Genomic DNA, 57,671 nt, shown 5'->3' on the forward strand with positions numbered 1-57,671 from the left:
CGACTAGCAAACTTCACGATTCTTCCTACGATAAGTCAACATCGGTTCGCCTTGCAGGCTTACCGTGTTTCCTTTATCTCGTCAGAAAACAACAAGGATCCTCGACTAAAACCGCCACGTCCTGTGGCAACGTCGACGCACCCACATCCTGTGGGCGCAGGTTGTACGTCGCTTAACAGGCGCTTTCGCTTTTCTTTTTATAATATTCATATCATAACATGGTTTCCAAAATAGCGAATAAAAAAATCCCCTAGGATTAGGTTACTCCAGAGGATTTTTAATAGCCTTTATTGTTGTTGCTCTTCTTTATTATAATAATCTACACTGTACATTGCACCTTCACTTACCATCCTAGAATCACCTAAATCATAAGGGTCTGGATTTCCTGCTTTTTCTACAAGATCTTCACAAGCGCTTGGATTTTGTTCGCACCATAATGATACAACTTTATCTTTAACCGATTGATAAACATCCATGGCCTTTGCTCTATTTTCTTGCTTCGAAAAATATTTAGCACCTACTCCAGCAACGCCTAATCCCAAAACAAGCATTGAGTTTAATCGTTTAGCCATTGAAATCGGCCTCCTTTTTCACCTTTGCCTTATATATACCCATCTTTTCAGTACATTAAGCTGAATAATATGACAATAATATTAAAATGAAAAGACAAAAAATGAGGATGTGTAGGGTTTACGAAATATAATCGACTGTTGCCTTGTTCAACTTAGATGCAGCAATCAGTTCCTTGATTTGCTCCCGCTTTCCAGCAGCTAATAATTCCACAATTTTACTACCAACGATAACTCCATCACATGATGCTCCTAATTCTTTCACCTGTTCTGGTGAAGAAACTCCAAAACCTGCGAGTACGGGAGCAGCAGAAAAAGCTTGAAGTTCCTGTAAATATGCTGATAGGCCTTCCTCATATTGGGTTCTTGCTCCTGTTGTCCCTTTTACTGTCACAGCGTATAAAAATCCTTCTGTCTTTTTAGCAATTCGTTCTATTCTGCTCTTTGGACTTGTTGGAGAAACAAGTCTAATCAGCGCAATTTTTTGATCTGTAAACACAGGTGTAACAAGCTCTTCTTCTTCCAAAGGTAAATCCGGGATAATTAATCCGTCCACACCTACCTCCTCACAACGCTTAGCAAACTTTTCAATTCCATAGGCAAAGATCAAGTTAAAATAGGTCATGAGAACGATCGGAATCGTTCTTGATTCTTTCCATTCATCTAAACTTTGCAATATGCCCGATAATGTTGTTCCATTTGCTAGTGCCCTTAGTCCGGCTTCTTGAATTACAGGCCCATCCGCAACTGGATCTGAAAATGGAATACCAAGTTCTACGGCTGTTGCTCCACTTTCTTGAAGAAATAAAATTTGTTCTTTCAGGGCGTCTACCCCGCCGTCACCTGCCATAATATATGGAACAAAAGCCTTATCTCCATTATTCTTCACAGCTGAAAAAGCTGCATCAAGTTTCTGTTTACCCATGATTCATACCTCCAATTGCTTCTCTCACTGCATCTACATCCTTATCTCCCCTACCAGATAAACAGATAACTAATGTTTCTTCTTTATTCATTTCTTTAGCAAGTTTCATTGCATACGCAACAGCATGGGAGCTTTCCAATGCAGGAATAATTCCTTCTAATTTTGTAAGTGACTGAAAAGCATCTAATGCTTCCTTATCTGTAGCTGATGTATAAGTAACACGACCTGAATCTTTCAAATGGGCATGCTCTGGTCCTACTCCGGGATAATCAAGCCCAGCTGATATGGAATGTGCCCCGACAATTTGCCCATGATCATCTTGAAGCAAATATGAAAGTGTACCATGTAAAACTCCAGCTTTACCATCCGTCAAAACCGCTGAATGTTTACCAGTTTCAATTCCTAAACCAGCTGCTTCTACACCATATATTTTCACTTCATGATCTTCTACGAATGGATAAAACATTCCCATCGCATTACTGCCGCCGCCAATGCACGCAACAACCGCATCGGGTAATGTCCCTTCCTGTTCAAGCATTTGCTGCTTCGTTTCTTTGCCTATCACGCTCTGGAAATCCCGAACGATTCTCGGAAATGGATGTGGTCCCACGACCGAACCTAATATATAATGCGTATCCTCTACATGAGCGACCCAATAACGCAATGCCTCATTTACCGCATCCTTCAATGTACCGCTTCCCTGGGATACACTTCTAACCTCCGCACCCAATAGTTCCATCCGAAATACGTTTAATTGCTGACGACGAATATCCTCTTCTCCCATAAATACAATACATTCCAATCCCAATAAGGCACAAACGGTTGCTGTTGCCACTCCATGTTGCCCCGCACCAGTTTCAGCTACTACTTTCTTTTTTCCCATCCGCAACGTTAAGAGCGCCTGGCCAATCGTATTATTAATTTTATGGGCTCCTGTATGATTCAAGTCTTCACGTTTTAAATAAATTTTTGGACCACCTGCAAATTCCGTTAAATTTTCCGCAAAATATAGAGGAGTCTCTCTTCCAATATATTGCTTCAAGTAATAGTCCATTTGTTGTGTAAATTCTGGATCGACGATTGCCTTTTCATACTCTTCTTCTAGCTCCAATACGGCTGTCATTAATGTTTCTGGAACAAATCTACCACCAAAGTCACCGTAACGGCCTTTTTCATCAGGTGCTGTATAAACTGCCAACTTTTCCACTCTCCTCATTTTTTGCTTTCATTATGAATGCTGTTATTTTCTCTATATCTTTCTTTCCTTCTGTTTCCACACCACTTGAAACATCTACACATGCAGGCTGAACTTTTGCGATTGCTTCGGCCACATTTCCTTCATTCAATCCACCTGCCAAAATTACTTTTCCCCTAGGTATGGTCTGGTCGGTCAACAAACTCCAATCAAATGGTATTCCGCTACCACCTCGAAATTTCAAGCCTGGGCTGTCAAGTAAGTAATATGCACATTCATAGTTTCTAAGTGTATTCAGATCATCCTTATCATTTATAGAAAATGCTTTAATCACTGGCAATGATATTTTTCGGCAAAATTCTGGTGATTCATCTCCGTGTAATTGGATATAATCGAGATCTGCTATTCTAGCAATTCGCATAATATTTTCATATGTTTCATTGACGAAAACACCGGTGGTTTTTACATGCTTAGGAAGCTTTTTAATAATTTCACCCGCACGCTCAGGAGTAATTTCTCTCGTACTGTTCGCAAACACAAACCCGAGAAGATCGGCTCCATTTTCACTGGCAGCAAATGCCGCTTCTTCGCTAGTAATGCCGCAAATCTTCACTTTCACTCATTTCACCGCCTTAAGCAGTGGCACGCGAATATCAGACATTGTCTCTGCAATATTGTCGGAACGCATCAATGTTTCTCCTACAAGGATCGCTTTTGCTCCTGCTGCCTCTACTTGTTCCACATCAGCTCGAGTCCGAATACCACTTTCACTCACAAGCAAAATATTTTCACCTTTTAACATAGACGCTACTCGCTCTGTTACACCTAAATCAACGTCAAATGTTTTCAAATTCCGATTATTAATGCCAACAATGCGAGCACCGATTTTCAATGCCGTTTCTGCTTCTTGTTCATTGTGAACTTCAAATAAAACATCCAAATTTAATGCCCTTGCATAGTCGTATAAATCCTTAAGGCGATCTTCTGACATCGCTGCAGCAATTAACAATATCACACTCGCTCCATGATCTTTTGCTACATCAATTTGAATCCGATCTATCATAAAGTCTTTGCATAGCAATGGTACTTTAACCGTTTTTGCTACAGCTGATAAATCTGCCATCGACCCTTTAAAGAAGGTTACATCCGTTAAAACCGATATAGCACCTGCTCCAGCTTGCTCATATTGTTTCGCTTGGCTTATTGGGTCCACGTTCTCATTAATAGCACCTTTTGATGGCGACGCACGTTTCACTTCAGCAATCACGTTTATTTTCTCTGTCTGTTGAAAGTTATCATATAATGAAGGTCTTTCTTGGACTGTCTCTACTTTATGTGCGTTGTATATTGCTTTTAATTCCCTTACCTCAATTTCCTTTTGTGCAAGTATTCTGTCTAGTATTGTCATATTAAACCACTCCCATCTTTGCTGATTGTTTACTTTTTTCAATTAAATATTCTAATTTTGATAAAGCAGCTCCAGAGTCAAGACTCTCCCTAGCTAGTTGAATACCTGCTTGAATGGTATCCACTTTTCCATGTGCGAATATTCCGATACCGGCATTTAAAATGACTGTATCTCTAAACGGTCCTTCGTCACCTTTCAACACGCTCATCATGATACGTGCATTCCGATCCGCATCCCCACCGGCAATTTCATCGATAGAATATGTTGGAAGCCCTACTTCTTCCGGTCGTAAAATCATTTTCTTTAATTCACCATTTTCCAAAATAACGAGATGATTTTCCCCAGCTAGTGATGCTTCATCCATATGGTTAGCTCCATTAATAATAACAGCCCTTTTTCGGCCGAGTTTCTTTAGAACTTCCCCCATTAGCATTAGTTTATCGCGACGATAAATGCCGAGCAGCTGCGTATCAAGCTGAACTGGATTGGTCAGTGGTCCAATTAAATTAAATATTGTAGGTACCCTTAAATCCTGTCTGACTTTCATAACTGCTTTCATTCCTGGATGAACATTAGGGGCAAACAAGAAGGTAATACCATTTTCTTTAAGTAACTCTGCCGTCTCTTCTGGACTGCTATTTAACGATACACCTAGCTGCTCAAGTACATCAGCACTTCCCGTTTGACTCGAGACACTTCTATTGCCGTGTTTCGCAATTGTAATTCCTGCACCTGCAATAACAAAGGCAGAAGTTGTGCTGATATTAAAACTTTTCGACCCATCTCCACCTGTTCCACAATTATCTGTAACACTTCCTTGAATTCCACTAATTGCTGTTGAGCGTTCACGAATGGCCTTAACAAGCCCGGCAATTTCTTCGGCAGTTTCTCCTTTAAGCGCAAGCAAGCCAAGCAATGCTCCTGATTCACTTTCAGAAGCTTCACCTGCAAACAATTTTCGAGCCGCTTCGGTCATTTCTTCCAATGTTAAACTTTCTCCAGCCATTAGCTTTTGCAAATACAGTTTCATTATAATCCTCTCCTTTTTTATAATATAAAAAGCCCTCCGTAACCACAGTTAATATGTGTTTACAGAGGGCGTTCAGTTCGCGGTGCCACCTCTATTGAAGAATTACTTCTTCGTCTCATTGGGTACCGAATAAGATGATCGATCCCCTATCCTTTTAACGGTGGAAGCCGGATACCCCTACTCAACTTTCAAGGCATCTCTCATAAGTCCATTCCACTATGTTGTTCGCACCGGATTCTCACCAACACCGGTTCTCTTTGGGCAACAAACAAAGTGTACTCTTCTTAATCATCGATTTAAATATTCATCTAATATACGATATTATAGTAAGAAATAACATTACGTAACCTAAAAAACACAAAAAGGGCCCTCATCCAAAGGACGAGGAACCCGTGGTACCACCTTCATTAGCTGAAAAATACAGCTCACTTTGCCGGCAACAAATAAGAATTACTTATTGCCCGTCTTTAGTAACGCCAAGACATATGCGCCAAATCCTAATACTTGTTTTTACAAGGTTCAGTTTGGAGGCTCAGAAGTCCATTCACCATTTCTGCACACTGGTTCCCACCGACCACCAGCTCTCTATAGTACGACAAAATAGTTACTTCTCTTCATCACTGCCTGAAATATTTTTTAAAGTTTGAATTATTTATCATCTTAACTTTTTAAAATCAATATGTCAAGATGTAATATCATTTTTTTCTTCCTTATATTTCATTCTTACTTCCATAGCCATGAATTTTTTCCTGAGAAAATCCTCTACCTAATATCTCTGATGCATTGAGAAAAATAACGAATGATGTTGGTTCTTGTTCTTGGAGGACCTTTTTTAAGTAAACTGCTTCAGATTGTTCGACTACACAAAGAATAATCGATCTTTCTTTATTCGAATAACCACCAAGTGATTTTACCTTTGTCAATCCTCTGTCAATCTCATCGCGGATAATCCGTTGAATTTCCTCTTCTTTTTCAGTTATAATCATTACCAGTTTTGTCGGTGATGTATTGAGTTGAACGAAGTCAATAACTTTGCTCGTCACATAGATGGAAATTAACGCAAATAAAGCAAGCTCTAAGTTAAATACGATAGCTGATGTTGCAACAACCAAGCCATCTACAAGCAACTGTGCAAATCCACTTGAAAAGCCGGTGTATTTTTTTAAGAGTTGAGCAATCATTGCTGTTCCTCCTGTTGACCCACCACCTCTATATACGATACCAAGCCCAATACCAAGTACAATTCCACCATAAATTGCACCTAGCATCGGTTCAGTGAGATGTAAATCAACTCCTTGTGTCAGCCAAATAATAAAAGGCACAGACAAGGTACCGAGCAATGTCTTTGCACTGAATTCCTTACCAAGGATAACTAAGCCTATGAGAAATAAGGGCAAATTAAGAGCGAATTGAACGATCGCAGGGTTCCATTGATATAATTCATATAAAATTGTACTAATGCCAGAAACTCCTCCAGCCGCAAGACGTGCTGGTAGTAAAAATACATTATATGCGAAGCCTACGAGTCCTGCGCCAAATAACACTTGTAAATATTCATAAACAATCATCTTTTTTGAAACATTTCTTACCATCGATAACATCTTTCCTTTCTGCCTTTCATTGCCTATAAAATATGAGTATATAAATAATATTCAAGGATGTCCGGGTATTCATATGACGATCAGTTTCTATGAAGCCTATTTAAATGGAAACTCATGCCCTTCCTTATGTCTATACTCTTCAATTGTTTCAATAAATTTCTCTAGTGAAGCCGTGAGAAATGCTTCTTTATTACGAATAAAGACTGTTTTAATTTTGCTATATTCTTTAGAAATACTATGGCACTGAATGAATCCTCGCTCTTCATGATACTTTACAGAGGAGCGCGGTACAAAAGAAACACCTAAACCTGAATACACACTCCCTAATATTGTCTCCAGTGTTCCTAATTCCATGAATTTCGAAGTAGTTACTTGTTCGTCCCTTAACCATTCTTCCAATTTCGCCCTATATCCACAACCTGAATGAAAGACTAGAAAAGGTTTTCTCTTTAACTCCTCGACTGTTACAGGATTCGTATCAGAAATAAGTACAAGCTCCTCTTCAAATACATCATATTGCACTAAATCAGGGTGAACTCTATTTCCTCGCCCTGTTATAAACGCACCATCTAATCGATAATTAAGCACCTCATCAATTAACTGCTCTGACACTCCTGTTGTCAATGATAAATCGATATGTTGATACTTTTTATTGTAATTCGACAAAATAAACGGTAATTGAATCACGGTTTCTACAGAACCGATATTCAGTTTACCCGTGGGCGTATCCGCATCAAGAAAAGCTTTCTCCATATCTGAGACCAATGATAATATTTTTTCTGCATAGGTAATCAATTGTTTCCCTTCAGGTGTTAAGGTAATCCCTCGATTATGACGATGAAAAACCGGCGTGTTAAGCTTTTCTTCTAGCCTTTGTATTCTTGCTGATACATTGGATTGAACATAATTTAATTCTTTTGCAGCTTTACTAATATTTCCACTTTCAGCAACCTTCATAAAAATATATAAATCTTTCAACTCCATATAAAAAATCACCCCTTACTATTAGGCAGGAAAATGCCTTTTCGAACGTTCTGCCATCATAAATAATGATACCTTATATCACTATTAATCATTTTACATGATGGATACACTAATGTTAAATAGTATGTAGAAGAATATTGAATCGTGTGCGGAGGGAACAACGTGAAGAAGAGTTTTTTGTATGGTGCCTTTTTATGTCTAATAGCAAGTATATCTTGGGGAGCGATGTTTCCAGTCGCTAATCATTCATTTCAATATATTGAACCTTTTTATTTTACTATTTTTAGGTATATCCCAGTCGTCATTATTTTAGCTATCATGTTATGGTTTAAAGAAGGTAAACAAGCATTCAAATCTGAAGGGAAAGGGTTCCCTCTTTGGTTTTTCGGAACAATGGCTTTCACTGTATATAATTTGTTTATCTTTTGGGGCCAAGATGCAATGGGAAACTCTGGAGTCTTATTAGCCTCCATAATGGAAGCACTGATGCCAATGATTTCTGTATTAATTTTATGGCTATTACATGGGCAACGTCCTAAAATATACACGATTAGCTGTATCATGATCGCTTTTATAGGTGTTTTATTGGTTATCACTAAAGGGGATCTGAATAGCTTCTCATCTATGGGCAATCAATTAATTCCTATCTTCGCCATTTTCGCTTCAGTAATTGGGTGGGTTATTTATACGATGGGAGGCGGCAAGTTTTCGGGCTGGTCTGCGCTTCGTTATTCCACACTTACTTGTTTATACGGAACAGTCACAGCTACAATCCTAGTCCTTTTTGCAACAACCTTGGGCTGGGTGGAGGTACCAAAAATATCAGCGATTTATTCTGTGAAATGGGATCTGGTATTTATGATTATTTTCCCAGGAGTGATTGCACTACTTGGTTGGAATGTTGGAGTTAGTATTATTAAACCTGTGAATGGGCTACTCTTTATTAACTTTGTTCCCATTACTACAGTGATCGTTACCTTCCTTCAAGGTCACCGACTAACGGTTTATGACCTGATTGGAATTACCCTTGTTATCATAGCTCTGATACTCAACAACATCTTCCAACGCAGAAGATCGGAAAACGGAAAAAGCAAGGCAGTTCAGAAAAAGTTACAGTCTGCTTCCTAACTGAAAAAACCGATAATCCTAGTGAAAAGGATTATCGGTTCTTCTTATGAGATCTTTGTCGAAAATTGCCACTTAGCCTGTAAGGGAGGATCACAGACAGTAAGTGCTGTGTGACCGCCACTAAAAGTACTGTAACGGCTAGTATATCTTTTGCCACGGCCAGTATTTTCACGTTAACGGCTAGTAAGCAACTTTTTCATATTTGCACTAGGACGCTTCCTCTTAAAAAGGCGCTAGATTGTATTAAATATCCTTCCTACCTGCTGATCCTCTTTTATCTCTCTCGTTTTCCTCGCGTTCTTCAATGAGTTGATCTGAGATATCATCCACAGGCATGAGCAATTGATCCCGCTGTGCCTGTTTCACTTCATCTTTCTTAAAAGCTTTGTCTTTTTCATTTCGTTCTGCCAATGTTTTCTCTCGATTAATCTTATTTTGTGTTGGTTCGTGACTCATGAAATGACCTCCAGTCTTTCTTATTCCTTTTCCTTTTATCATCTAATCAAAACATTTCTTGTCTGGCAATATTACCGCCAAAACGAGTTTTTTCTATATTAATAGATACCTTTTATTCACACAAAAAGATCAACCCAATAATGAGTTGATCAAAAAATTTAAGCATATGTTTTCTTTTCAAAGTTCGCATTCATTTCTCCACTTTGAATTTCTTCTATGAAGTGGCATGCAGCTTGATGGCCTTCCTTCATATTTGCATGGGTCTTCAATTCTGGCACTTCTTTCATGCAGCGTTCTTGTGCAAATGGACAACGTGTATGGAAACGACATCCAGTTGGCGGATTGATCGGAGATGGGACGTCACCTTTTAGTACGATATGTGACTTTACATGTTCCGGATCTGGAACTGGAATTGCCGAAAGCAAAGCTTTTGTATATGGATGCTGTGGACTTTCGAATAAAGAGTTCCTATCAGCAATTTCAACTATTTTCCCCAAATACATAACGATGACGCGGTCTGAAATATGACGAACAACACCAAGGTCATGCGAGATGAATAAGTAAGTTAAATTATACTTTTCCTGCAATTCTTCAAGTAAGTTCAACACCTGTGCTTGAATAGAAACATCAAGTGCAGAAACTGCTTCATCACAAATAATCAACTTTGGATCTACAGATAATGCTCTTGCAATTCCAATTCTTTGACGCTGACCGCCTGAAAATTCATGCGGATAACGATCTGCCTGATATTCATTCAAACCAACAGTCTGCAATAATTCAAGCACACGCTCCCGGCGTTTTTCCTTTGGTACAGAATTCTGAATTTCCATTGCTTCCGTTAATATTTCCGCCACTGTTTGGCGTGGATTAATAGAAGCATATGGATCTTGAAATATAATTTGTAAGTCTTTACGATATTTCCGCATTTCTCTTTTGGAAAGGGAAGCTAAATCTACTTCTTGGAAAGCAACTTTTCCTTCTGTCGGCTCTTCCAAACGCAAAATTGCTCGTCCAGTTGTCGATTTTCCACAGCCGGATTCACCTACGATACTAACCGTTTCACCTTCATATATAGTGAAGCTAATATCATCAACTGCTTTTACATGATTAACTGTCCGCCCAAGGAAACCACCTTTAATAGGAAAGTATTGTTTAAGACCTTCAACCTTGAGCAGTTCTTTTTTCGCCATAAATACTCACCTCCGGATCGCCATCCCATTGATCTGAATAGATCCAACAACGGATTTGGTTGCCTTCCTCATCAGTAATCAATTCTGGCATCTTCGTTCTGCAAAGGTCCGTAGCAAACGGACAACGCGGTGCAAACCTGCATCCTACAGGCATCTCATGTGCATTAGGCACATTACCTTTTATAGGAATCAACTTCTCTTGCTCGATGTCATGACGCGGCAAAGAATTCAATAATCCAACTGTATATGGGTGTTTTGGTTTTTTAAACAAAGATATCACATCTGAGTACTCTACCACTTGCCCAGCATACATGACTGATACAAAATCACACGTCTCAGCGACTACACCAAGATCATGCGTAATGAATATGACCGACATATCCAAACGCTGTTGTAAATCTTTGATCAAACCTAAAATTTGTGCCTGAATAGTAACATCTAATGCTGTCGTTGGCTCATCTGCAATGAGGATCTCCGGATTACATGCAAGGGCCATTGCTATCATAACCCGTTGACGCATCCCTCCTGACAACTCGAATGGATACTGTTTCACTCGTTGTTGAGGAGATGGTATACCAACTAATGTAAGTAATTCTACTGATTTTTTCATTGCCTCTTTTTTATTCAGCTTTTCATGAATCATCAACGTTTCACTGATTTGTTCACCAACAGTGAAAGCAGGGTTTAATGATGTCATCGGTTCTTGGAAAATCATTGAAATAACATTACCTCGAACCGCACGCATTTTTTTCTCAGATAAATCGAGAAGATTCTGTCCCTTAAACAATACTTCCCCCTCTTTGACTTTTCCACTAGCTGGAAGCAAGCGCATAAGAGATAGAGATGTAATACTTTTACCCGAACCGGATTCACCTACTATCCCAAGGGTCTTACCTTTTGGGACGGAAAAACTCACCCCATCTACTGCCCGCACCTCACCATCGTCTGTATAAAATGAAGTCCTTAGATTACGAACATCCAATACTGCCTGTTCAGTCTGTTTCATGAAATATTCACCTCCGTCCAGTCTATTCTATTAATTTAAGTCAATTCGTTTATTAAGTAATCGATAGGAAATATCAACAATTAAGTTTACAAACACAAATATAACGGAGATTACTAGTACTGTTCCTTGAACAATTGGAAAATCACGCTGACGGATTGCATCAATAGTCAAGCGGCCCATTCCATTAATGGCAAAAATCGTTTCTGTCAATACCGCCCCTCCGAGGAACGCCCCGAATTCAAGGCCGACAACTGTAATTACTGGAATCATCGCATTTTTCAGAGCATGCTTATATATCACGGAGCGTTCTGAGACACCCTTTGCTCGCGCTGTTCGTATGTAATCTTGGCCAATTACTTCTAACATCGAGGAGCGAGTCATTCGTGCAATAATTGCAGCCCCACCAGTACCAAGAGTAATAACTGGTAAAATTACCTGACGCCAATCATCACCCCAACCGGAAGGTCTCATTCGTAAAAACTCCGGCAACGGGAGCCAATCTACTCCAACTGCAAACCATTGAATAAGGACAAGTCCCATCCAGAAACTCGGCATCGATAACCCAAACAAAGCAACGATCATGATTGAAATATCTGACAATGTATAATGACGAACAGCTGAAATAATCCCAGCAATCAATCCGATAAAAACAGCAAGTAGAGTTGAATAAAATGCTAGTTCCACTGTTACCCAAATCCTACTCTGAATTTCATCCATTACAGCTCGTCCGCTTCTAATAGAGCTCCCTAAATCCCCTTGTAAAGCATTCGAAATATAAGAAAAATATTGCACATGAACGGGCTCATTTAATCCAAGTCGCTCACGGATTTGTTCAACTGTTTTGTCTGATGCTCCTTCTCCTGCGATAATTTGTGCAGGATCGCCGGGAATAAGATGCATCAATGAAAATACTAAAATAGAAACACCGATTAACACCGGAATTGTTTGTAATACACGTCTAATAATAAATTTAGTCAAGTTTCTGCACCCTCCCTACTTCTTCATTTTTGGATCGAGTGCATCTCTCAACCCATCACCGAAAATATTAAAAGCTAGCACAACTAGAACAATCATAATTCCAGGCACTAATACCATATGTGGCGCTTCAGCCATATACGAACGTCCATCACTTAGCATCGCTCCCCACTCAGGAGTCGGCGGCTTCGCTCCCAACCCAAGAAATGACAAACCACTCGCAGTTAAAACCGCTGTGGCAATTCGAAGCGTAGCTTGTACAATAATTGGGGACATTACATTTGGCAAAATATGCTTAAATATAATACGTGCATCTGATGCACCAAGCGCTCTCACAGCATCAATATATTCTAATTTTCGGACAGTTAAGGTTGATCCCCGCACAATCCTTGCAAATGCTGGAATAGAAAATATCCCCACTGCAATGATTACGTTCGTCAAACTACCACCAAGGACACTCACAATAGCAAGCGCTAATATAATTCCAGGGAAAGCAAGCAAAATATCCATAACTCGCATAATGATCGTGTCTAGTACGCCTCCATAATACCCTGAGATTACACCAAAGAAGACTCCAATCACTCCACCAATAACTACGGAGAAAAAGCCAACAAACAATGTTAGACTCATACCGTGAATAATTCGAGTGAAAATATCCCTCCCGAAATTATCGGTGCCAAACCAATGTTCCGCTGAAGGTCCTTGAACCTTATTCAATATATCTACTTCATTCGGATCATAAGATGTAAATAACGGTCCAATAATTGATGTAACAATAAAAAACAGAATTAATATGCCTCCAACTACAGCCGCTTTGTTCTTCCTCAGCCTTTTCCAAATGGTTTTATAATACTCGACTTTTGGATTTGACTGTTTTCGAACAGTAGGCTGCACCGTCTGTTGAGCCATAGACAAACACCCCTTCCAGCCAAAAAATTTTCATCTTAACTATATTAACCTACTTACTCTTTAAAAGTAAACATTGAAAATACTAAAAATACTATTTTTGAATAATTAAATAATGGAAATTCACCAATCTTTCACTTACTCAACTCACAGTTAGACCCTTTTACTGCAACGCTTACTATTTAATAGTTAATTTTACTACTATACTGAATATTATTAATCTATAATATATTTAATATTTGTTGTTACTGAATATAAAGTGTGTTATATTTTTTCTGACAACTCGTCTAATCATTATTATAGGGGGAAATATACCATGAGGAACAATAGCAAGGTTTGGCTTTTAGCCTTAACGCTTGTCCTTTCCATATTCTTAGCAGCATGTGCAGGTGGAAGCGACAAAGATGCAGATAATGCAGATGATCAAAATAAAGAAAGTGGGTCAGAAGAAGCTAAAGCTGGCGGCGATCTTATACTAGATGTATTGTCAGATGCTTCATCATTGGATACCCATGGCTCAAACGATGTCGTTTCTTCCAATATTCATGCGAATATTTATGAGTCATTAGTAAAACGTAATGACAAAAATGAAATCGAAGCTAGTCTTGCTGAAAAGTGGGAACAGAGTGATGATGTCACTTGGGAATTTACACTTCGCGATAACGTGACATTCCACGATGGCGAAAAGTTTAATGCAGAAGCAGTAAAAGCGAATTTAGATCGTATCCGTGACCCTAAGGTCGCTTCACCAAGATTCTTCTTGTTTGAAATGGTGAAAAGTGTAGACGTTGTAGATGATCAAACCGTTCGCATCACAACTGAATATCCTTTCGCTCCATTATTAGCACATTTATCTCATAATGGGGGCGGCATGATGAGTCCGAAAACAATTGCGGCTGATTATGAAGGAATGAAAAATGGTAAAGAGCCTGGAGCAGTTATTTCAGAGCAACCTGCAGGGACTGGCTATTTCAAGTTTGAAAGCTGGGAAACAGGATCTCAACTCAAGCTTGTAAAAAATGAAGAGTATTGGGATACACCGGCGCTCGTTGATTCAGTTACTTTCAAAGTAGTTCCTGAAAGTGCAACAAGAATCGCAGATTTAGAAACTGGCTACGCACATATTGCCGACCCAGTAGAGCCGAATGAAGTAAAGCAAGTAAATGATTCAGACAATGCAACTGTTAACCAAAAAGCATCTTCAAGTGTATCTTATATTGGTTTTAATACTGAAAAAGCTCCTTTTGATGACGTGAAGGTTCGTCAAGCGATAGCAATGTTGATAGACAAAGAAGAGATCATCGAAGGTGTATATGAAGGAATTGGAATTCAAGCAAATGGTCCACTTGCACCTGGCATCTTTGGATATAATGAAGATGTTCCTGTTGTTGAACATAACGTTGAAAAAGCGAAAGAACTACTTAAAGAAGCTGGTTATGAAGACGGATTTAAAACATCGATCTGGACAAATGACAACCAACAACGTATGGATACAGCTATTTTAGTTCAACAAAAATTAAAAGCAGCTAATATCGATGTAAACGTAGAGGTAATGGAATTTGGTGCTTACCTAGAAAAATCAGCTGCTGGCGAACATGATATGTTTATCCTTGGCTGGTCTAATCCAACAGGCGATGCTGACTATGGTATGTACGCATTATTCCACTCATCACAAAAAGGTAATCCTGGTAACCGTGCTTTCTATGAAAATCCTGAAGTGGACAAACTACTTGATGAAGGACGACGTGAAGCAGATCCTGAAAAGCGTGTGGAACTTTACAATCAAGTTCAAGAACACTTAGTCGAAGACGCACCAATGGTATTCATTCATCACCAAGAATACCTAACAGGTATCAGCAATAAAATTGACGGATTCGAAATCGATACATCTGGTATTTACCAATTGAAAAACGTACATTTTGTAGAATAATTAAGGGAAAACGGCTTAATGGATTCGTCCATTAAGCCGTTTTTATATACGATAAAAGTTTTTCGTATTACCATATATCGTCTTGTATATCTTTGTGATTTCTTCCTTTTTTAACTCTGCAATGACAGATATTGATTCATGAATCATCTTTGGTTCGGTCATCTTCCCAGTAAAAATCCCCTCGAATGGCCAAGGCCCATCAGTTTCCACCATTAATTGCTCGAGTGGGTACTTCTTTACAAGTTCTTGGATTTCTTGCTCATATAATACATCAGGAGTGATCGAGATATAGTATCCATTCCTTATCATTCGTTCAATTGTAACATTATCCCCTTTAAACCAATGAAAATGCGCATTTTGAATATAATGCTTTTCCAGTAAATCGCAAACGATTGGCGCATCATCGTAAACAGCATGAAGAATCACCGGCTTATCCCATTGGCTTGCGAGTTTCAAAAAAGCATCTAGAAGTTCTATGTAAGCTTCGTGTTTTATAGTAGATTTGTTTTCTGTACGAAAATAATAAGGCAAGCCTACTTCCCCTATCGCTACCATCCTATCTTTATTCTTTTCCATCCAAGAAAATAGCTCTTTTATTGTATGTTCCGAAGGCAGTTCCTGTTCTGGATGAAACCCAAATGCGGACATTACTTCCACATGTTTATTAGCAAGCTTTAGATTCCTTTTGCATGATTTCAGATCATAAGAAACAGAGATTAATTTCTCACAATAGCCTTCGTCTAAGGATGTCAAAATTAACTCTATTTCCTCATCACTATAATGGTCTAGATGGATATGAGAATCAATCATTTTATTCATGTGCAGTACCTCTTTGTAAAATACTTTGGCTAAGCTTACGTTTCCATTCAAGAAATTCCTCAGATAATAATAATGATTCACTCCGTGGTCTTTCAAATGGAATCTCAAACTCACTAATTATTGTAGCTGGATTTGATGAAAGTACGATAATCCGATCAGATAGAAAAAGAGCTTCATCAATATTATGCGTTACGAACAATATCGTTTTTTTGTATTCAGCCCAAATCGACAATAGCCATTGATGCATTTCCAACCGAGTAAAATCATCCAGTGCAGAAAAAGGTTCATCTAAACAAATGAGTGATTGCGGACTTAATAATGCGCGAATAAAAGCGACTCTTTGTTTCATACCGCCAGATAATGCATCCGGAAGGGACTGTTCATATCCTTCCAGTCCTGCTCGTTTTATCATGTTTAGTGCTTTTTCTCTTTCTACTTTCCCTTGCAATTCTTGTCCTAATAATACATTTTGCAAAACTGTCCTCCACGGAAAAAGGGCAGGTTGCTGAGGCATATAACTAATGAGCCCTCGTTTTCCGGTAATATTTTCTCCATCTAACATAATTGTTCCTTGATCAGGATGAAGCAAACCGCCAATCAAATGAAATAATGTACTCTTCCCGCTTCCGGATGGACCTAATATCGTTAGAAATTCCCCTTCTTTCATTTCAAGGTCGATTTCTTTTAAAACTTCCCTGCCTTCAAAGCTTTTCGTCAATCCGTTGATCTCTAATGTCCCTATCATTACCGCTCCTCCTTTCTTCCCCATTTCACAAATTGTCGTTCACCTGCAGTAATGAGGCAAAAAAAGAGCAGGCTTAAGATCATCACCGCAATAATCGCCACAAAAACGCGCTCTGTCCGAAACGAAGAGGAGGCTAACGTCATATAAACACCTATTCCATTTTTCGCACCAAGCCATTCTGAAATAACAGCCCCCATCACACTATAGGTTGCGGAAATTTTCAAGCCAGAAAATAAAGCAGGTAGCGCATTGGGCCACTCTAACTTGGAAAAAAGCTGTATTTTCGATGCTCCTGCCATCAACATATAATGCTTCATCTCAGAAGGTGTATTGCGAAAACCGCCAAGAGCAGCAATTGTCACTGGAAAAAAACAAACCAAGGTAATCACGATCATTTTTGGTAATAGCCCGAAGCCAAACCAAATAACGAGTAGTGGTGCTAGTACGATAATTGGTACATTTTGCGATAAAATAAGCAGGGGATAAATAGCCTCTCGCACACCAGGAAGCAAGTGTAACGCTATCGCAACAACAAGTCCTACAGAACATCCAATCACAAACCCGACTGTTGCAAGTACGATTGTTGACTGCATATGTGGTAGAAATTGTTCAAATCCTTTCACTGCTTCTTCCCATATAGAACTCGGCGCCGGTAACAACCATTTTGGCAAATCCGCTAATTTTACTGCTAATTCCCAAATAAATAGTAAAAGGATGAGAACCGCTATCGGTTTCCATCCTTTTTTGAACATAGACGTCATCAGCGATATTTCTCCGTTAACTGGGTCATTTCTATCCCATTCGGCTGATATAAAATTTTCACTTGAGAGATAACATTTCTGCTACCTATTTCTATCATCCTCTCATTCATTTTTCCGATCACGTTCATTAGCTCGTACATTTCACCTTCCATCGTTGTTTCCAATGGGCTGACTTGATATTTCACACCTGAATCCTCGATGACTTTAATCGCTTCATCAACATAAGGGATAACATCCTCGCCGTTCTTTGTTTTCGGTATTATTTGTATGCTAATTAATGCATTTGCCATTTTTAAAACCTCCTATTTAGGTAAAAATTCATTCGTAAATGCTTTTTCCACATCTATTTCTTTATCAAGTAAATCATTTTCGAACATCCACTCTGTATAGTTTTTCCATACTTCTAGTTTTTGCTCTCCCCATCTTGGAGCGTCATCTTGATATTTTGGTGCAAGCCACTCTTGGCTTTTTTTCACAAGCTCCGGATCTAAATCTGGCACAGCTTTTATTAAAATATTTGCAGCATCTTCGTGATTTTCGATAGCATATTCATAGCCTTTGGAAACTGCCGCCATAAATGCTTTGACTGTATCAGGATCATCTTTGATCATTTTTTCATTCGTTGTGATGACAGGTGTATAATAATCCAGTTTGTCCGTATAATCCGTTAAATATATCATGTTAATCTTCTCTCCACGAAGTTCTGCTTCCACACCAGTCCAGGCATAGTATATCCAAGCGAAATCAATATCCCTTTTTACAGCTGTGAAAAAGTCTGTATCCCCCATATTTACCGTCTCAAGCTGATCAATATCCGCATTTTCGATAGACATGAGCGAAGATAATACTGCTTGCTCAACTGGCGCACCCCAGCCACCATACGTTTTCCCCTCAAAGTCTTTCGGTGATTGTATACTTTTATTAGCAGGTGAAGCAAAGCCAGATGTATTATGCTGGATGACTGCCCCGATTGAAACGATTGGTACATCCTGCACCCTTGCTTCTGTAATGCTTTCTTGGTAACCAACGCCAAACTCGGACTTACCTGAAGCGACCAGTTGATCAGCACCAGCTTCTCCTGGCATAATAATCTCCACATCTAAGCCTTCATCTTTAAAAAAGCCCTTTTCTTTTGCCACATATAATCCGGTATGATTCGTATTAGGAGTCCAGTCTAATACAACGGATATTTCTTTCAGCTCATCATTCTTCTTACCTTTTTGATCATCTGCATCTGAGCTACAACCTACTAATAACATTAAAACAACCATACTAATTAACCACTTCTTCATTCCTTGAACCTCCTAAAGTAGTAATAGGGAAAAGGAACCGCTAATACGAAAAAAACGCCCAAGGACAAGAACCCGGGCGTCTGTAAGAACACTCATTAATAAATGAATTGACGTTCCCTTCGCTGGTCTTAACCAGAGCAGGTTCAAAGGGTCAGCATCTTTAGGACACTATCTCAACCAGCCATACTGGTTCCCCCACATTCCACATATGTATTTCATAGTAATTATAGCAGATTCATAGATTTAAACCAATTTTAGTTTTTTCATAGCGAAATCTCACTTATTTCAAAAACTATCATTCAATGCTTGATTTAGATTCGGATATTTAAATACATACCCATGGGTATGTGCCTTTTTTGGTAGGACCTGCTGTCCGTTAATGAGCATTTCACTCATTTCTCCTAATAAACCTTTGAGTAACCAACTTGGAACAGGTAACCAGTGCGGACGATGAAGAACTATCCCAATCGTTTTTCCAAATTCCTTCATTTTCAATGGCTTAGGAGCAGTGACGTTCAATGGTCCGGATATTTCTTGATGCTCGATAGCAAATTGAATCATACCTGCGACATCTGCCACATGTACCCATGATACCCATTGCTCCCCAGACCCAATAGTACCACCTACACCAATTTTGTAGGGAAATGCCATAAGTGGAAGAGCACCGTCTTGGCCAAGAACAATTCCAAATCGTGCTACCACTGTGCGAACCCCGTACTGTTCGGCTTTCCGCGCTTCCTTTTCCCATTTATTCACAACTGCAGCTAAAAAATCCGTTCCCGGAGACCCATCTGCCTCTGTAAATGTTTTTTCTTCAGACATGCCATAATATCCGACAGCAGACGCATTCACTAATACTTTTGGTTTCTTCTCCAGTCGACTAATGATGCGATTGATTTCCTTCGTTACAATTATTCTGCTTTTTAATATTCGTTCCTTCTTTGACTTCGTCCATCTAAGGCCATTAATCGACTCACCCGCTAAATTGACGATGGCATCTACTTTACCGAGCTGTTTCTCAGGTTCACTCTGATCAACAAGCCATTGAACAGCACGAAGGCGGTCTGTTTGCTTAATCTTATTAGGACTTCTCGTTAAAATTGTCACCTCGTAATCTGTATTCAATAACAGTTCTTGCAAAGCTTTACCTACAAAGCCACTTCCCCCTGCAATAACAATATGCATTGTGATCACCTCGTTACCTTTATCATAAACGAAGAAGAGCCCTAATACCATTGATGAATAGAGTCTTACTTAGATGGAACCATTCACAATTGCTAACCTAAGGAAAAATATAAACAATCAGGGAAGGAGTCGTGTTTATAATATTAAAAAACCGATCAACACCTATTAGTTTGATCGGTTCATCATTCAAATCAATTCAATTGTTTTTAGCTCCGCTTCCGTTTTTTCTTTTAATGTAAAACCTAATCCTTCTAGTTTATCGACAAGGTCTCCACACACTTCGCCCTCGGCGATAAGAAAGGTTCGATCACGCTCTACTGTTTCTTTTAACGAGGAAAGCATATTGAAAAGCGAAGCTGTCTTTTCATATGCTTCATCTTTAGGTATATCTTGTAAAAGTGCCGTCGTTTCCTCTTTAACTGGTAAGATCACTAACTCGCAGTCTTGTTCCAATTGTAATAGTTCATTAAAAATGTCCATCTTTTCAAGTGGTGTTCGCAACGTATAATCAGTTAGTTCGTACACTTTTGTCGTTTCATAATCTATGTTTAAAAATGGTGATGGGTCGCCTTTGATGAAAGCCTTAACTTGAAGATTCGATCCTTCTTTTGTTTCTTGATCTTGATTTGATTTCGAAAAAATAGTATTCATATGTATCTCCCCTAAATTTTCTTTTACTTATCCATTTCCCCTTTATGATAGATGTTTAAACATACATTTTAATATTTAATTAAAACGACCAATCTAGGTGCATCATCCTTATTCACTGAAATCTAAAAATCGCCACTATCTATGAAAGTGGCGATTTTTAGATTCTATAGGAAAAACTTTAGTTACTTCCAGCCCGAAGAGCTGTTTGGTATACTTCTTGAAAAGTTGTATCAAATAACTGTGCCGCTTTTTTCACGTCTTCATATTCCGGCACTTGTCTTAGCAATTTACCTTTTTTCAGTGCTTGTTTCATCTTAATTGGACCATAAGGTGTATCTACTGTCACAATTTCTCGATCTAAAATGCTCCGTGACCAAGTATTTTTCCTCACCCCAAGTGTCGTTGTTTCCTGAAACAGCACATCGCTTAACCGAGCCTCCCGATCATTTGGAGCAAGGACGGTGACGAGTGTACCTGGGCGATTTTTCTTCATATAAACCGGAGTGTAATATACATCAAGCGCACCTTCATCCAACAGCTTGTCCATCACATATCCAAATGCTTCACCTGTCATATCATCAAGTTGGCACTCGAGCACTGTAACTGTTTCCGCATGGCCAGTACTATATTCATTTCCTTGTAATAGTTCTCCCACCATCACTCGTAAAACATTGGGTCTACCAGGAATATTTTTTGTTCCTGCTCCATAACCAATTGATGTAACTTTCATCGCAGGCATCGTACCGAAAGAATCTGTCTGGCTGACGACAATTCCGGCCCCAGTTGGTGTAGTCAGTTCAAACGGCAAATTACTTGGAGCAATCGGCACATTTTTCAGCATATCAAGCGTCGCAGGAGCCGGAACAGGATATACGCCATGATCAATGTGAATATGGCCAGAGCCAAGCGGAACATGTGAAGTGACGACCTTTTCAATTTCCAATTCTTCAAGGCCAATCGCAGTAGCCACGATATCAACGATCGAATCAACAGCCCCCACTTCATGAAAATGTACGTCTTCAATCGCCATATCGTGAATTTTTGCTTCCGATTTTGCAATCGGCGCAAAAATCTGTTTGCTCCGCTCTTTCACACCGTGATCTAGCTCTGAATCATCAATCAGTTTGATAATGTCAGCATAGTGACTATGAGGGTGATGAGTATGACCTTTATGAGCATGATGATGGTGGTCATGATCGTGAGCATGTATATGGTTATGTTCGTGGGAATCATGTTCATGACTGTGTCCATCAGCATGGCTATGGCTATGTTCATGTGTAGCGCTATGAGAAGTGTTCTTATGGGAGTGCTCATTAGTGAGAATGACGTCAAACTTCATCGCACTAATTCCTTCTTTCATTGCTTTTTTCCAGTCAAGATGATATCCAGACACATTCAGTTTCTTTAATTCGCGTTCGATTCTTTCTGGAGAAGCACCGGCATGGATTAAAGCACCAACCATCATATCTCCGCTAATTCCCGAAAAACAGTCAATGTACAGAACCTTCACTCTTTACATCCCTTTCTTGTCAACGCTGTATCAACAGCTGATTCAATCGTATTTGTCATCGTTGCTGCAAAGTATCCTGCCCCAAAGCCATTATCTATATTTACAACAGAAACGCCGCTTGCACAGCTTGAAAGCATGGCAAGTAATGCTGCAATTCCATTCATACTCGCCCCATAACCTATACTTGTCGGAACAGCAACAACAGGCTTCGAAACAAGTCCACCAACAACACTAGCAAGAGCTCCTTCCATCCCAGCAACGACGATCACTACGTTGGCACCTTCAATCAATTGCACTTTATTTAAAAGTCGATGCAAACCAGCAACACCGATATCGTAGATTCTTTCTATTTTATTTCCCATTAATTCTGCAGTAATTGCTGCTTCCTCTGCGACAGGAAGGTCGGATGTACCAGCGCAAACAACCGCGATATAACCTTCCTTCCAGCGTTCTTGATAGCCGGAAGCAATCCAGTGTAATGTTCGGGCAGCTTCATGATAATGAAAAGTATCGTCTGGGTGCAGTCTACGTAATTCGGCGATAATATAAACTGCTTTCTCATTAGAAACTCTTGTTGCCAAGACTTTCTGATGATGCTCCATTAGCTTGGTGAAAATCCCCAATATTTGTTCTCGTGTTTTACCTTCTCCGTAAATTACTTCTGGAAATCCAGTACGTTCCTCACGTTGCAAATCAAGCGTCGCATACCCTAGCGCTTCCTCTGGTTCCAACTTCTGCATTGCATCTTCTACGGAAATCAAACCTTGTTCGACTTGTTTTAATACATCTTTCAATCCATTGCTCATACTATCGTTTCCTCTTTCAACACTTCATTCATACTCCCTGAACGATATCCTTGCAAATCAAGAGCCACATAAGAAAACCCGAATGATTTTAAAGCACGAGATATCGCTTCATGTTGTTCCACAACTCTTAACATATCTTGCTTATCTACTTCAATACGCGCCACTTGATCATGGTGGCGAACTCGAACTTGATATAATCCAATTCCTAACAAGAAATCTTCAGCTAAATCAAGCTGATTCAGTTTTTCTCTTGTAATTACTGTGCCATATGGAATTCTCGATGATAAACATGCGAATGATGGTTTATCCCATGTTCTTAATCCCATCTCTTTAGAAAGTTCTCTAATTTCTTCCTTGTAAAAGTCCGCTTCTTGAAGTGGACTCCGTACACCAAGGGCTCGTGCAGCATCCATTCCAGGACGGTGTTCACCTAAATCATCCATAATAGAACCGTCTACAATCGTATAACGATCCCCATATGTTGTTATTAGCTCTAATAAATGATTATATAATCCATTTTTACAATGGAAGCATCGATTGGAATCATTTTTAACAAACTCCGCATTAGCAAGCTCACTTACCCTTGTTTCTATATGCTCCACCTTTAATTCTGCCGCCAGACTCTTAGCAAGTTGGAACTCCCGATCAGGAAATGTATCAGAAGCTGCAGTGACAGAAATCAAATTATCACCAAGTGCTTCTTTTGCAACGGCTAGAAGAAAAGTACTATCAACTCCTCCTGAAAAAGCCACTAATACATTATCCATTTCTTTCAATATATTTATTAATTTTTCCTTTTTTTGCTGTAATATCAGTTTCATCTTTCATCCTCCTCTCGCCCTTAGCTGCTTCAGTCCCTAGACAGAAGTCCAAGTACTTTTGCGTCTCATAGGGGCTGGACCAAAACCTATGGTATTAAAATGTTGGTCCAATTCTCCAGATGCCGAAGTCATGCTGCTTTAAGATTTCTGATTTAGTTAATTTCCCTGATGATACTGATTTTATTTCGTCAAATATAAATTGACCAACTGTTTGAACCGTTTCTTTGCCGTCAATAATTGTTCCAGCATTTACATCCATATTATCATTCATACTCTCGAACATTGGCGTGTTAGTTGATATTTTTATCACTGGTGCGATTGGTGATCCGGTTGGAGTCCCGCGTCCCGTTGTAAATAATACGACTTGTGCTCCTCCAGCAACCATACCTGTAAGTTGTTCAATATCCTGTCCAGGAGTATCCATCCATACAAGACCCTTTTTAGTTGGAATCTCCGCATAGTCTACTAACTCTTGGAGCGGACTCGTACCTGATTTCGTTGATGCTCCAAGGGACTTCTCCTCAAGTGAACTTAAACCGCCTTCAATATTTCCAGGTGTTGGATTACCAGTACGAATATCGACACCCATCATAAGCGCCCTACCTTCAGCTTGCTTAATGACCTCATATACTCGTTCAACCGTTTTATCATCTGCTGCTCGATTTGCAAGCAAATGCTCTGCACCAATTAATTCAGTCGTTTCCGCTAATATAGCAGTACCTCCAGCTTCCACAATTAAATCACTTACATGTCCCACGGCAGGATTTGCAGATAATCCAGAACATGCATCTGACCCACCGCATTCTGTACCAATAATCAATTCACTGACTGGGAATTGCTCTCTCATCACAGCAGAAGCATCCTGGACCATTTTTGCTGCAATTTTTGCTCCATTAGCAATCGTTTGCAATGTTCCTCCATTCTCTTGAATAGAGACAACTTCTACAGGCTTTCCACTTTTGGCAATTTCCTCCGCAACACTTTTGGCTTGATGGGTCTCACATCCAAGTCCAAGAACAACCACACCATATACATTCGGATTAAGACCAATTCCTAAATATGTCCGGAATGTTTGCTCGTAATCGTCCCCCACTTGTGTACAACCATGCTGATGAATGAAACTGACTGTCCCATGAACAAGTTGCGTGATCTGATGCGCTGCCTGAGTGGCACAAGTAATAGTAGGTAAAATTAAAACATGATTACGTACACCTACTTTTCCGTCCGGCCTTCTATATCCCCAAAACATCTGTTGTTCATTCTGCACTTATATCCCCCCTGCCGCGCGTCCCTTCAAGATTATGGACATGGACGTGCTCTCCTTTTGCAATTTCACAAGATGCAATACCAATGACTTCCCCATATTTGAAAATTTTTTCCCCTTTAGTAATTAAATTTAACGCAAATTTATGTCCAAATGGAATCGGTTGTAAAAGTTCAATCTCATATTCTTTATTTCCAAAAACGGCTGAAACAAGAGAATGCCTGTCCACATTTGCTAAAACCGTCGCTACATTATCCTTCTCATTCATTAAGACAGCCGAAAATTTTTGCGACATCTTCGGTACTCCTCCCACATTGATCTTCTCTATCTATATCCTAAAGATACCATAAACCGCCAAAAGTTTAAATAAGTTGGGGAGTCAAATTAAAGAATAGTAATATAAATTTTATTCTTCTGAATCCACATAAGGTATTGTAAGTGGACCTAATGGAAGCACTGCAATCGTCATATTCTCTCCATACTTCTCTTTTAGTTCCTCTAATGTTTGTTCCATATTATGTGTAGGTTTTAACATCGCTTGTGTTACTTGTTCATCTGTCAACATAGAATAAACATACACATCCGCCCATACTTGGACCACAGCTTGTTTCTGAACTTGCCACTGATCAAACTTTTTAAATTCCGGATCATTAATTAAGTCCAATATTTCTTGAGGAGAACTTGCGAGTTGCAATATATCCCCGTAATTACCATGGTCTGGGATACCATCCGAGCATTCAGAAGCTACAATAATAGTGCCACCTTTCTTAACGACCTTGTGGGCAGCACTCATACCTTTAACCGCTTGATATAAGTTTTGATCTAATGGATAACCAGAATTGGATGTGATGACTACATCAAACCGTTCCTCACATTTAGTCATGGCATGTTCTTTTGCATATGCACAGCCCTTATCATGAGCTTCAATCAATTCTCCAGCGAATACATTTGTTATTTGCTTGTCCCGATTCAATGTTACATTCAACATAAAATGAGGCTTACACATCATATTGATTTCACGGGTCATATCTTGCAATGGATTATTCACCATATTTCCCCAAGTCGATAATGGATCACCAATCATACGCGCATTGTGGAAGGTCATGATTGTTTCGATACCTGCAATCCCAGGCATAATCCCTTTTGGACCGCCAGAAAAGCCCGCAAAAAAATGGGGCTCAATAAACCCAGTAACAATCCTGAAATCTGCTTCTACGTACTCTTTATTCAAATAGACGTCACAACCAAATTTACTATGTCCTACATTGATCAGCGTCTCTTTATCATGACAATGATTATTAATGATTCTAATGTTATCTACAATCCATTCCCCAAGCATTCCAACAAACTCTTCTCTCGTTTGATCTCGATGTGTCCCTGTTCCATTAATAATAACGAAGTTCTCCAATGGAACATGATCTAATTCTTTTATTAAAGCTGGGACAAGTTTTTCATTTGGTGTTGGGCGAGTAATATCACTTATAACGATTGCCACTTTATCTGTCGCTTTTACCATTCTCGTTAAAGGTTGCGAGCCAATTGGATTTGACAAGGCATTTTTAAGCGCCTCCATTTCATCCGAAACTCCTGGCAAATTCTTTGGTTCAAGGATCAACGCATCCTCTGGTAGATTAATAGTTAAATTTTCTTTTCCATATAATAATGTTGTTTTCATTTGTTTCTCCCTTCAAAACTATTCTCGTTAAACAGAATCCCCCTGACAATTATGTCTAGGGGGATTTTCATAAGCCCAAAGCGCAAGCACTTTGATCATCGGGGTACAAACTCCGTCTCTGGGACGTAGATATATCCATGTCGCCAACAGCCGGGCGTTTTTAATTGATGCTCATCCCTCATGATAGAAAGGAGTCTCGAAGTCTGCTAGCCAATAGGCACTAACTACACGATAAATCCCCTTCAACACTACGTCTTAAAAATCCTCACGTCTTTACCTTTAAAAGAAAGGCATTATAATAGAATACTTTTGATTTCGTTTCAAGCGGAAATCAACATCAATCTATTATAGGATCTAAAGAAAGATTCTCTATGCTACCCGCCCAGGCCTTTCCTGTTTGCCATCGATTCCTCTTTTTCTTTGATATTTATCTATCATTATAACAGCAATTGGACAAAGGATTGCTGTCGTCAGAACCGCAATGGAAATTTGCATCGTTGCTAAATTAGCAATATCTGCATATGATTGCGCCTCTTTAGCGCTCATCATTCCTGAACTTGCCGCTACACTAGCCGCTGCCGCAATTGCTGCTGGCGTACCTACAGCATTACCTGCAGTAGATGCTTCTGCCACTGGCGCAATTTGACTTTTTTCCTTAAACAATTTAAACACCAATATACCGGTCAGTCCCGTGAAAGCAGTTGTCATGAATCCAAGTAACAATCCCGCCCCTACAACACTCGGATTAAAGAAAGTAGCAAAATTCATACTTGCGCCAAGCGCAAATGCAAAGAATGGCACAGGTAAAATTTCTCCAGCTTTTAAAAACTCGCGAATTTCCGGATCTAAATTCCCTAGGATCATTCCAATCGCAATAGGTAAAAGCACTGCTATAAATGCGATTACAGGAAATTTCGAACCAAGAAGTCCTAGCGACATTAAAGTGAAAAACGGGCCATCATTCAATGAGAGTACTGATACCGCACCAACATCTGAACGATTTCCGTACTGACTAGTTAACGCGGCGTACATTCCACCATTCCCATTCGTCATTGCAGCAATAATTGCTACTGTAGACAAACCGAGAAATCCATCCATTGGATCGAATAAGAACCCAAAAATAAGACCGATAACTAATCCTGTTAAATATTTTGAAGTTGTCAATAAAGCCCCTTTTTTCAAGGCAATCCCGCCAACACGGAAATTCATCTGGCTTCCTGCACAAAAAAGGAATAATGCAATAAGTGTTAGCGCACCATTTTTAAATAGTTCCTCAGAAAATCCACCAATTCTTAAAAATTCGTAATAACCATCCGCTGTTTGTGCGACCCCAAGTGATTGAAGGAATTTCATCACTACAGGAATATGCAATTGATCGATAGTGTTCATTAATGCACCGAGCATCAATGGAACAACCATTAAACCTCCTGGGACTTTTTCAATTGTTTGTTTGATTCTCATGGCTTATCCCTACTCTCTATAGAAAATATGTGCGACATACTTGTTCAGCTGCGTGCTCTAATAAATGATCAGCTTCTTCCATTGCTTGTTCGAGCGACATCGGCCGGTTAATTATGCTGTGTACCCCGATGACACCGTATTTATAAAGTGTTTGGATATTTTCCCCTATTGACCCGGCTAAAATAATTGTAGGTATATTCTGCTCTTTAGCCATTTGAGCGACCCCCATTGGCGTCTTTCCAAAAGCAGTTTGAAAATCAACCTGACCTTCCCCCGTAACGACGAGATTAGCACCTTGCAGCTTCTCCTCTAATTTAGTGTAATTAATAACGACATCTATTCCCCGTTCCATTTTTGATGGAAAAAAAGCTTGAAAAGCACCGCCAATCCCACCTGCTGCACCTGCACCTGGTAATTCATGGAGCCTTATATTCTTTTCTGTTTCCACAAGATTCGCCCAGTGGATGAGATTTTTATCTAGCTCAAGCACCATCTCTTCTGTCGCTCCCTTTTGCGGTCCAAATACATGGGAAGCTCCGTTAGTACCAACAAGTGGGTTTTCAACGTCAGATGCAATTAAAAATTGACTTTCCTGGATTCTCTGATCAAAATGCTCCGTAGAAATTTTGTCGATGTGCTTTAATTCTCCCCCGCCGAAACCAATTTCTTTTCCTGTTTCGTCTATCACTTCTAATCCAAGTGCTTGAAGCATTCCTACTCCGCCATCATTTGTAGCCGATCCACCAATAGCTAATACAAAATTTCTATATCCATCATCAAGCGCATGCTTTATTAATTCTCCAGTTCCATAAGTCGTTGCTCTTAATGGATCCCTTTCTTCCGGAACAATTAAATCTAGACCGGAAGCACTTGCCATCTCAATAATACATGTCGCATTATCCCCTAGTACGCCAAAATGTGCTTCAACTGATTTTCCAAGTGGCCCTGTAACAACTCTAGCGATTTTATGTCCATTGGTTGCAGACACAAGGTTCTCCATCGTCCCTTCTCCACCATCTGCAAGGGGTATCAACACCGTTTCTGCTTCACTAAAAGTATTTTTTATCCCTTTTTCAATTGATAATGCTGCTTCCTTAGCCGTTACACTGCCTTTAAACGAATCTGGTGCAATGACAATTTTAATTTTAATCATCTCTCCTCTCTAGGAAAACGTTTACAAGTATCTGTTTCATATATTATAAATCTATTGTTTTATAATATCTTTATGTTTAGAATACAAATTAACAATCAATTTAGAACATTTTTTTAGTTAATTCGACTAAAAAAACATAATAATATGAACTATCATCCTTTTTATTACCATATTTATAACAAAGTACTCATTACCTTACTTTATAATTCGTCATGATTTCTAGTTACTAGCTGTCAATAACCGTTTACTGGCTGTCGTGGATAATTTACTGGCTATTGGAATCTTTTTACTAGCCGTCGCGGATAATTTACTGGCCGTTTGCATCTATTTTCTGTCCGTCATGTAACTTCCATCTTTTTTTGTAGAAAGGAGTATTTCAATGATTACTTATGAAATAGCAGAAATGCTTGTGAAAGAAACTTCTAAAGTTTTGCAGCTTAATATTAATATTATGAATGAAAAAGGAATCATTATTGCCACGCGGGATCCTGCGCGCCTTCATTTTATTCATGAAGGTGCTTTGGAAGTCATTCGAAGTAATACATCCGTCGAAATCACAGTTCACAATAAGGATTTACTTCGCGGCACCCAACCTGGCATTAATTTGCCAATACATTTTCAAGATAAAATTGTTGGAGTGATCGGAATTACCGGCGATCCAAAAGACATAGGTGACCGAGGCGGCCTTGTAAAAATGATGGCTGAACTACTACTCAAGCAGGCTTATATGGCAACTCAATTTGAGTGGAGACAAAGAACAAAAGATATGATTGTGGAGGAGTTATTAAGGGACTCTCCGTCAGAAGATCGTATCAATCGCTTGCTCAGTTTACTTCCTCTTACACTGAAGCCACCTTTTGTTACTGCACTTATAGAGATAGTAGATCCGGATTTTTCTAATCAGCTCCTTTTAAATAGCATAGAGGAAAAGATGGATAATGTAGATGTACTTACTGGAATAGTCCATGCAAATAAGATATTGATTATTATCCCAAACGTAAATAGTTCTGAAACAGAAAGGAAATTATCTGCACTTTATCAAGAACTCGAAAGGAAAAATTTCCTCATTCGATTAGCCTACAGTTCCCAAGTAGCTCATATGTATCACATTGCTCAAGGTTATCGCGAATGTGAGGTGGCTTTAGCAATTACTGATTCTACATATAAAGTCATTGCTTATACAGACGTAGAGCCAAAAGCACTTGTACATCAAATTGATGCAAAGCTCGCAGAACAATTTTCCGAAAGAATTCTTCAGGGATCTTTAAAAAATTACATCGATACTTTACAAGCCTTTTTCGACTGTAATCTTCATATTAAAAACACAGCGGAAAAACTTTTTATTCATCGTAACACCCTTATCTACCGTTTAAATAAAATTAAAATGGAAAGTGGATATGACCCGCAAAATTTCAATGATGCTTTTGCATTACAAATGGGAATATGGCTAACAAAGAACAAAAGCACAAACGTCCGTTAAACGACATATAAACTGGTCTTACATCATGCGTGTCCCTCGACTTATGATTTTCTTTAACAAAGAAATGATTAAATCAACAAGATGACTCTTATTGAAAAATCACTATTTTTCCAGTATAATGGATATATAGTAATAAACTCTCAATTAATTATTTCCGCTCTTAAAATACATGAGAGGTGAAGTTAATTTGTTCTCTGACGATCGCTTTCGTGATTATCAACCCGCAAACCTGCGTAAAGACTTCATTTCTGGGATTACTGTCGGTATTGTAGCCATTCCTCTTGGGATGGCTTTTGCCATAGCTTCAGGCGTAAATCCTGAATATGGGATTTATACGACAATTATCGCAGGATTAATAGTTGCTTTACTTGGAGGCTCTCGTTTCCAAATTGCAGGTCCAACCGGGGCATTCATCCCTATTTTGCTAGCTGTAGTGCTGCAATACGGTTATGAGAATTTACTAATTGCAGGTCTCATGGCTGGTGTCCTATTAGTAATTATGGGGATCTTTCGACTTGGTAATTTGATTCACTACATTCCGAGATCCGTGACCATTGGATTCACCACCGGGATTGCTGTGATCATTTTTACAGGCCAACTTGGAAATTTTCTTGGTCTTTCCGAGCTTGATAAAAAAGAATATTTTCACCAAAACATGTTGGAGTTATTTCAACATATAGCTAATGTGAATGGCTACAGTATTCTAACGGCATTGACAGGAATATCCGCTATTATTTTAGTGACACGGTTTGCTCCACGAGCTCCCATTCTTCTTGTCGCACTCATTATTCCTACCACAATTGCTGTCTTATTTTATCCAAATCAACTAGATACGATTGGCACTGTATTCGGAGAAATCCCACAAACTTTACCCCATTTTCACTTACCTGAAATCACACTGGCAAAAATCCAGGAACTCTGGCAACCAGCACTCGTTATTGCTGCCTTGGGGGCCATCGAATCTCTCTTGTCCGCTGTTGTCGCCGATGGCATGACTGGCAAAAGACATCGTTCTAATAAGGAATTATTCGGGCAAGGAATAGCTAATATTATCACACCGCTCTTTGGCGGGATTCCAGCTACTGGAGCAATTGCCAGAACAGCCACTAATATAAGATCTGGCGCAGTAAGTCCTTTCTCTGGGGTAATTCACAGTGTATTTGTTTTAGCTACATTGCTTCTATTAGCACCTTATGCTTCTCACATCCCTCTAGCAGCTATGGCTCCACTGCTTATGTTTGTAGCTTGGAATATGAGTGAATACAAAGCATTTTCACAAATTATAAAATTAAAAACGGGAGACTCCCTCGTACTGCTTGCCACCTTTTTGCTCACTGTGTTCGTTAATTTAACAGTTGCTGTGCAAGTAGGGTTACTTTTAGCGATTCTTTCTTTTATTAAAAAGAAAAGCGAATCACTCCAAGTGGAAAATAGAAAACAAAACTCTTTGGACCTAACCGCTCATTTTAGGCATATGACATTTGCAATAAAGGGTCCTTTATTCTTTGGAACAGCGCAAGCATTCGAACAATCTTTCCACTCTACTGTTCAAAGTGCTCCTCATGTCATTATTTTGAACATGAGTGAAGTAACTTTAATCGATGCTACCGGTGAAGAAAAACTTGCTTCATTTATTGCAGGGATAAAGAAAATGAACCGGATCGTGTTTATTGCAGGGTTGCCAGACTGGGGAGTAGAGCTATTTAAAAGAAGTGGTCTCTATGACGTAATTGGTTCCACATCATTTTTTCTTAATGAAGAAGATGCCATTCAAGCAGCCACCCAATTGGAGTACACACCAGGAGATTAATCCCCTGTTGTGTGCATTATCCACATATAATACTTCCTGCTTCACCAATTAAAACACTTTTCTATTGGGCATTCCTGGTAAGAAATACATTTTTCCATTATGATAAAAAAAGAATAGTCATACGGAATGGGGAATTTCATGAAAAACCTTGCTTTATTTACATATAAATATCGCAAACTTGTTTTAATTTTTTGGGTTGCTCTCGTTTTATTTTTTGGATTTTTCGCTCTAAAACTTCCATCTATACTTAGTGGCAGTGGATTTGAATATGATGGTACTTATCAAGAGGTAGAAGACGTGTTAGGGTCTGAATTCGACATACCTGCGTCCTCGATGATTCTTTTTTTCGAAAAGGACGAAGTAGCAGCACAAGATAAATTCTTCGATTATATCGAGGAAACACTTGGAAATGTGGAATCAGTAAAACATACCGAAGTGTTTACTTCTCCACTAGCATCTCCAGAATTGATGAAAGACAATAGGGCATACGCAATTCTATCATTTAATGGATCTGATGATGGAATAACAGACAATATAGAGAATATCCGAGCGCAGCTTACAAACAATGATTTATTTTCTGCCGGACTTACTGGTGGACCGATTATTGAGGAAGATATGAGTAAAGCTGCACAAGATGATTTGGTTCGGGCTGAATTAATCGGCATTCCGATCGCTATCCTCGTTCTTCTGTTTGCTTTTAGGGGAGTTATTGCAGCCCTTATTCCTCTAATCACCGGATTTGTCAGTGTAGTCGTTGCAATGGGTATACTTTATTTCACTGGAGAAAAGGTCGATCTATCTATTTTCGTCTTGAATACCTCACCAATGATCGGACTCGCACTTGGGATTGATTTCGCTTTACTTTTCGTCAACAGGTTTAGGGAAGAGTTGGTGGGAAAAACAACGGCAGAAGCAAATAAAAAAACGGTTCTCACTTCGGGCAGAGCCATTATTTTCTCAGGTTTCTGTGTGTTACTCGGCCTAGTTGCTATGTTATTTATCCAAGTTGGCGTTTTCCAGTCGGTAGCAATCGGTGGTGTAGCAGTTGTGTTTACATCTGTTTTAGCCGCAATTACATTTTTACCAGCGTTGCTATCCATATTAGGACCTAATATTAATAAATTAACTCTTTTTAAGACAAAAGAAAAAGGCACGAGTAGTTGGCACAGATTTGCAGCATTTGTAATGAAAAGACCAATTATTATGGCAGTACTTACAACAGCTTTACTTATTATTGGCGCATTACCCGTGAGCAATATGAATCTCGTGATTCCAGAAGCTGATGCACTTCCAACATCATATGAATCACGGACAAACTTTGAAAAATTTGAGAAAACATTTCAAGATAGCGGTACAACAACTGTACCAATTATCGCTAGGACGAATAAAGTAGCAGCGGAATCAGATTCCCTCAATAAACTGGAAGGTCTTATAAAAGAATTAGAAACTGACCCACTTGTCTCAAGTGTCGATTCTATTTTTTCAGCAACTAACATGAGCGCTGAAGAATTAAATACTTCACTCAAAGTGCCTGAAATAAAATCACAGCTTGAACCAGCATTTAAGCAGTTAACAAGCGATAATTTAGCCCTTTTACAAGTGCAATTACATGCAGATGGTTCTTCTACTGATGCAAAGGATTGGGTTAGAGATTGGGAAAACAAAAACACCAATCTTGATCTAAAGATTGGAGGAATACCAAAATTCCAACAAGAGATTTTTGATGAAATTTATAATAAAATTTGGTATAGCTTAGCGTTTATTTTAATATCCACATACATTGTGCTATTTATCGCTTTTAGATCTGTACTCATTCCACTAAAAGCAATATTGATGAACATCATTAGCTTAAGTTGTACATTCGGAATTGTTGTTTGGCTATTCCAAGGTGGCCATCTCGGAAGTAGCCCTGCCGATATCGCATTAATGATTCCAATATTCGCTTTTAGTATTGTCTTTGGACTTAGCATGGACTACGAAGTGTTTTTGATTTCTCGGATATACGAGATTTATCAGGAAACCGGTGATAATGATAAAGCTACACTCGAAGGCCTAATATCGACGAGTAAAATCATTACATCCGCCGCAGCTATCATGATCGTCATTACAGGAGCCTTTGCGTTTACTGGCATTGTACCTGTTCAACAAATGGGAGTCACCGTTGCTTTGGCAATTCTTATCGATGCAACCCTCGTTCGAATGGTGCTTGTGCCATCACTAATGAAATTACTTGGAGATATGAATTGGTGGTCACCATTACCTAAACGAAAAAGAAAAGTAATGCATTAAATTATGTATAGATATAAGTACTTAACATATTAAAAACATTCAGGAAGAAGCTAAGTCTTACAAGCTCCTCTCTGAATGTTTTTCTATTATAACTATTTCTGTCCATTGTATTCCATGCTTTTTCTCAGCTTATCTAATGAAAAGTTTATAACTTACTCTTCATCAAGCTATCCCTTCACAACCCGACAGTTCACCCTTTCATTTTTGCAATAGATTTAGCAATTAATAATGTGAGTCGATCAATCCTTCTTGGGCATAAACGGCCACCAATTTCCTTTTCCAAGCAAGTTTATCAACACTGGCACAAATAATGGCAGGATTATTAACGCATAAAATAATAAACCAGATAAGACCAATGTAGCGATCTGCAACATAGATAAGACTCCTGACGGCAACATTGCCGCAAATGTACCAGCTAAAATAACGGCTGCACTCATGATGACTGTCCCCATATTTTTCATTGCAAGCATAATACCAGTTTTCACATCTAGCTCTTTATATTCGGAAAAGCGATCCATTAGGAAAATGGAATAGTCGACCCCTAGCGCGATCAAGATAACAAATCCAAAGAAAGGCGTCGCCCAGTTAATACCTGAATAACCAAGAATATTCACAAAGATTATTTCCGTCATTGCTATAGAAGAATAATAGGTTAATAGTAATGATCCAACTATATAGATGGGCATAACTAACGAACGAAGCAAAATAATTAAAATCAACACAATCCCGATCATCATGAATGTGACTGTTTTCGTATAATCAGAATCTGACATAGATTCAAGGTCACGGTTCATACTTGTTACACCGCCGACCCCAACATTTGCCTGTTCTAGCTTTGTATTTTTCGTTGTATTTTCAATTGTTTGTTCCAGTTTAGAGATCATATCCATCGATTCTTTCGAGTATGGATTTGAATCAAGTATGACTTCCATTGTCGTCATTTTTCCATCAGCTGACATGTAAATATCGAACACTTGTTGGAAGTCTTTATCGGTTAACAATTGGTCGGGAATATAAATACCAGATTGTTGCAGTTCCGTTCCATTTGCAAGATCTGTAAGATAATTTTCTGCCTCACCAAAACCATCTTCTATTTGACCAAGACCTTCACTACTTTGAGTTAATCCGTCACTTAATTCCTCAAGTTGACTGCCCATATTACCGAAACCGGATTGCAATTGTTCCTGTCCAGTTGCAATTTCACCAATACCGGATGAGATTGTTGGAATTTGCTGCACAACTTGATGCTGTCCTGCCGCCGCTTCTCCTAAACCTGATTCCAACTGTCCTAAACCTTTCGTAATGTCTGTTAGCCCTTTAGAAAACTGGCCTAATCCTTTACTTATCTGAGAGAGATTATTATTGGCTGTTTCCAAGCCAGCACGAACTTTTGCCAACTCTTCGTTTAGTGCTGAAACAGTTCCACCTGCTATTGCAACTTGCTTCGTTGCATTACCGATGATTGCTTGAATCTCAGCAAAGTTTGGATCCTCCATTATTTCCGGATGGCTTTGCGCGAGCTTCGTCAATGGTTCTTCCAATGACATCAATTGTGCCTGTGCTTCTTGAAGAGTAGCAGGAACTTTTTCATACTCTGCAATCAATTGTGCAATTCCCACTTGTGCTTGCTCATATCCAGTAAGCAATTGCTCAACACCAGATTGTAGCTCTGCCGCCTGCTTACTTGCTTCAGCAGCACCATCTTTTAATTCTCCCGCACCATCTGTTCCTTGACGAATTCCACTTTCAATTGCATTTAATGCCGTTTGGAGCTCACCTACTCCGGACTGTAATTGTTTCGTTCCAGCTTGCAACTCGCCGATTCCAGCTGTCGCTTTTTCGAGATCTGGTTTGGAATCTTTAATAGAAGTGGCTGCTTCATTTAAGCCATCTTTGATTTGAGATATTCCATCCGTACCTTCTTCCATCCCTTTACCTAGTTCATTCACTTGTTTTTTCACATAAATCTCTTCAAGTTTGTCACCGGTTGGCCTTGTAACACTACGAATTTTGCTTACATGGTCGATTTTTTCTAGATCATTGCCGATTGACTCTATTAATGCTAAATATTCTTTCGTCTTCATAGAATCATCGTTTTCGAGAATAACTTGAATTGGCATAATTTCACCAGGACCAAAACTATCAGCAACAAGATTAAATCCTTTTACAGAATCATATTCTTCCCCAATTTCATCTAGGGAATTGAACGATAACTCACCGTCATAACTGACAAGCAAAGGAACGGTAAATACTGCAACAATCCCAAGTGCGATGAGTGGCCTTGTAATTGCGAGATTTCCCATCCATCCCCATAATCTACTTTCGGAATGGGATATATTCTTTTTCACCGGCCAGAACAGCTTCGTTTTTAATGTAGCCATGAAAAATGGAACAATTGTAAACAAGGCAATTACAAGCACAAAAACACCAACTGCTACGCCGACCGCCGATTGATATAATTTAAATGTGGCAAAACCGATTGACGCAAAACCAATCATTACTGCTAGCGCACTGAAAATGACCGTTTTTCCAGCCGTTTTATATGTAGTGATAATCGCTGATTGAATGTCCTGCCCAGTCGATAGCTCTTCTTTATAGCGACTCAGCAGTAAAATACAATAATCGGTTCCAATTCCAAATAGTATGGCGACAAGGAATGTAGCTGTAAAATTGGAAATTGGAAAATTAAGTCCATCCACTAAGAAGGCGACAACCGCTTGGCTGACAACATATGTTAAACCTACCGTAAGAAGTGGAACCAATGGAGCAACAACTGAACGGAACACGAGCACAAGTACCACCATAATAAATATTACTGTGATCACTTCCGTCTTTTTCAGGCCATTTTCAGAGCTAATGATCACATCTTCATTAATCAAAGCATTACCTGTCATATATGTATCGACATGATCCGTTGCAATTGCTTCATCCAAACGATCACGGACTTCAGAAATTTCTTCCTTTCCAATTTTTACATCAAGGAGCGCAATGATCGTGTTTCCATCTTTAGATACTAGCTGATCCTTAAGCGCATCATCATTAAAATGAGTTGTAACTTCGCTGATACCAAGCCTCGATTTATCTTTTTCCAACTTACCCATCGTCGTTTCAATATGTGATAGTTGCGATTTTTCAAGTTCTTTATCATCATGAAAAACAACAATAAACGCCTCGGTGCCTTTTTCTTTTGAGGAATGTTTTTCAATAATTTCGGAAGCTATTTTAGAAGGATATCCATCTGCAACTGTAAGTTGGCCTTTTTCTCTAATCAACTCAGCCATATTCGGAGAATTGATCATCAAAATAACTGCTGCTATTACCCAGGCAGCAAGAATCAGCCATCTAAATCGTAAAATTGATTTCACTTTTCTTCCCCCTCATAATTCTCGATGTAATTGGCGATTTTTTCATACACATTGAGGAAGCTTTCCATTTCTTCTTCAGGCAAATTCGATACAATCGATTCTAAAAACTGATCAATTTTCGCCTGAATTGATTCATACAATTCAATACCTTGCTTGGATAACTGTAAGTAAACATTTCTACGGTCTTGCTCATCCCTATGCCGCTCAACCAGGCCCTTTTTCACTAGTTTTTCCACTCTGACAGTAATAGCACTTTTATGTACAAATAATTGTTCCGCCAGCTCAGAAGAACGAGCAGGTCCATGCATGTATAATTTTCGAACTAACGAAAATTGCTCGTGCGATAATTCTTCCATCAATTGCTCAGACATTAATGACGTTATACTTTTCTTTCCATGTAAAAAAATATCCATATATCGATCAAATATATATTGAACTCTTTCTTTCCCCATAATGATTCACTCCATCAATAGTTGATGGTATAAACTATATGTTATATTCAGCTAATCGTCAATGAAAATTTTACATATTATGCTTCGACTGGTTATAAAAAGCCTATTGGTCCAATGACGAATGAATCCAGTCACCTTACACTTTTCAAGTATACCTTTTAATGATTTATAGAATAAAACTGCTTATACCTAATAATGCTCTGTTTTCTTTGCTTTAAGAAGGATAAAAAAAATGATTTTCATGCTTACTGGCCGTTATGGAACTTTCACTGGCCGTCACAGATAACTTACTAGCCATGGAGGATACTATACTTGCGGACGCACGACTTTACAAGCCATTGTGGATCGTTTACTGGCAGTTCTCCTTATACCCCTATTTTTTAAATAATTTCTCTTATCAAAATAAAAAAACGCCCACAGCTTGAAGCTGTAGACGGTCTCTAGAATTAAAATGCAGACATTATTTCCGCTGGTTTTACTCTTTTACGAGCCTTTTTCGCGACAATCTCTTTGTCGAAGTATCCAATGTTCAATACCCCAACAATTTTTTCTCCTCCTTCAACTCCTAGCGCATGACGAAATTTGGGATCATAAATATGATTAGGTGTTTTCCAAACCATACCCAAATCCTGATTCCATGCAAGTAATTGAAGGTTTTGTAACATACAGCTCGTCGCCGCAAAGTCTTCTTCCCACACTTTTTGGCGCGGATCCTCATTCATTACTACAACAAGAAACGCAGGGACATTGTCGAATTTACTCCGCACATTTTCGTGATTATTCACTGGATGGCATTGAAGGATCGTCTCAATAAATGCTTCTTTTCGCTCTCCGGATACAAATATAAAACGCCATGGTTCACGCACACCATGTGTCGGTGCCCAAACTGCATTTTCCAATAATGACAGAATTAATTCCTGACTTACCTCTTTATCTATATATCCTGTTTTCACAGAAGTTCTTTCTCTTATTACATCTACAATCGATTTTGTTGCAATCATAAATGAATCCTCCCTATTTAGCCTCTCAACAAATGAGAATCATTTTCATTTATCATATCATGAATTCAAGTATTTTGGTAGGGATTTCAATTCTCCCTGTTCTTTTTTAGATTCTTTTCTTGTAGTTGTTGTTATTACTTCATTTAGAAAGTAATCTTTATTTATATATCAGCGTAGTTGGTGCAGGCTTTTCTATAGAAAAATTATAGGCTTGAACAATGCGCTTTTTCACATCCTCCACATCTTCCTTATTACTGTGAATCATAGCAATTGCCTCCCCAGATCCTACTTTATCTCCTATCTTTTTATGTAACACAATTCCAACACTTAAATCGATTTCCGATTCTTTTGTAGCTCGTCCTGCGCCAAGCATGCTCGCTGCAATCCCAATTTCATCCGCAATAATAGCAGAAACATATCCGCTTTTTGGTGCTTCCACTTGAATCTGATATTTCGCTTGCGATAGTTTTTCTGTATTATCAATAACCGAAACATCTCCACCCTGTGCAGCTAAAAACACCTTGAACATCTCGAGTGCTTTTCCATTTGCAATTACTCCCTCCAACATTGCACGCGCTTCCCCTTCAGAATTTGCTTTTCCAGCAAGCGTCACCATTTTACTACCCAGTACTAAACATAATTCCAATAAATCAGCTGGTCCTTTTCCTTGGAGTGTTTCTGCCGCTTCTTTTACTTCTAACGCATTCCCAACAGCCAAGCCAAGTGGTTGGCTCATATCAGAGATTACAGCCATCGTTTGGCGTCCTATATTATTACCGATATCAACCATTGCATTAGCCAGTTTCTTTGCTTCTCCCAAGTCTTTCATAAAAGCTCCCGCGCCTACTTTTACATCTAAAACAATTGCATCAGCACCTGCCGCGATTTTCTTACTCATAATTGAACTAGCTATAAGTGGTATCGAATTTACCGTAGCTGTCACATCACGTAATCCATATATTTTCTTGTCAGCTGGTGTTAAATTTCCAGACTGGCCGATAACTGCTATTTTATTACGGTTTACTAGGTTTATAAATTCTTCCTCTGTAATTTCCACATGGAATCCTGGTACAGCTTCTAGCTTATCCAATGTTCCGCCCGTATGACCAAGCCCTCGTCCAGACATTTTCGCAACTGGTACACCAAGAGCAGCAACAAGTGGTGCAAGTATAAGCGTTGTTGTATCACCTACTCCACCAGTTGAATGCTTGTCCACTTTCACACCTTGAATTTGTGACAAATCAATTTGATCACCTGATTCCACCATTGCCATCGTTAAATCTGCTGTCTCTTTTGCTGACATTCCTTGAAAATAAATTGCCATCAAAAAAGCGGACATCTGATAATCAGGAATTTCATCTTTTGTATATCCATTAACCACGAACTGAAGCTCCTCCGCCGATAACTCTACTCCATCACGCTTTTTAGCTAAAATGTCTACCATACGCATCTTAATCCACTCCGCTTCTGTAAATTAATGAATCCTATCGTATACTATTCCCCATAAACGTTTTGTTTGATCATGCTACTATCAGGGAATTGTAAAGCCACCGTCTTTAACATAATTATCAGTTCTTTTAATAGCAAAGTCAAAATAAGCTCTTTACATTCATTTCAAAAGCATGTATATTAATAATAGTTACTTACTTTTTGTAATTATATTATTGGAGGGATTTTAAATGACAATTGCTAAATGGAATGTAGATATCGCGCATAGTAATGTTGATTTTTCAGTAAGACATATGATGGTTTCTAAAGTGAAAGGCTCTTTTAATGATTTCACAGCAGAAGTAGAAGCTGATCCGAACGACCTAACAACTGCAAGTTTGACATTTACAATAAATATGGCAAGCATTGATACACGTAACGATGACCGCGACAATCATCTCCGTTCTGCGGACTTTTTCGAAGTTGAAAAATACCCAGAATTAACTTTTACTTCAACAGAAATTAAAAGAAAAAGTGAAGATACTTATGCCGTGACAGGTAATGTATCTATGCACGGTGTAACACAACCTGAAACATTTAATGTCACTTTTGAAGGTGTGGCAAAAGATCCAATGAGCGGAGCAGAAAAAGCAGGTTTCAGCGTGGAAGGTACATTAAAACGCAGCGAATATAACTTGACGTGGAACGCATCGCTTGAAACAGGCGGCGTACTAGTCAGTGATGATGTAAAAATTCACCTTGAAATCCAAGCAGCTAAAGAAGCGTAAATAAGAAAACCGAAAGGCACTCGTTCAGAGCAGAGGTGTATGACTTTTGGCGCCTATAGCTGAACACATAAAAACCGGAGCATCCGCCCCGGTTTTTTTCACCTTCACACTTATTTTTATTTTTTTAATAAATCTCGAATTTCAGCCAAAAGCTCGACCTCAGGTGTAACTTCCGTCTTTTCTTCTACGACTTCTTCTTCTTTCTTTCGTTTTAAGCCGCCTAATATTTTAATAAAAAGAAAAATAGAAATAGCAATGATAAAGAAATCTACGATGCTTTGAATAAATACTCCGTATTCAATCGCTGTGTCTCCGACTGGATAAGTGAGTTTCTCGAAACTTTTACCTCCAAGTAGCACACCAACAAGTGGCATAATAATATTATCTACTAATGAAGTCACTATTTTCCCAAAAGCTGCACCGATTACAACTGCAACAGCTAAATCTAATACATTACCTTGAATGGCAAACTTCTTGAATTCTGCCCACATTTCTTTATTCCCCTCTCTAAAAAGCTACTACCATTCTACAAAATGAGCCAAAAACTGCAAGGGTAAAAATTCCCTTATTTTTACCTTGCAGGCATTTCAATTTTTAGGGAGAATATATATATACAAGAATTAACTCACTCAGGAGGAGGACAATTTGTCTAAGACACATACTAAAAAAGAAGACAGTTGGTTTAAACCCATTATACTTGCAGTTGCTATTGTTTTTATCGTTAGGACTTTTATATTTTCTCCATTTATTGTCGACGGTGCCTCGATGGAGCCTACACTTCATGATAGAGAACGAATTATCGTAAGTAAGACATCTAATTGGATTGGAGATATTAATAGGGGAGATATCATTATTATCAAAGGGACGAAAGATAATTATGTAAAAAGAGTAATTGGCCTACCAGGCGATGTACTCGAAATGAAAGAAGACCGTTTATTTATTAATGAAAAAGAAGTAAAGGAACCTTATCTCAAGGAAAATCAAATCGTAGCGGATAAAAAAGGGTTACTTTTAACAGGAGATTTTGGTCCTTTGCAAATCCCCGAAGAACATTACTTTGTGATGGGGGATAATCGTCTTGATAGCGGGGACAGCCGCAACTTCCTAGGCTATATTGACGAAAAAAATATCATCGGGAAAAGTAAGTTCGTATTCTTCCCAATCAAAAATATGCGCATAACCGATTAGGCGCTTCTCTTCATAGAGCCCAATCCTAGTTTTAATAGGCTGTCCTGACTTCCTCGGCCAGCCTTTATATCCACCCTTTTTCTTCTGACATTGAAATTGCTTCAATCTTGTTTTTCACACCTAATTTTTGGAGAATTTCAGACATATAGTTTCTCACGGTACCAGCCGATAAGAATAACTCTCCTGATATTTCCTTTGATGTTCTCCCTTCTGCTGCTAGCTTCAAGATATCCATTTCTCTATTTGTGAGTGGGTTATCTTCCTTATAAGAATTCATGATCAACTCCTGTGCGAATTCCCGTTTCCCCTGCATTACTCTCCTAATCGATTCAGCAAGATCTTCAATTGCACCATCTTTTAGTAAATAACCATGAACACCAGCTTTTACTGCACGTTCGAAATATCCTGGTCGTGCGAAAGTTGTTAACATGATCACCCTGCATTTAGAACCACTCTGTTTTAGTTCAGCCGCAACATCAAGGCCACTTTTCAAGGGCATCTCAATATCCATTAGACATATATCTGCTTGAAGCCCTTTTACTAATTTCAATGCTTCCTCTCCATTTTCAGCCTGACCGACCACTTCTAAATCTTTCTCAAAATCGAGCAGAGCACCGAGAGCGCCTCTTAAAATTCGTTGGTCTTCCGCAATTACAATTCGTATCATAGAGCGATTCCTTCTTTCTCTTGCTTTATAATCACTGGCACGTTCATCGTAAGTGTTGTGCCTTCCTTAGATTCAATCGTGAGTTCTCCTTCGATAAGAGCAAGTCGTTCCTTCATACCTTTCAAACCATTTCCTTTACTCTCCTCACAAATCAATCCAATACCATCATCTTCGATTACAATCGTGTAATTCCCCCTTACTTTATAAAAAATAATAAAGCAATTTTTAGCTGCACTATGCTTCACGATATTTGTCGTTGCCTCACGAAGACACATACCGAGAATATTTTGCTGCAGTAACGGGATATCGGAGAAGTTGGATTCCCCTTCAATCTGAAATGAAATATTGGCAGCTGTAAAAATTTGCTGCATATCTGCCAGTTCATCAGCAATCGTAATTGCCCGCATGCCTGAAACGAGTTCACGAACTTGGCTCAATGCAGAACGGGATGTTATTTCAATTTCCTTTGCTTCCACTTTAGCCTGCTCAGGCCTTTTTTCAGCTAGTCTTTGCACCAACTGACTTTGCAAAGTAATCAAAGATAATGTATGCCCCAAAGTATCATGTAAATCTCTAGCAATTCTTACTCTTTCTTCCCGTTTAATTAACTCTTTTATTTGCGCATTTGCTTGATCAAGCTCTTTTTCCAATTCCATGCGTTTATTTATAGAGCGTATGCCAAAAGGAGAAATAAACATGACGATTAAGAAAGGGAAGAAATATAGCGTGTTTTCCATGAGTCCCTGCATCGCTGTAATGATCGTTGTCACACTCAATGCGACCATAAAAGAAATTAACGCACGATAAAAGTACTTTTTAGTTACGAACCAACCAATAAAATTGGCTGGAAAAAAGCCTAGAAACAAATTATTGGGATCATACCAGAAACTGAGAATAACAATAATACTGATTTGCACTGCCAACCAATAGGAATATGGCTTAATCGTTAACGGACTATACAGCTGTCTGTATGCCACAAGAAAAAGCAGTATTAAGGCATAGCCAATCATTTCTTTTATCCCTGTTTCCTTTGCTACATAAAACAAAGGCATAACCAAATATATTAAAAAGATGTAGGGAAACACACCGAGTTGTTTCGGAAAAATCTGAAATTTATTCAAGCATTACACCGCTTCCTGTTTCCTTCTTATATATATTGATAATACCATGAACACTAGAAGGTACCCCGCCAAAATAATTATATTTTTGAATTCAGGTGCGTTCCCACGAATAATTTCCCAGGCACCATTAGCAAAGTTATATGCAGGTAACCATGAACCAATTGTTTGAATTGTTTTCGGTAAAATTTCCATCGGCATCCACATTCCACCGGTGATTGCTAGAAGCATATAAATAACGTTACTGACACCAGAAGCTGTGTCGACGCGCTTCATTGTACCAACTAACACACCAAGACCCAGGAATGGCAATGAAGCAAGTAGTATCCAGCCACCGCTCGTTATCCATTCAAACACAGATAAGGAGACTCCATTTATCAAAGCGCCAGCGAGAAAAATAACGAGAATGGAAAATAAGTGGACAAGCGTCTGCCCAAGCATTTTAGCAGTAAAGTAGATAATCCCAGATAAAGGCGTCACCTGAATAAATGATGTCCATCCTTCCGCACGCTCCTGTACCATACGGATTCCCAATGTCATGATCGCACTTCCCATCACGCTAAAAGTAGCCATAGACATTAAGTAGTGTGCATTCCAAAGCCCTTTATCTGGGACATTCATATTGACGACCTTTGTAAAAATAACATAAAATATAATTGGCATAAATAGCGACCAAAATATATAATATGGGTTCCTAAACATCCGTAAAATTTCTACTTTACATTGATTTCCTAGTATGCTCATCTATATTTCCTCCCTTTCTTCTGTTAATTGTTCAAATGCTTCCTCTAAACGTCCTTTTTCAATTCTAATATCCTTCACATCCCACTTATGCTTAAAAATACTGAACAAAATAGAATCTGTTTCGTCTGTAACAATGAAAGTTCTCCCCCCTTGCACATATACATTAGACACATGGAGCAATTGAAGAACATTTTCTAGTGGAATATCTTTAGTCGCAATAAACGAAACCGATTGTTTGGAGAGCCTTCTTTTAATATCTTCTGGCTTCCCATCAGCAATGATAGTCCCCTTATTAAATAGAATAATTCTATCCGCGATATCATCCGCTTCTTGTAAGTAATGTGTCGAGAAAATAATCGACTTCCCTTGATTAGCAAGTTCTCTCACTGTTTCCCAAAACACTTTTCGTGACGTAATATCCATCCCTACAGTTGGCTCATCAAAAAATAACAAATCTGGATTTCCAGCTAATGCTAGCGCAAAACCCACTCTTCGCTTTTGCCCACCCGAAAGCTTTTCCGTGCGCTTATTTAAATCTTCCTCAGTTAGGCCAGTGAGACTGATAAGCTGACCCATCGATATTGGATTCGGATAATAACTACGAAAAAGTCGAATAATCTCTTTTACCTTTAATCCATCCATTAAACTAACTTCCTGTAACATGACACCTATTCTTTCACGGACAGTCTTTTCCCGCGCATCTTGATTAAATAACGTGGACTTACCAGTTGTAGGGGTTAACAGGCCTAGCATCATTAACATTGTCGTCGTCTTCCCTGCACCATTCGGACCTAAAATAGCAACAACTTCACCGCTATTTATTGAAAAAGATACATCATCAACTGCTTTTTTCCTTTTAAACACTTTTGTTAGTCCATTTATCTTCACTACACTTTCCATTCGCCCACCTCCACTGATCTATACTTATATTCTATATTCCATATCCAATAAATATCAGTAGATTATGTCATGAGAAAAAAATGACATATGTCATCTTTTTTCAAAATAGATCCTTACAATACGAATATCTTTATGTATATATAAAAATCAGGCACATCAATCTCCATTTGAATGATGTGCCTGATTTATTTTCTCCTATTTGATTTACCTAGCTGTTTACTTCTACTTCATTATCCGCTTTTTCTCCATTGCCATTATCGCCAATTAAACTAGCTAATACATGTACCCTTAAAATAATTCCTTCTATATGATTCTCTTCATTTACGACTACAAGCGGGTATTTCGAGTCTAATGCTCTCGGTATAATATCCTGGACATATTCGCTTGGATCAACAGTATTGACATCCTTCTCTAATACATCTTGTAACGTTTTCCTTTGCTTTAATCCCTCAATTGCCCGATCAATCGTTACAAGTCCTTGTAAATGGCGCTGGCGATCCGTAACGAAAACACTAGAAATCCCCTGTTCACGCATCACTTTAACTGCCACGTTCAAGCCGTCCTTCAATGATACTAATCCATGTGGCTTGATCATAATATGTTCAGCTTGAAGAATTTTAGATCGGTCAATATCCTTTATAAACTCTGTAATATAGTCATTAGCTGGCTCATCTAAAATCTCTTCAGGTGTACCAATCTGCTCAACCTTTCCATCCTTCATGACAGCAACGCGATCACCAATTTTAAAGGCCTCATTGACATCATGAGTAATGAATATAATTGTTTTTTGCAGTCTGTTTTGAATGTCTAAAAGCTCTAATTGCATCTCTCTTCTAATTAATGGATCAAGTGCGCTGAATGGTTCATCCATTAATAAAACGTCTGGGTCATTGGCCAATGCACGCGCAATCCCAACCCTTTGCCGCATCCCACCGGAGAGCTCATCTGGATATTGATCCTCGTATCCTTTTAAACCAACTGTCTCTAATTGATGTCGGGCAATCTTTTGCCGTTCTTCCTTCGACATTCCTCTTATCTCTAACCCATATTCGATATTTTCTAATACTGTCCGGTGACTGAAGAGACCAAAGTGCTGGAAAACCATCGCAATTTTCTTTTGCCTATAATATTTCAGTTGCTGAGAGTTATATTCGACGATGTTTTCACCATCTACATAAATAGCACCAGCTGTTGGACGATTCAACATATTAAAGCATCGAATTAATGTTGATTTACCACTTCCTGAAAGCCCCATAATGACAAAGGTTTCACCTTCCATAATGTCCATTGATGCATTATAAACGCCAACAGTTTGGCCTGTCTTTGCTAAAATATCACTTTTTGATTCACCATTTTCAATCATAGAAATTGCCTTTTTTACCCTTGATCCAAATATCTTTGATACATTTTCAACTTTCAATTTAACTGTCATGAGACATTCCTCCTGTGTTTCTGAAGACGCTCAGCAATTCCGCCTGTAATCCGATCAATAATAATTGCTAGAAAAACGATACTAACCCCTGCCTCAAACCCAAGAGATATATCAATCCGATTTATCGCGTATAAAACACGCTCACCAAGCCCTTGCGCACCAACCATGGAACCGACGACCGCCATTGCAAGTGCCATCATCGTTGTTTGATTAATCCCAGCCATAATGGTCGGCAAGGCTTGAGGAAGCTGTACTTTTATTAACATTTGCGTTCTTGAAGAACCGAATGATTGAGCAGATTCAATAACCTCTTGATCGACATTTCGAATCCCTAGCTCTGTCAGCCTACTAACTGGCGGCAAGGCATAAATGATCGTAGCAATCACTGCTGGAACATTTCCTAATGGAAAAAAGAAAATAACAGGAATTAGATAAACAAAGGTAGGCATTGTCTGCATTGCATCTAACACAGGTCGCATCGTGTTAGAGAACGTTTTATTAAAAGTCATTAATATCCCCAACGGTATGCCTATCAAAAGTGCTAGAATCACTGAAATTAAGACAACGGAGATTGTTGTCATCGTTTCGGCCCATAAATGGAATGTTCCTATTAAGAATATGAAAGCCGAAAATAACAAACCTCCATATAAACTTGTAAAATACCAACCTAATAAAAATATAATAATGATAAAGATCCACCATGGAATGAATAATAAAGCAGATTCTAGTCCCTTAATGGAGCCTGATGCGATTACAAATATAAAATCGAAAAAAGCAGAGAAATTTTCCGCTAAGAAATCAATAAACTTTTCCACCCCGGTACCAATCGGTATACGTATATCAGGAAATTCATTCATACATTATAGACTGTAAAAAAAACAGCCACTTCCTCACCTCTCTAATAAACTATTTGATAACATATCATCTGTTAGTCTATGTTTTTGTCTAGCTTCAAGTATAGGAAGAGCTGAAGCATAATGTAGCTACAGCTCTTTCCCATCCCTAAATTATTTTTCATTTAATGCGGATAGAACTTTTTCAGCTACTTCATCTGACACCCATTTTGTCCAAACATCTTCATACTCTTTCATCCACCAAATAGCTGCAGCATCTGCTTCTACTTCATTTTCTTCCATATAATCTAATGCGCTTTCTGTTAACTCATTACTTGTTTCATACTTTTTCAAAAAGTCCACCACATCTTCAGCTTGATTAGGCAAATCTTTATGAACAGCTACAACCACATCATTTGGTGGAAATGCTGTGCCACGATTTTCCTCCCATACTTTCTCTTCATACGGATTATCTTCAAGAAGCGTTAAATCAAAGCTTGCCGTTACCCAAGTAGGTGACCAATAATAGCCAACCCATGGCTCACCCTTTTTGATCGCACCGGCTAATGAGGCAACGATTGCTGAGTCAGACCCCGGGGCTAAGTAATTGTATTGCTCATCTAGCCCATATGTTTTAAGCTTATCTTCCAACTGCTCACTAACTGCCCAGCTAGATGGTGCTCCTACGATTCTTCCCTTCGTAGAATCCTCTGGGTCTTTGAAAATTTCTGGATATTTCGCTAAATCCTCTACTGTTTTTAAATCAGGTGCCACTGCTTCAATTCCTTTAGAGGCATCCCCTTCTATGACATATGTTGGGACATATAGTCCTTGCGAGTTGTCATCAAAGTTTGTTGAGACTTTAATAATATCCCCGCTCTCGATCGCTTTTTCATATACATCTTTAATATTGTCAGTCCACGCCTCCATATAGACGTTAATATCTCCCTGTTGCAGTGCTTGGATAGTAGCCGCTGTTGTTCCGCTTGTCACTTCAGTATCATACCCATATCCTTCTTCGATAATGAGTTGTGCAACACTGTTATGAAATCGAATACTATCCCAACCTGCATCAGCAAATTTTATCATCTTAATACTGTCTTTACCTGCTCCTCCACTACATGCACTTAATAAAACAAGCATACAAATGGAGAGTACGATCATCATTTTACGCATAGAAACTAAAACTCCTTTTTCATCTTTTTTATTTAAATATACATATGTAATGAGTACTGCAAGCGATCCTCCTAGAAATAAATGTAATAGACTTTTAACATCGGTACTTAAAATCAATAACGGGTTAACAGCTAGATATAAAGAAGAGTGTAGCGAAAGCATTTAGGGGTGATCATAAGTACATATTAATGTTACGGTTATATTGCAATCATTACAAACAGATAATTCAAACATATACTTGCAAATGCCTTCATAAAAATACCTCTCATCAATTCATCTATACATTTCATTATATTTACTCCCTATACCAACCTATCCTTCCCTTTTACTAGCTTTTTCTACTTTTTCATAAGATACTGTTTTCATCAAATATTCTTTATACTCACTTCACATTGTAATTTATTTACAATTAAGTCCATTTCATAATAGACAAACTTATGTGGAATCGGAAAAAATTAATTTCCACTCTTGCGTTGTCTCAAGGCCTTGCGCTAATCCCATAGGAAACACTATTTTCTTCTCCAATTAATAAATCTAGGAATGCACTTTCGGATCTTTGAGCAGATGAAGCAACTATGATAGTAACCCTATCAAATAGATTTAAAGGTAATTGTAACTATTACACGAATAATATATAAAACATGATGAAGGGGCTGTTTATTTTGAAGGTTGGACAGGTAGGTATACCCGCAAAGGATTTGGAGAGAGCAATCGTATTTTATAGAGATTTATTAGAACTGCCACTCCTATTTAACACTGAAACTATGGCATTCTTTTCATCTAATAATGTTCGCTTGCTAATTAGCTTACCTGAAAAGAAAAAGTTTGCTCACGCAAGTTCTGTTATATATTTTCAGATTGAAAATATACAAGAAACATATAAAGCTTTTTTAAACAAAGGAGTAACTTTTATCAATGAACCTTATTGCGTAGCAAAAATGGGACAAAGCGAAACATGGATGGCATTTTTTAAAGATACGGAAGACAATACCCATGCCTTAATGAGTGAGATACAAATTTAATCATTCGTTTAAAGATTGAAGCACCATACAAATTAAATGGAAATCCATTTAATTTGTATGGTGCCGATTTATTTTCTCAAACGCATTATAGGCTGGTTTCATCATAGCAAGCGCTAATACATTTCCACTACAGACGATCATTAACGGAGGAGCGAATGTAAGAAGGAATACCAAACCACCACTACTTACTAGCATAATAAGCGTTCGAAGCGGATTCATCACCATTATAAAAAAGGAATTTTTTAACACCTCACGAATTTTCATATTGTAATGAACAAACATCGGAAAAACATAGAAAAGAGTACAAATAAACAGAAACACAATGATCCAAAATGGAATGAACAGCATTTTTATTGCGCTGTTTGTTGCAACCTGGAGAAAGTGAAAATCAATATAAAGAACAATGCTGCAAATAGTAATAATCGCTCCTAACAAATTACCTTTAACAAATTCCTTTTTATAAGATTGCCAGAATGTCTGAAAAATGGATACATCCATCTCAGCCATAGCCCATTTCCTGACAACTGCAAACATCGCAGCTGTCGCAGGAAATATGCCGAAAAGGATTAGGCCGAGTAATGAAAAGGAAATCCATAGTATATTTAAAATGGTAAGCTTCATGATCCAATCACACGCTCGATATAAACCTTCCATAAATCCAGATGTCGTTTCCATCTTCGTTCAGCCTCCTATCCCTTTTATTCAAATTTAATTATCCTTTTAGCCCACTTGTACTAATTCCTTCTACGACATAGCGCTGGAACATAAAGAATATGATAAATACAGGTATGAGAGAAACTGCTGACATCGCGAACATTGCCCCCCAGTTTGACACTGTTTCATTACTTAGGAACATATTTAGCGCCATAGAAACAGTGTATTTACTTGGACTGTTTAAATATAAAACAGGTCCAAGTAACGAATCCCATGTCCAATAAAATGAGAAAATAGCTGCGGTTGCCATAGCCGGTGTTATTAAGGGTAAGATGATCTTATAAAATATTTTGAATGTCCCACATCCATCAATCGTTGCCGCCTCATCTAATTCTCTTGGAATGGTCCGAATAAACTGCACGAGCAAGAAAATAAAAAATGGGTGTCCAAAGTAGGCTGGAATAACGAGTGGTTTAATTGAATTTAACCAATCTAGTTTCGCAAATATAATATATTGCGGGATCATTACGACCTCATATGGAAGCATGAGGGTAACCATCATTAACGCAAACCAAAATCCTCTACCAGCAAATTTTAATCTTGCAAATCCAAAGGCGATTAAAGCGGAAGAAATAACTTGGCCAATCATCGTTAATACAACAAGTACGGCTGTGTTTTTTATAAAGACATTAAAGCCAATTCCACCGATCCCTTCCCATCCTTGGGAATAATTATCCCATATCCATGTTTCTGGAATAAGTGATTTTGCCGTGACGAAGATCGATGCGCTCGGTTTAAACGAACTCATAATAAGCCAGATAACGGGATATAGCATAAGCACCGCAAATGCTCCCACTAACAAATGATAAATCCACCATTTAGCCATTTTCCCTGCTTTGGGTGAACCTTTCGTTTGTACAGCCCTAATTGATTTTACCGTTTTGGTGCTCATCTGTTAGCTCCCACCTTCCGACTCGTAATGGACCCAGAATTTCGAGGTCATGAAAACAAGGGCTGTTAGTATACCAACGATAAGCAACATCACCCAAGCCATTGCAGATGCATATCCCATATTGAAGAACTCAAACCCTTGCTTGAAGAGATAAAGTGAATAAAGTAAAGTACCATCAAGCGGACCACCCGTTCCTTTGGATATAATAAACGCAGGTACAAAGGTCATAAAGGCTGCAATGGTCTGCATGATCGTGTTGAATAATATAACAGGGCTTAACATTGGCAATGTGATTTTGCTAAACTTTTGCCAATAGCTTGCCCCATCTACACTTGCAGCTTCATAGTACGTTGTGGGAATTCCCTTAAGACCAGCAAGAAAAATGAGCATTGATGATCCAAATTGCCATACAGATAAAAAGATAAGCATCCATAAAGCCGCGAGCGGGTCGCCGAACCAGCGTATAGCTGGTAGGCCGATCAATGTAAGTGCCACATTCACGATCCCTGTATCACCGAAAATATTGCGCCACATGATCGCTACCGCTACACTTCCCCCAATTAATGAAGGTAAATAAAATAGCGTTCTATATAATCCAACAGCTCTTGAAGCCGTATTTAAAATCATCGCAATTAAAAGTGCAAACCCAAGCCTTAATGGGACTCCTCCAAATACATAGATGAGCGTTATCTTTAATGACTTCCAGTATCTTGGATCATCCGTAAACATTTTTTTAAAATTATCCAAACCTATCCATGATGGAGCCGAAAACATATTATATTTAGTAAAAGAAAAATAGAGCGAAGTTAATATAGGTATGAGGGTAAAGGCGAGAAATCCGATGACAAACGGACTAATAAATAAATAACCTCTTAGGTTTTGCTTGAATACCCGTGTACTCATTTTTGTTTCTCCTTTCTAGCTGTAAAAACAAGGCACCTTCGCTGGAATGTCTACGAAGGAGCCAAGCCTTTAGATCATAAAAGATATAAGTTTTGTTGCAATTCATTTACGATACAATTAATTCGTATCCAGCTTCATTGTATAGAATCTACTAGTAACTGACGCCATAGAATGTGGCGTTCTTAGTTCTAAGGTGATCAAGCGCCGAACGACTACCAAACTTCAGGATTCCTACATTTTGTACGTCGCTAATCGGTCGCTTTCTCTTCACTTAGTCTTTATTAGTTTTGTGATAAAATGCCGTCCACTTGTTGCCTAAACTCTTTTGCTGCATCTTCCACTTTTAGCTGCCCATAATTCATTTGTTCAGACAGATTATCTAATAGCTCAATCACTTGTCCTGCCCCAACTGGATCTGGACCATCGAATGCAGAGCTATTTTCCTCAGCCGCTTCAACAAAATCAAATACTTGTACTTGCTCTGGAGATAGGAGTGGCTTTAACTCTTCTTTCACAACAGATGAGCCTGGAATTCCACGATCTCCAAGTGTTAATTTATTTGCTTCAATATCATTGACAAGGAAATCAATCAATTTCGCAGCTTCTTCTTTATGTTTTGAATTACTTGCCATTGACCAGAACATACTTGGTTTCAAATACAATCCTTCTTTCGTTCCAGGTCCCGGCATGGTGTGCATCTCAAGCGGTCTATCCGCAACCTGTTGCAAACCAACAAACTGATTAGACCATTGCCAAATTCCAATCGCATCTTCCGTTACTACTGGATCATCTTCAATTCCTTTTAACTGTGCCAAAAAGTCTGGAGTTGGAGTATATTCTTTTTCAACCATCCCTGAATGCATCGTGAAAAAGTCAATAAACATTTGGTCGTCATCATATCCGAGCGTCGTACCGTCCTTACTATAAAGCGATTTTCCAAGCGTCCGTAAATAATAATTAAAGAATACGTCCGCTTTCATACCCGTATCAATATAAAGACCAGCATCTTTAGCCTTTTTCGCAATTTCCTGATAATCATCCCAAGTCCAGTCTTCCTTAATCGATTCTACTCCCACTTTCTTAAGAAGTGCTGGATCGTAATGGAAACCAACAACGTTAACTCCCGTGTTAAAACCATATAATTTATCATCGAGCATTCCGCCGGAGATGATATTTTCATTATAATTCGAAGTATCTATTTCCTTTCCCACATACGGCGTTAAATCTTCTAACTGATTATTTCCCGCGTACTGTGAAAAATAGGATAGATCCATTTGAACAATATCTGGAAGTTCATTTGCTGCCGCAGAGGGAGCCAACTTTTTCCAATAATCATCCCAACTAGCATACTCTGCTTCAATTTTGACATTAGGATTCTTCTCTTCATAAAGTTTAAGAATTTCAGCAGTATAATCATGCCTTGGCTCCGAACCCCACCATGCAATACGCAATGTTATCTTATCGTCTTTACTTGCGCCCTTATCTTTTCCAGCATCTTTACTATCACCATTGGTTGATTCTCCACCACTACACGCTGCTAATACAAACACCATAATAGCTGACAAAAATAAAACCATCAGTCTCTTCACTTTTATCCCCCCTATAATGAAAGCACTTACATATACTATTGTATATGCATTATGAATTATCAGAATTTAAAAAACAGCTTAGATTGTTTAAAAAACAGTTATTATACGAAAAACATCCTATGTAAACACATATTGGTTAATAATACAGACCAAGAATATGATCCCTGCTACTTAGAGATCATATAATAGGGTGTATAAGGTAAATGAGATAACGTAATTACTTTTGATGAAGTATAGGGAAAAGTACCTTAATAGTGGTTGAACACAAATAATAATGTCAAAATGAGAGGGAGTTGAAATAAATGGTAATCTTCTTTCAATCGGATTGTAGATTACTATGATCATAAAAAAAAGCAACCAAGAGTAAGTTCCAAAGGTTGCAGTGGTTGCCTATGCGAATAAGTTCCCAAAAGGACATTCCTCCTTATTCAACAAGGATGTCTAAAGCGCCTTACTACTTTTGCCTGATTGGAACATAGCACTGTGAGAATAGTATAACCAAGTTGATTGAAGCGTAAGGTGGCGACTCCGAGGGGATCAAGCATGGCAGGTGAGACCCTGCACGGAGCAAAGCGACTGAAGCGGAATTCACCAGTGACTCACTACATTATGTGTAAACTTTTTACTATATTCGAAGTTCAATGTTCTTTCACGTATATATTATTTTTAGAAAGAATGCGATTTGCCTCCTTTCTAAATAGCTTTGCACCTTCAGCAGGTGTTATCTTTTCAAATAAAATTTGTTCGGATATGCTTTGTAATTGCGCAACGATTTGAATCGCGCCAATCGGATCAGGGCTTTCCACCTTTTCACTAATTTCTCTCACTTGATTTACGTAATCAAACACCTTTTTCTGCTCATTGTTTAAGTTTGGATACAGATCATTGGCAATTTTTGTTGAGACAGGTACACCGCGCTCTCCTTGAATTAATTGATTTGCCTCTACATCATTTGTAAAAAAGTGAATAAATTTTGCGGCTTCTTCTTTTTGCATAGAGTTCTTCCCTATTGAGAAAAACATACTCGGTCTCACTAGTAATCCATCATTTAAATTTCCACGAGGTGGAGGATATAATTCAAGTGGTCTTTTGGAAGCATACAAGAATCCAAAATACTGATTAGAGTAGCTCCAAGTCATAGGGGATAGTTGGCTAACTAGCAATTCATCCTCAATAACTTTAATCTGTTCTGTCACATTTGGTTTTGGAAATGCACCTTTTTTCACTAATTGTAATTGGAGATTAAAATAGTTGATAAATAACTGGTCATCCTTATAACCAAGTGATGTACCCTCTTCGTTATAAAAATTTTCTCCTTGCGTCCTCAAATAATAAGGAAAAAATACTTCTGGTGGCTTCATTCCATTCGTTCCAAATATATCTAGTTGATCGTGAACTTCAATGGCTGTATCTTCAAATTCATCCCATGTCCAATTCGATTTTGGCCCAACAGTTTGAGCTGAATGGAATAAAGCATGGTCTACAATTACTGCCGGAGCATTCAGTCCTAATGGAAAACCATATAACTGATTGTTAATAACGCCTCCCTCAAGAATCTCCCTACTGATCGACTGCGTACCTATTACATTTTCTTCTATATACGTCGTCAAATCCTCCAGTAACTGGTTCGAAGCATAGGGCCTCAAATAAAGCAGATCCATTTGCATAATATCAGGTAGCTCATTTCCAGCAGCCATTGGTGCGATCCTTTTCCAGTAATCATCCCAATTAGCATATTCCGGCTCAATATGAATATGAGGGTTTTTTTTCTCGTATAATTCTATGACCTTCATCATATACTCATGTCTCGGCTGCTCCCCCCACCAGGCTAGCCTGAGTGTAACGATCTCTTGATTTTGTTTTATGGATGTATCTTTATTTCCACTACTTGAACAACCGCCTATGGCAATTGTCAGGATAAACGATAAATATACAAGCCATTTATTTTTGATCATCCTCCCCTCCTTATAAAGTGAGGGGTTCCCTTCTTCCTCACTGAGTATTAGTTGAACCAATCTGATCTTTACAGGTAGTTATCCTTCAACACTGCTCTAAGTCTTGAACTGGGAATTTCACTGCCCGTTAATCCGCGATAATCCCCCTGGAAATAATTCTTTTCTATAGTCTGACGGAGTAAACCCAGTATGTTTCTTGAACACCTGACTAAAATACTGGGAATCACTGTACCCTAGTTTTTCGGCTAGTTCAAAAACTTTTACGTCATTTTCGTTTTGAATCATGTGCATTGCTCGCTCCATTCTTACTTTTGAGACATAGTTGGAGAAACGCTCCCCTACTTCTTTCTTAAAAAGTTTACCGAGATAATCAGCGCTCATATACAATTCTTCTTGGGCTACATAGTTGAGCGACAACTCTGGATTTCCAATTTGCTCTTCTACTGTTTGCAATACTTTTTGAATGATCGCCGAATGGG

54 protein-coding genes, 1 riboswitch and 2 other annotated features (1 of these 57 running past the window's edge) are annotated in these 57,671 nt (G+C 38.6%); of the genes, 8 read left to right on the plus strand and 46 right to left on the minus strand.

Annotation, left to right across the window (positions count from 1 at the left end):
- Positions 1-287: 287 nt before the first annotated feature.
- The 8 genes from BLE01S_RS12200 to BLE01S_RS12235 form a co-directional block, all read right to left on the minus strand.
- Entirely contained in the window at positions 288-572 is a 285-nt protein-coding gene (locus tag BLE01S_RS12200) for a YbyB family protein (protein WP_066142315.1), read from the minus strand.
- A 118-nt stretch (positions 573-690) separates the two neighbouring features.
- Positions 691-1,494 (minus strand): tryptophan synthase subunit alpha, encoded by an 804-nt coding sequence (trpA, locus tag BLE01S_RS12205; RefSeq protein WP_066142318.1) that lies wholly within the window; start codon positions 1,492-1,494, stop codon positions 691-693.
- Positions 1,487-2,692, minus strand: coding sequence for a tryptophan synthase subunit beta (gene trpB / locus BLE01S_RS12210; protein ID WP_238456040.1), 1,206 nt, complete (start codon positions 2,690-2,692; stop codon positions 1,487-1,489). The genes trpA and trpB overlap by 8 nt, the downstream gene beginning before the upstream one ends.
- Entirely contained in the window at positions 2,670-3,308 is a 639-nt protein-coding gene (locus tag BLE01S_RS12215) for a phosphoribosylanthranilate isomerase (RefSeq protein ID WP_066142323.1), read from the minus strand. The genes trpB and BLE01S_RS12215 overlap by 23 nt, the downstream gene beginning before the upstream one ends.
- Entirely contained in the window at positions 3,309-4,097 is a 789-nt protein-coding gene (gene trpC / locus BLE01S_RS12220; protein ID WP_066142326.1) for an indole-3-glycerol phosphate synthase TrpC, read from the minus strand.
- Position 4,098: 1 nt separating this feature from the next.
- A complete protein-coding gene (gene trpD / locus BLE01S_RS12225; protein ID WP_066142330.1) occupies positions 4,099-5,127 on the minus strand; it encodes an anthranilate phosphoribosyltransferase in 1,029 nt (342 codons plus the stop codon).
- A gap of 61 nt (positions 5,128-5,188) precedes the next feature.
- Positions 5,189-5,428 (minus strand) — a binding site (T-box leader).
- A 73-nt stretch (positions 5,429-5,501) separates the two neighbouring features.
- Positions 5,502-5,757 (minus strand) — a binding site (T-box leader).
- A gap of 80 nt (positions 5,758-5,837) precedes the next feature.
- Entirely contained in the window at positions 5,838-6,719 is an 882-nt protein-coding gene (locus BLE01S_RS12230) for a YitT family protein (protein ID WP_066142334.1), read from the minus strand.
- 105 nt (positions 6,720-6,824) lie between these two features.
- Positions 6,825-7,712, minus strand: a complete 888-nt coding sequence (locus tag BLE01S_RS12235) for a LysR family transcriptional regulator (protein WP_066142337.1) — start codon at positions 7,710-7,712, stop codon at positions 6,825-6,827.
- Positions 7,713-7,874: 162 nt separating this feature from the next.
- Here BLE01S_RS12235 and BLE01S_RS12240 point away from each other — a divergent pair, with 162 nt between their 5' ends.
- Positions 7,875-8,840, plus strand: a complete 966-nt coding sequence (locus BLE01S_RS12240; protein WP_066142341.1) for a DMT family transporter — start codon at positions 7,875-7,877, stop codon at positions 8,838-8,840.
- Between the two features lie 243 nt (positions 8,841-9,083).
- Here the strand turns inward: BLE01S_RS12240 and BLE01S_RS12245 are convergent, their stop codons facing one another.
- From BLE01S_RS12245 to nikC, 5 genes are all read right to left on the minus strand, one after another.
- Positions 9,084-9,296, minus strand: a complete 213-nt coding sequence (locus BLE01S_RS12245) for a hypothetical protein (RefSeq protein WP_066142345.1) — start codon at positions 9,294-9,296, stop codon at positions 9,084-9,086.
- Between the two features lie 158 nt (positions 9,297-9,454).
- On the minus strand, positions 9,455-10,486 hold the full coding sequence (locus BLE01S_RS12250; RefSeq protein ID WP_066142347.1) for an ABC transporter ATP-binding protein: 1,032 nt from the start codon (positions 10,484-10,486) through the stop codon (positions 9,455-9,457).
- Entirely contained in the window at positions 10,458-11,492 is a 1,035-nt protein-coding gene (locus BLE01S_RS12255; protein ID WP_066142350.1) for an ABC transporter ATP-binding protein, read from the minus strand. Before BLE01S_RS12255 ends, BLE01S_RS12250 begins: the two co-directional genes overlap by 29 nt.
- 30 nt (positions 11,493-11,522) lie before the next feature.
- The gene (locus tag BLE01S_RS12260; protein ID WP_066142354.1) at positions 11,523-12,470 is read right to left on the minus strand and encodes an ABC transporter permease; all 948 of its coding nucleotides are present in this window, start codon (positions 12,468-12,470) and stop codon (positions 11,523-11,525) included.
- 15 nt (positions 12,471-12,485) lie between these two features.
- Complete coding sequence (gene nikC / locus BLE01S_RS12265) at positions 12,486-13,376, minus strand: nickel transporter permease (protein ID WP_066142358.1); 891 nt, start codon at positions 13,374-13,376, stop codon at positions 12,486-12,488.
- A gap of 313 nt (positions 13,377-13,689) precedes the next feature.
- Between nikC and BLE01S_RS12270 the strand changes: the two genes are divergently transcribed.
- Positions 13,690-15,303: a glutathione ABC transporter substrate-binding protein gene (locus tag BLE01S_RS12270; RefSeq protein ID WP_066142361.1), complete on the plus strand. Its 1,614-nt coding sequence runs from the start codon at positions 13,690-13,692 to the stop codon at positions 15,301-15,303.
- 42 nt (positions 15,304-15,345) lie between these two features.
- Here the strand turns inward: BLE01S_RS12270 and BLE01S_RS12275 are convergent, their stop codons facing one another.
- The 15 genes from BLE01S_RS12275 to BLE01S_RS12345 all read right to left on the minus strand — a co-directional run bounded on the left by BLE01S_RS12275 (position 15,346) and on the right by BLE01S_RS12345 (position 29,437).
- A complete protein-coding gene (locus BLE01S_RS12275) occupies positions 15,346-16,122 on the minus strand; it encodes a TatD family hydrolase (protein WP_066142364.1) in 777 nt (258 codons plus the stop codon).
- Complete coding sequence (locus BLE01S_RS12280; RefSeq protein WP_111703599.1) at positions 16,115-16,864, minus strand: ABC transporter ATP-binding protein; 750 nt, start codon at positions 16,862-16,864, stop codon at positions 16,115-16,117. The genes BLE01S_RS12275 and BLE01S_RS12280 overlap by 8 nt, the downstream gene beginning before the upstream one ends.
- 2 nt (positions 16,865-16,866) lie before the next feature.
- Entirely contained in the window at positions 16,867-17,628 is a 762-nt protein-coding gene (locus BLE01S_RS12285; RefSeq protein WP_066142369.1) for an ABC transporter permease, read from the minus strand.
- Entirely contained in the window at positions 17,628-17,918 is a 291-nt protein-coding gene (locus BLE01S_RS12290) for a thiamine-binding protein (RefSeq protein ID WP_066142372.1), read from the minus strand. Before BLE01S_RS12290 ends, BLE01S_RS12285 begins: the two co-directional genes overlap by 1 nt.
- A gap of 12 nt (positions 17,919-17,930) precedes the next feature.
- Positions 17,931-18,920, minus strand: a complete 990-nt coding sequence (locus BLE01S_RS12295) for an ABC transporter substrate-binding protein (RefSeq protein ID WP_066142375.1) — start codon at positions 18,918-18,920, stop codon at positions 17,931-17,933.
- A gap of 97 nt (positions 18,921-19,017) precedes the next feature.
- A riboswitch (TPP riboswitch) is annotated at positions 19,018-19,127 on the minus strand.
- Positions 19,128-19,205: 78 nt separating this feature from the next.
- Entirely contained in the window at positions 19,206-20,105 is a 900-nt protein-coding gene (locus BLE01S_RS12300; RefSeq protein WP_066142379.1) for a TIGR01777 family oxidoreductase, read from the minus strand.
- Positions 20,106-20,291: 186 nt separating this feature from the next.
- Positions 20,292-20,756 carry a hypothetical protein gene (locus BLE01S_RS12305; protein WP_066142382.1) on the minus strand — a complete coding sequence of 155 codons (465 nt, stop codon included), beginning with the start codon at positions 20,754-20,756 and terminating at the stop codon, positions 20,292-20,294.
- Between the two features lie 178 nt (positions 20,757-20,934).
- Entirely contained in the window at positions 20,935-22,266 is a 1,332-nt protein-coding gene (gene larC / locus BLE01S_RS12310; protein WP_066142385.1) for a nickel pincer cofactor biosynthesis protein LarC, read from the minus strand.
- Complete coding sequence (gene larB, locus BLE01S_RS12315) at positions 22,263-23,072, minus strand: nickel pincer cofactor biosynthesis protein LarB (protein WP_066142389.1); 810 nt, start codon at positions 23,070-23,072, stop codon at positions 22,263-22,265. The genes larC and larB overlap by 4 nt, the downstream gene beginning before the upstream one ends.
- Complete coding sequence (gene larE / locus BLE01S_RS12320; RefSeq protein WP_066142392.1) at positions 23,069-23,893, minus strand: ATP-dependent sacrificial sulfur transferase LarE; 825 nt, start codon at positions 23,891-23,893, stop codon at positions 23,069-23,071. The genes larB and larE overlap by 4 nt, the downstream gene beginning before the upstream one ends.
- A 94-nt stretch (positions 23,894-23,987) precedes the next feature.
- Positions 23,988-25,142: a UxaA family hydrolase gene (locus tag BLE01S_RS12325; protein WP_066143377.1), complete on the minus strand. Its 1,155-nt coding sequence runs from the start codon at positions 25,140-25,142 to the stop codon at positions 23,988-23,990.
- Positions 25,143-25,149: 7 nt separating this feature from the next.
- Positions 25,150-25,452, minus strand: a complete 303-nt coding sequence (locus tag BLE01S_RS12330; RefSeq protein ID WP_066142396.1) for a UxaA family hydrolase — start codon at positions 25,450-25,452, stop codon at positions 25,150-25,152.
- A 111-nt stretch (positions 25,453-25,563) separates the two neighbouring features.
- Complete coding sequence (gene larA / locus BLE01S_RS12335) at positions 25,564-26,832, minus strand: nickel-dependent lactate racemase (RefSeq protein ID WP_066142399.1); 1,269 nt, start codon at positions 26,830-26,832, stop codon at positions 25,564-25,566.
- 369 nt (positions 26,833-27,201) lie between these two features.
- Entirely contained in the window at positions 27,202-28,293 is a 1,092-nt protein-coding gene (locus tag BLE01S_RS12340) for a 2-keto-3-deoxygluconate permease (RefSeq protein WP_066142404.1), read from the minus strand.
- A gap of 16 nt (positions 28,294-28,309) precedes the next feature.
- A complete protein-coding gene (locus BLE01S_RS12345) occupies positions 28,310-29,437 on the minus strand; it encodes a glycerate kinase (protein ID WP_066143379.1) in 1,128 nt (375 codons plus the stop codon).
- A 388-nt stretch (positions 29,438-29,825) separates the two neighbouring features.
- On the opposite strand from BLE01S_RS12345, the gene BLE01S_RS12350 reads away from it, so the two are divergent.
- The 3 genes from BLE01S_RS12350 (at position 29,826) to BLE01S_RS12360 (ending at position 35,025) form a co-directional block, all read left to right on the plus strand.
- Positions 29,826-30,926, plus strand: coding sequence for a CdaR family transcriptional regulator (locus BLE01S_RS12350; protein WP_066142406.1), 1,101 nt, complete (start codon positions 29,826-29,828; stop codon positions 30,924-30,926).
- 187 nt (positions 30,927-31,113) lie between these two features.
- Positions 31,114-32,736: a SulP family inorganic anion transporter gene (locus tag BLE01S_RS12355; protein ID WP_066142411.1), complete on the plus strand. Its 1,623-nt coding sequence runs from the start codon at positions 31,114-31,116 to the stop codon at positions 32,734-32,736.
- Between the two features lie 138 nt (positions 32,737-32,874).
- The gene (locus BLE01S_RS12360; RefSeq protein ID WP_066142414.1) at positions 32,875-35,025 is read left to right on the plus strand and encodes an MMPL family transporter; all 2,151 of its coding nucleotides are present in this window, start codon (positions 32,875-32,877) and stop codon (positions 35,023-35,025) included.
- A gap of 239 nt (positions 35,026-35,264) precedes the next feature.
- Here the strand turns inward: BLE01S_RS12360 and BLE01S_RS12365 are convergent, their stop codons facing one another.
- The 4 genes from BLE01S_RS12365 to BLE01S_RS12380 all read right to left on the minus strand — a co-directional run bounded on the left by BLE01S_RS12365 (position 35,265) and on the right by BLE01S_RS12380 (position 41,293).
- Positions 35,265-38,390 (minus strand): MMPL family transporter, encoded by a 3,126-nt coding sequence (locus tag BLE01S_RS12365; protein WP_066142418.1) that lies wholly within the window; start codon positions 38,388-38,390, stop codon positions 35,265-35,267.
- Positions 38,387-38,842, minus strand: coding sequence for a MarR family winged helix-turn-helix transcriptional regulator (locus tag BLE01S_RS12370; RefSeq protein WP_066142420.1), 456 nt, complete (start codon positions 38,840-38,842; stop codon positions 38,387-38,389). Before BLE01S_RS12370 ends, BLE01S_RS12365 begins: the two co-directional genes overlap by 4 nt.
- Before the next feature lie 446 nt (positions 38,843-39,288).
- Positions 39,289-39,843 (minus strand): nitroreductase family protein, encoded by a 555-nt coding sequence (locus BLE01S_RS12375; protein WP_066142423.1) that lies wholly within the window; start codon positions 39,841-39,843, stop codon positions 39,289-39,291.
- A 157-nt stretch (positions 39,844-40,000) separates the two neighbouring features.
- Positions 40,001-41,293: a pyrimidine-nucleoside phosphorylase gene (locus tag BLE01S_RS12380; RefSeq protein ID WP_066142426.1), complete on the minus strand. Its 1,293-nt coding sequence runs from the start codon at positions 41,291-41,293 to the stop codon at positions 40,001-40,003.
- Positions 41,294-41,522: 229 nt separating this feature from the next.
- Here BLE01S_RS12380 and BLE01S_RS12385 point away from each other — a divergent pair, with 229 nt between their 5' ends.
- Complete coding sequence (locus tag BLE01S_RS12385; RefSeq protein ID WP_066142430.1) at positions 41,523-42,059, plus strand: YceI family protein; 537 nt, start codon at positions 41,523-41,525, stop codon at positions 42,057-42,059.
- 116 nt (positions 42,060-42,175) lie between these two features.
- Here the strand turns inward: BLE01S_RS12385 and mscL are convergent, their stop codons facing one another.
- Positions 42,176-42,550, minus strand: a complete 375-nt coding sequence (gene mscL, locus BLE01S_RS12390; RefSeq protein WP_066142432.1) for a large conductance mechanosensitive channel protein MscL — start codon at positions 42,548-42,550, stop codon at positions 42,176-42,178.
- A 154-nt stretch (positions 42,551-42,704) separates the two neighbouring features.
- Between mscL and lepB the strand changes: the two genes are divergently transcribed.
- On the plus strand, positions 42,705-43,247 hold the full coding sequence (gene lepB / locus BLE01S_RS12395) for a signal peptidase I (RefSeq protein ID WP_066142436.1): 543 nt from the start codon (positions 42,705-42,707) through the stop codon (positions 43,245-43,247).
- Between the two features lie 64 nt (positions 43,248-43,311).
- Here lepB and BLE01S_RS12400 read toward each other — a convergent pair whose 3' ends face one another.
- From BLE01S_RS12400 to BLE01S_RS12430, 7 genes are all read right to left on the minus strand, one after another.
- The gene (locus tag BLE01S_RS12400) at positions 43,312-43,914 is read right to left on the minus strand and encodes a response regulator transcription factor (protein ID WP_066142440.1); all 603 of its coding nucleotides are present in this window, start codon (positions 43,912-43,914) and stop codon (positions 43,312-43,314) included.
- The gene (locus tag BLE01S_RS12405) at positions 43,911-45,035 is read right to left on the minus strand and encodes a sensor histidine kinase (RefSeq protein ID WP_066142445.1); all 1,125 of its coding nucleotides are present in this window, start codon (positions 45,033-45,035) and stop codon (positions 43,911-43,913) included. The genes BLE01S_RS12400 and BLE01S_RS12405 overlap by 4 nt, the downstream gene beginning before the upstream one ends.
- A gap of 3 nt (positions 45,036-45,038) precedes the next feature.
- Positions 45,039-45,776: an ABC transporter permease gene (locus tag BLE01S_RS12410; protein WP_066142449.1), complete on the minus strand. Its 738-nt coding sequence runs from the start codon at positions 45,774-45,776 to the stop codon at positions 45,039-45,041.
- A complete protein-coding gene (locus BLE01S_RS12415) occupies positions 45,777-46,676 on the minus strand; it encodes an ABC transporter ATP-binding protein (protein ID WP_066142453.1) in 900 nt (299 codons plus the stop codon). It lies immediately after the preceding gene.
- A gap of 208 nt (positions 46,677-46,884) precedes the next feature.
- Positions 46,885-48,108 (minus strand): quaternary amine ABC transporter ATP-binding protein, encoded by a 1,224-nt coding sequence (locus tag BLE01S_RS12420; RefSeq protein WP_066142456.1) that lies wholly within the window; start codon positions 48,106-48,108, stop codon positions 46,885-46,887.
- On the minus strand, positions 48,105-48,965 hold the full coding sequence (locus tag BLE01S_RS12425) for an ABC transporter permease (RefSeq protein ID WP_066142459.1): 861 nt from the start codon (positions 48,963-48,965) through the stop codon (positions 48,105-48,107). The genes BLE01S_RS12420 and BLE01S_RS12425 overlap by 4 nt, the downstream gene beginning before the upstream one ends.
- 150 nt (positions 48,966-49,115) lie before the next feature.
- Positions 49,116-50,117: an ABC transporter substrate-binding protein gene (locus BLE01S_RS12430; protein ID WP_066142463.1), complete on the minus strand. Its 1,002-nt coding sequence runs from the start codon at positions 50,115-50,117 to the stop codon at positions 49,116-49,118.
- A 644-nt stretch (positions 50,118-50,761) separates the two neighbouring features.
- Here BLE01S_RS12430 and BLE01S_RS12435 point away from each other — a divergent pair.
- The gene (locus tag BLE01S_RS12435; protein WP_066143385.1) at positions 50,762-51,139 is read left to right on the plus strand and encodes a VOC family protein; all 378 of its coding nucleotides are present in this window, start codon (positions 50,762-50,764) and stop codon (positions 51,137-51,139) included.
- A 48-nt stretch (positions 51,140-51,187) separates the two neighbouring features.
- On the opposite strand, the gene BLE01S_RS12440 is transcribed toward BLE01S_RS12435, so the two are convergent.
- The 6 genes from BLE01S_RS12440 to BLE01S_RS12465 all read right to left on the minus strand — a co-directional run.
- Positions 51,188-51,814, minus strand: coding sequence for a YesL family protein (locus tag BLE01S_RS12440; protein WP_066142466.1), 627 nt, complete (start codon positions 51,812-51,814; stop codon positions 51,188-51,190).
- Between the two features lie 37 nt (positions 51,815-51,851).
- Positions 51,852-52,679: a carbohydrate ABC transporter permease gene (locus BLE01S_RS12445; protein ID WP_066143388.1), complete on the minus strand. Its 828-nt coding sequence runs from the start codon at positions 52,677-52,679 to the stop codon at positions 51,852-51,854.
- 69 nt (positions 52,680-52,748) lie between these two features.
- Positions 52,749-53,648 carry a carbohydrate ABC transporter permease gene (locus tag BLE01S_RS12450; RefSeq protein WP_066142468.1) on the minus strand — a complete coding sequence of 300 codons (900 nt, stop codon included), beginning with the start codon at positions 53,646-53,648 and terminating at the stop codon, positions 52,749-52,751.
- A gap of 281 nt (positions 53,649-53,929) precedes the next feature.
- Complete coding sequence (locus BLE01S_RS12455; protein ID WP_066143393.1) at positions 53,930-55,225, minus strand: ABC transporter substrate-binding protein; 1,296 nt, start codon at positions 55,223-55,225, stop codon at positions 53,930-53,932.
- A gap of 650 nt (positions 55,226-55,875) precedes the next feature.
- The gene (locus tag BLE01S_RS12460; protein WP_066142470.1) at positions 55,876-57,192 is read right to left on the minus strand and encodes an ABC transporter substrate-binding protein; all 1,317 of its coding nucleotides are present in this window, start codon (positions 57,190-57,192) and stop codon (positions 55,876-55,878) included.
- Between the two features lie 117 nt (positions 57,193-57,309).
- Positions 57,310-57,671, minus strand: the 3' portion of a protein-coding gene (locus tag BLE01S_RS12465; protein WP_066142473.1) for a response regulator transcription factor. 1,216 nt of this gene lie beyond the right edge of the window; 362 of the gene's 1,578 nt are visible here — the last part of the coding sequence; its start codon lies off the right edge, out of view — the gene reads right to left on this strand; it ends in the stop codon at positions 57,310-57,312.

This window comes from Lederbergia lenta NBRC 16444 (genome assembly GCF_001591545.1).
Taxonomy (GTDB): Bacteria; Bacillota; Bacilli; order Bacillales; family Bacillaceae_C; genus Lederbergia; species Lederbergia lenta.

Coding starts and splice junctions, on each gene's coding strand:
- BLE01S_RS12200 (WP_066142315.1), bottom strand. CDS start 572: ATGGCTAAACGATTAAACTCAATGCTTGTTTTGGGATTAGGCGTTGCT.
- trpA (WP_066142318.1), bottom strand. CDS start 1,494: ATGGGTAAACAGAAACTTGATGCAGCTTTTTCAGCTGTGAAGAATAAT.
- trpC (WP_066142326.1), bottom strand. CDS start 4,097: ATGACAATACTAGACAGAATACTTGCACAAAAGGAAATTGAGGTAAGG.
- trpD (WP_066142330.1), bottom strand. CDS start 5,127: ATGAAACTGTATTTGCAAAAGCTAATGGCTGGAGAAAGTTTAACATTG.
- BLE01S_RS12230 (WP_066142334.1), bottom strand. CDS start 6,719: ATGGTAAGAAATGTTTCAAAAAAGATGATTGTTTATGAATATTTACAA.
- BLE01S_RS12235 (WP_066142337.1), bottom strand. CDS start 7,712: ATGGAGTTGAAAGATTTATATATTTTTATGAAGGTTGCTGAAAGTGGA.
- BLE01S_RS12245 (WP_066142345.1), bottom strand. CDS start 9,296: ATGAGTCACGAACCAACACAAAATAAGATTAATCGAGAGAAAACATTG.
- BLE01S_RS12250 (WP_066142347.1), bottom strand. CDS start 10,486: ATGGCGAAAAAAGAACTGCTCAAGGTTGAAGGTCTTAAACAATACTTT.
- BLE01S_RS12255 (WP_066142350.1), bottom strand. CDS start 11,492: ATGAAACAGACTGAACAGGCAGTATTGGATGTTCGTAATCTAAGGACT.
- nikC (WP_066142358.1), bottom strand. CDS start 13,376: ATGGCTCAACAGACGGTGCAGCCTACTGTTCGAAAACAGTCAAATCCA.
- BLE01S_RS12270 (WP_066142361.1), top strand. CDS start 13,690: ATGAGGAACAATAGCAAGGTTTGGCTTTTAGCCTTAACGCTTGTCCTT.
- BLE01S_RS12275 (WP_066142364.1), bottom strand. CDS start 16,122: ATGAATAAAATGATTGATTCTCATATCCATCTAGACCATTATAGTGAT.
- BLE01S_RS12285 (WP_066142369.1), bottom strand. CDS start 17,628: ATGACGTCTATGTTCAAAAAAGGATGGAAACCGATAGCGGTTCTCATC.
- BLE01S_RS12290 (WP_066142372.1), bottom strand. CDS start 17,918: ATGGCAAATGCATTAATTAGCATACAAATAATACCGAAAACAAAGAAC.
- BLE01S_RS12295 (WP_066142375.1), bottom strand. CDS start 18,920: ATGAAGAAGTGGTTAATTAGTATGGTTGTTTTAATGTTATTAGTAGGT.
- BLE01S_RS12300 (WP_066142379.1), bottom strand. CDS start 20,105: ATGCATATTGTTATTGCAGGGGGAAGTGGCTTTGTAGGTAAAGCTTTG.
- BLE01S_RS12305 (WP_066142382.1), bottom strand. CDS start 20,756: ATGAATACTATTTTTTCGAAATCAAATCAAGATCAAGAAACAAAAGAA.
- larB (WP_066142389.1), bottom strand. CDS start 23,072: ATGAGCAATGGATTGAAAGATGTATTAAAACAAGTCGAACAAGGTTTG.
- larE (WP_066142392.1), bottom strand. CDS start 23,893: ATGAAACTGATATTACAGCAAAAAAAGGAAAAATTAATAAATATATTG.
- BLE01S_RS12325 (WP_066143377.1), bottom strand. CDS start 25,142: ATGTTTTGGGGATATAGAAGGCCGGACGGAAAAGTAGGTGTACGTAAT.
- BLE01S_RS12330 (WP_066142396.1), bottom strand. CDS start 25,452: ATGTCGCAAAAATTTTCGGCTGTCTTAATGAATGAGAAGGATAATGTA.
- larA (WP_066142399.1), bottom strand. CDS start 26,832: ATGAAAACAACATTATTATATGGAAAAGAAAATTTAACTATTAATCTA.
- BLE01S_RS12340 (WP_066142404.1), bottom strand. CDS start 28,293: ATGAGAATCAAACAAACAATTGAAAAAGTCCCAGGAGGTTTAATGGTT.
- BLE01S_RS12350 (WP_066142406.1), top strand. CDS start 29,826: ATGATTACTTATGAAATAGCAGAAATGCTTGTGAAAGAAACTTCTAAA.
- BLE01S_RS12360 (WP_066142414.1), top strand. CDS start 32,875: ATGAAAAACCTTGCTTTATTTACATATAAATATCGCAAACTTGTTTTA.
- BLE01S_RS12370 (WP_066142420.1), bottom strand. CDS start 38,842: ATGGGGAAAGAAAGAGTTCAATATATATTTGATCGATATATGGATATT.
- BLE01S_RS12375 (WP_066142423.1), bottom strand. CDS start 39,843: ATGATTGCAACAAAATCGATTGTAGATGTAATAAGAGAAAGAACTTCT.
- BLE01S_RS12380 (WP_066142426.1), bottom strand. CDS start 41,293: ATGCGTATGGTAGACATTTTAGCTAAAAAGCGTGATGGAGTAGAGTTA.
- BLE01S_RS12385 (WP_066142430.1), top strand. CDS start 41,523: ATGACAATTGCTAAATGGAATGTAGATATCGCGCATAGTAATGTTGAT.
- mscL (WP_066142432.1), bottom strand. CDS start 42,550: ATGTGGGCAGAATTCAAGAAGTTTGCCATTCAAGGTAATGTATTAGAT.
- BLE01S_RS12400 (WP_066142440.1), bottom strand. CDS start 43,914: ATGATACGAATTGTAATTGCGGAAGACCAACGAATTTTAAGAGGCGCT.
- BLE01S_RS12410 (WP_066142449.1), bottom strand. CDS start 45,776: ATGAGCATACTAGGAAATCAATGTAAAGTAGAAATTTTACGGATGTTT.
- BLE01S_RS12415 (WP_066142453.1), bottom strand. CDS start 46,676: ATGGAAAGTGTAGTGAAGATAAATGGACTAACAAAAGTGTTTAAAAGG.
- BLE01S_RS12420 (WP_066142456.1), bottom strand. CDS start 48,108: ATGACAGTTAAATTGAAAGTTGAAAATGTATCAAAGATATTTGGATCA.
- BLE01S_RS12425 (WP_066142459.1), bottom strand. CDS start 48,965: ATGAATGAATTTCCTGATATACGTATACCGATTGGTACCGGGGTGGAA.
- BLE01S_RS12430 (WP_066142463.1), bottom strand. CDS start 50,117: ATGCGTAAAATGATGATCGTACTCTCCATTTGTATGCTTGTTTTATTA.
- BLE01S_RS12435 (WP_066143385.1), top strand. CDS start 50,762: ATGAAGGGGCTGTTTATTTTGAAGGTTGGACAGGTAGGTATACCCGCA.
- BLE01S_RS12440 (WP_066142466.1), bottom strand. CDS start 51,814: ATGGAAACGACATCTGGATTTATGGAAGGTTTATATCGAGCGTGTGAT.
- BLE01S_RS12445 (WP_066143388.1), bottom strand. CDS start 52,679: ATGGCTAAATGGTGGATTTATCATTTGTTAGTGGGAGCATTTGCGGTG.
- BLE01S_RS12450 (WP_066142468.1), bottom strand. CDS start 53,648: ATGAGTACACGGGTATTCAAGCAAAACCTAAGAGGTTATTTATTTATT.
- BLE01S_RS12455 (WP_066143393.1), bottom strand. CDS start 55,225: ATGGTTTTATTTTTGTCAGCTATTATGGTGTTTGTATTAGCAGCGTGT.
- BLE01S_RS12460 (WP_066142470.1), bottom strand. CDS start 57,192: ATGATCAAAAATAAATGGCTTGTATATTTATCGTTTATCCTGACAATT.